This is a genomic window from Mycobacterium sp. DL (assembly GCF_039729195.1).
Lineage (GTDB): Bacteria > Actinomycetota > Actinomycetes > Mycobacteriales > Mycobacteriaceae > Mycobacterium > Mycobacterium hippocampi_A.
This window is the reverse complement of sequence record NZ_CP155796.1, coordinates 632,976-689,015: the sequence shown is the minus strand read 5'-3', so window position 1 is coordinate 689,015 and position 56,040 is coordinate 632,976. Positions and strand designations below refer to the sequence as shown.

General features: G+C 68.1%; 55 protein-coding genes and 1 riboswitch (2 of these 56 running past the window's edge). Of the genes, 33 read left to right on the top strand and 22 right to left on the bottom strand.

Going from position 1 to position 56,040, the window contains the following annotated elements; genetic code table 11:
• Positions 1-376, bottom strand: the 5' portion of a protein-coding gene (locus ABDC78_RS03285) for a TetR/AcrR family transcriptional regulator (protein ID WP_256736391.1). Its footprint begins 170 nt before the window's first position; the window shows 376 of its 546 coding nt (coding positions 1-376); the start codon lies at positions 374-376; the stop codon falls past the left edge of the window.
• 110 nt (positions 377-486) lie between these two features.
• Between ABDC78_RS03285 and ABDC78_RS03280 the strand changes: the two genes are divergently transcribed.
• From ABDC78_RS03280 to ABDC78_RS03270, 3 genes are all read left to right on the top strand, one after another.
• Positions 487-1,386, top strand: a complete 900-nt coding sequence (locus tag ABDC78_RS03280) for an SDR family NAD(P)-dependent oxidoreductase (RefSeq protein WP_178361328.1) — start codon at positions 487-489, stop codon at positions 1,384-1,386.
• Positions 1,387-1,457: 71 nt separating this feature from the next.
• Complete coding sequence (locus ABDC78_RS03275) at positions 1,458-2,354, top strand: SDR family NAD(P)-dependent oxidoreductase (protein WP_178361327.1); 897 nt, start codon at positions 1,458-1,460, stop codon at positions 2,352-2,354.
• Positions 2,355-2,449: 95 nt separating this feature from the next.
• Complete coding sequence (locus tag ABDC78_RS03270; protein WP_178361326.1) at positions 2,450-4,150, top strand: DEAD/DEAH box helicase; 1,701 nt, start codon at positions 2,450-2,452, stop codon at positions 4,148-4,150.
• Here the strand turns inward: ABDC78_RS03270 and ABDC78_RS03265 are convergent.
• Genes ABDC78_RS03265 through ABDC78_RS03250 form a run of 4 tightly spaced genes read right to left on the bottom strand, consistent with a single transcriptional unit; the run spans position 4,140 to position 7,442 of the window.
• On the bottom strand, positions 4,140-4,616 hold the full coding sequence (locus ABDC78_RS03265; RefSeq protein WP_178361325.1) for an SRPBCC family protein: 477 nt from the start codon (positions 4,614-4,616) through the stop codon (positions 4,140-4,142). The two genes, ABDC78_RS03270 and ABDC78_RS03265, sit on opposite strands and share 11 nt — an antisense overlap.
• Before the next feature lie 36 nt (positions 4,617-4,652).
• Entirely contained in the window at positions 4,653-5,468 is an 816-nt protein-coding gene (locus ABDC78_RS03260; protein ID WP_178361324.1) for an HAD-IIA family hydrolase, read from the bottom strand.
• Between the two features lie 19 nt (positions 5,469-5,487).
• Positions 5,488-6,918: a PH domain-containing protein gene (locus ABDC78_RS03255; RefSeq protein ID WP_178361515.1), complete on the bottom strand. Its 1,431-nt coding sequence runs from the start codon at positions 6,916-6,918 to the stop codon at positions 5,488-5,490.
• A gap of 41 nt (positions 6,919-6,959) precedes the next feature.
• Positions 6,960-7,442, bottom strand: coding sequence for a PH domain-containing protein (locus ABDC78_RS03250; RefSeq protein ID WP_178361323.1), 483 nt, complete (start codon positions 7,440-7,442; stop codon positions 6,960-6,962).
• A 41-nt stretch (positions 7,443-7,483) separates the two neighbouring features.
• Here ABDC78_RS03250 and ABDC78_RS03245 point away from each other — a divergent pair, with 41 nt between their 5' ends.
• The 5 genes from ABDC78_RS03245 to ABDC78_RS03225 are packed head-to-tail and all read left to right on the top strand — an operon-like array spanning position 7,484 to position 13,423.
• Complete coding sequence (locus ABDC78_RS03245) at positions 7,484-8,401, top strand: SDR family NAD(P)-dependent oxidoreductase (protein WP_178361322.1); 918 nt, start codon at positions 7,484-7,486, stop codon at positions 8,399-8,401.
• Entirely contained in the window at positions 8,401-9,606 is a 1,206-nt protein-coding gene (gene glp, locus ABDC78_RS03240; RefSeq protein ID WP_178361321.1) for a gephyrin-like molybdotransferase Glp, read from the top strand. Before ABDC78_RS03245 ends, glp begins: the two co-directional genes overlap by 1 nt.
• A 28-nt stretch (positions 9,607-9,634) precedes the next feature.
• Entirely contained in the window at positions 9,635-10,333 is a 699-nt protein-coding gene (locus ABDC78_RS03235) for a phosphatidylserine decarboxylase (RefSeq protein ID WP_178361320.1), read from the top strand.
• The gene (gene pssA / locus ABDC78_RS03230) at positions 10,330-11,193 is read left to right on the top strand and encodes a CDP-diacylglycerol--serine O-phosphatidyltransferase (RefSeq protein WP_178361319.1); all 864 of its coding nucleotides are present in this window, start codon (positions 10,330-10,332) and stop codon (positions 11,191-11,193) included. Before ABDC78_RS03235 ends, pssA begins: the two co-directional genes overlap by 4 nt.
• Positions 11,194-11,209: 16 nt before the next feature.
• A complete protein-coding gene (locus ABDC78_RS03225; protein ID WP_347133473.1) occupies positions 11,210-13,423 on the top strand; it encodes an AAA family ATPase in 2,214 nt (737 codons plus the stop codon).
• A 96-nt stretch (positions 13,424-13,519) separates the two neighbouring features.
• Here ABDC78_RS03225 and ABDC78_RS03220 read toward each other — a convergent pair whose 3' ends face one another.
• Complete coding sequence (locus ABDC78_RS03220) at positions 13,520-15,016, bottom strand: potassium/proton antiporter (RefSeq protein ID WP_178361317.1); 1,497 nt, start codon at positions 15,014-15,016, stop codon at positions 13,520-13,522.
• Between the two features lie 87 nt (positions 15,017-15,103).
• Between ABDC78_RS03220 and ABDC78_RS03215 the strand changes: the two genes are divergently transcribed.
• From ABDC78_RS03215 to ABDC78_RS03180, 8 genes are all read left to right on the top strand, one after another.
• Positions 15,104-15,802, top strand: coding sequence for a TrkA family potassium uptake protein (locus ABDC78_RS03215; RefSeq protein WP_178361316.1), 699 nt, complete (start codon positions 15,104-15,106; stop codon positions 15,800-15,802).
• A gap of 132 nt (positions 15,803-15,934) precedes the next feature.
• Entirely contained in the window at positions 15,935-18,829 is a 2,895-nt protein-coding gene (locus tag ABDC78_RS03210; RefSeq protein WP_178361315.1) for a Na+/H+ antiporter subunit A, read from the top strand.
• On the top strand, positions 18,826-19,296 hold the full coding sequence (locus tag ABDC78_RS03205; RefSeq protein WP_178361314.1) for a Na(+)/H(+) antiporter subunit C: 471 nt from the start codon (positions 18,826-18,828) through the stop codon (positions 19,294-19,296). Before ABDC78_RS03210 ends, ABDC78_RS03205 begins: the two co-directional genes overlap by 4 nt.
• Positions 19,293-20,927, top strand: a complete 1,635-nt coding sequence (locus ABDC78_RS03200) for a Na+/H+ antiporter subunit D (protein WP_256736375.1) — start codon at positions 19,293-19,295, stop codon at positions 20,925-20,927. Before ABDC78_RS03205 ends, ABDC78_RS03200 begins: the two co-directional genes overlap by 4 nt.
• Positions 20,928-20,953: 26 nt before the next feature.
• Entirely contained in the window at positions 20,954-21,487 is a 534-nt protein-coding gene (locus ABDC78_RS03195; RefSeq protein WP_178361313.1) for a Na+/H+ antiporter subunit E, read from the top strand.
• Positions 21,484-21,771, top strand: coding sequence for a monovalent cation/H+ antiporter complex subunit F (locus tag ABDC78_RS03190; protein ID WP_178361312.1), 288 nt, complete (start codon positions 21,484-21,486; stop codon positions 21,769-21,771). The genes ABDC78_RS03195 and ABDC78_RS03190 overlap by 4 nt, the downstream gene beginning before the upstream one ends.
• Positions 21,772-21,799: 28 nt before the next feature.
• Positions 21,800-22,168 carry a monovalent cation/H(+) antiporter subunit G gene (gene mnhG, locus ABDC78_RS03185; protein ID WP_178361311.1) on the top strand — a complete coding sequence of 123 codons (369 nt, stop codon included), beginning with the start codon at positions 21,800-21,802 and terminating at the stop codon, positions 22,166-22,168.
• Complete coding sequence (locus tag ABDC78_RS03180; RefSeq protein WP_178361310.1) at positions 22,116-22,898, top strand: class I SAM-dependent methyltransferase; 783 nt, start codon at positions 22,116-22,118, stop codon at positions 22,896-22,898. Before mnhG ends, ABDC78_RS03180 begins: the two co-directional genes overlap by 53 nt.
• 22 nt (positions 22,899-22,920) lie before the next feature.
• On the opposite strand, the gene ABDC78_RS03175 is transcribed toward ABDC78_RS03180, so the two are convergent.
• From ABDC78_RS03175 to ABDC78_RS03155, 5 genes are read right to left on the bottom strand one after another with little or no spacing between them, the layout of a single operon-like run.
• On the bottom strand, positions 22,921-23,553 hold the full coding sequence (locus tag ABDC78_RS03175; RefSeq protein ID WP_178361309.1) for an LON peptidase substrate-binding domain-containing protein: 633 nt from the start codon (positions 23,551-23,553) through the stop codon (positions 22,921-22,923).
• Between the two features lie 2 nt (positions 23,554-23,555).
• Positions 23,556-24,686, bottom strand: a complete 1,131-nt coding sequence (locus tag ABDC78_RS03170) for a glutamate--cysteine ligase (protein WP_178361308.1) — start codon at positions 24,684-24,686, stop codon at positions 23,556-23,558.
• Positions 24,667-25,365 carry a superoxide dismutase family protein gene (locus ABDC78_RS03165; protein ID WP_178361307.1) on the bottom strand — a complete coding sequence of 233 codons (699 nt, stop codon included), beginning with the start codon at positions 25,363-25,365 and terminating at the stop codon, positions 24,667-24,669. The genes ABDC78_RS03170 and ABDC78_RS03165 overlap by 20 nt, the downstream gene beginning before the upstream one ends.
• 10 nt (positions 25,366-25,375) lie before the next feature.
• The gene (locus tag ABDC78_RS03160) at positions 25,376-25,831 is read right to left on the bottom strand and encodes a LytR C-terminal domain-containing protein (protein WP_178361306.1); all 456 of its coding nucleotides are present in this window, start codon (positions 25,829-25,831) and stop codon (positions 25,376-25,378) included.
• A 52-nt stretch (positions 25,832-25,883) separates the two neighbouring features.
• A complete protein-coding gene (locus ABDC78_RS03155) occupies positions 25,884-26,192 on the bottom strand; it encodes a DUF3263 domain-containing protein (protein ID WP_178361305.1) in 309 nt (102 codons plus the stop codon).
• Positions 26,193-26,329: 137 nt separating this feature from the next.
• Here ABDC78_RS03155 and ABDC78_RS03150 point away from each other — a divergent pair, with 137 nt between their 5' ends.
• From ABDC78_RS03150 to ABDC78_RS03140, 3 genes are read left to right on the top strand one after another with little or no spacing between them, the layout of a single operon-like run.
• Positions 26,330-26,923 carry a peptide deformylase gene (locus tag ABDC78_RS03150; RefSeq protein ID WP_178361304.1) on the top strand — a complete coding sequence of 198 codons (594 nt, stop codon included), beginning with the start codon at positions 26,330-26,332 and terminating at the stop codon, positions 26,921-26,923.
• A 3-nt stretch (positions 26,924-26,926) separates the two neighbouring features.
• Positions 26,927-27,844: a GNAT family N-acetyltransferase gene (locus ABDC78_RS03145; protein ID WP_178361303.1), complete on the top strand. Its 918-nt coding sequence runs from the start codon at positions 26,927-26,929 to the stop codon at positions 27,842-27,844.
• Positions 27,845-27,848: 4 nt separating this feature from the next.
• Positions 27,849-28,658, top strand: a complete 810-nt coding sequence (locus ABDC78_RS03140) for an exodeoxyribonuclease III (RefSeq protein WP_178361302.1) — start codon at positions 27,849-27,851, stop codon at positions 28,656-28,658.
• A 36-nt stretch (positions 28,659-28,694) separates the two neighbouring features.
• On the opposite strand, the gene ABDC78_RS03135 is transcribed toward ABDC78_RS03140, so the two are convergent.
• Positions 28,695-29,957, bottom strand: coding sequence for a PE-PPE domain-containing protein (locus ABDC78_RS03135; RefSeq protein WP_178361301.1), 1,263 nt, complete (start codon positions 29,955-29,957; stop codon positions 28,695-28,697).
• A gap of 289 nt (positions 29,958-30,246) precedes the next feature.
• Positions 30,247-30,354, top strand: a riboswitch (TPP riboswitch).
• Here ABDC78_RS03135 and thiD point away from each other — a divergent pair.
• The 5 genes from thiD to ABDC78_RS03110 all read left to right on the top strand — a co-directional run bounded on the left by thiD (position 30,349) and on the right by ABDC78_RS03110 (position 34,195).
• On the top strand, positions 30,349-31,212 hold the full coding sequence (thiD, locus tag ABDC78_RS03130; protein WP_178361300.1) for a bifunctional hydroxymethylpyrimidine kinase/phosphomethylpyrimidine kinase: 864 nt from the start codon (positions 30,349-30,351) through the stop codon (positions 31,210-31,212). (Overlaps the previous riboswitch by 6 nt.)
• Entirely contained in the window at positions 31,212-31,832 is a 621-nt protein-coding gene (locus tag ABDC78_RS03125; RefSeq protein ID WP_178361299.1) for an alpha/beta family hydrolase, read from the top strand. Before thiD ends, ABDC78_RS03125 begins: the two co-directional genes overlap by 1 nt.
• 14 nt (positions 31,833-31,846) lie before the next feature.
• The gene (locus ABDC78_RS03120; protein ID WP_178361298.1) at positions 31,847-32,410 is read left to right on the top strand and encodes a septum formation family protein; all 564 of its coding nucleotides are present in this window, start codon (positions 31,847-31,849) and stop codon (positions 32,408-32,410) included.
• A 21-nt stretch (positions 32,411-32,431) separates the two neighbouring features.
• Entirely contained in the window at positions 32,432-33,919 is a 1,488-nt protein-coding gene (locus ABDC78_RS03115) for an NAD(P)/FAD-dependent oxidoreductase (protein WP_178361297.1), read from the top strand.
• A 9-nt stretch (positions 33,920-33,928) separates the two neighbouring features.
• A complete protein-coding gene (locus ABDC78_RS03110) occupies positions 33,929-34,195 on the top strand; it encodes a hypothetical protein (protein WP_178361296.1) in 267 nt (88 codons plus the stop codon).
• Here ABDC78_RS03110 and ABDC78_RS03105 read toward each other — a convergent pair.
• Positions 34,162-35,394: a TetR/AcrR family transcriptional regulator gene (locus ABDC78_RS03105; protein ID WP_178361295.1), complete on the bottom strand. Its 1,233-nt coding sequence runs from the start codon at positions 35,392-35,394 to the stop codon at positions 34,162-34,164. The genes ABDC78_RS03110 and ABDC78_RS03105 overlap by 34 nt on opposite strands.
• A 104-nt stretch (positions 35,395-35,498) precedes the next feature.
• Here ABDC78_RS03105 and ABDC78_RS03100 point away from each other — a divergent pair, with 104 nt between their 5' ends.
• Together ABDC78_RS03100 and ABDC78_RS03095 are read left to right on the top strand one after the other, a co-directional pair.
• A complete protein-coding gene (locus tag ABDC78_RS03100; protein ID WP_347133472.1) occupies positions 35,499-36,662 on the top strand; it encodes an amino acid permease in 1,164 nt (387 codons plus the stop codon).
• A 24-nt stretch (positions 36,663-36,686) separates the two neighbouring features.
• Entirely contained in the window at positions 36,687-37,967 is a 1,281-nt protein-coding gene (locus tag ABDC78_RS03095) for a solute carrier family 23 protein (protein WP_178361294.1), read from the top strand.
• On the opposite strand, the gene ABDC78_RS03090 is transcribed toward ABDC78_RS03095, so the two are convergent.
• A complete protein-coding gene (locus ABDC78_RS03090; protein WP_178361293.1) occupies positions 37,912-39,087 on the bottom strand; it encodes an acyl-CoA dehydrogenase family protein in 1,176 nt (391 codons plus the stop codon). The two genes, ABDC78_RS03095 and ABDC78_RS03090, sit on opposite strands and share 56 nt — an antisense overlap.
• Positions 39,088-39,152: 65 nt before the next feature.
• Between ABDC78_RS03090 and ABDC78_RS03085 the strand changes: the two genes are divergently transcribed.
• Both ABDC78_RS03085 and ABDC78_RS03080 read left to right on the top strand, forming a co-directional pair.
• Positions 39,153-40,361, top strand: coding sequence for an FAD-dependent oxidoreductase (locus ABDC78_RS03085; RefSeq protein WP_178361292.1), 1,209 nt, complete (start codon positions 39,153-39,155; stop codon positions 40,359-40,361).
• Positions 40,358-40,705 (top strand): cupin domain-containing protein, encoded by a 348-nt coding sequence (locus ABDC78_RS03080; RefSeq protein WP_178361291.1) that lies wholly within the window; start codon positions 40,358-40,360, stop codon positions 40,703-40,705. Before ABDC78_RS03085 ends, ABDC78_RS03080 begins: the two co-directional genes overlap by 4 nt.
• A gap of 84 nt (positions 40,706-40,789) precedes the next feature.
• Here ABDC78_RS03080 and ABDC78_RS03075 read toward each other — a convergent pair whose 3' ends face one another.
• Complete coding sequence (locus ABDC78_RS03075; RefSeq protein ID WP_178361290.1) at positions 40,790-42,796, bottom strand: acetate--CoA ligase family protein; 2,007 nt, start codon at positions 42,794-42,796, stop codon at positions 40,790-40,792.
• On the bottom strand, positions 42,793-44,415 hold the full coding sequence (locus ABDC78_RS03070; RefSeq protein ID WP_178361289.1) for an NAD(P)/FAD-dependent oxidoreductase: 1,623 nt from the start codon (positions 44,413-44,415) through the stop codon (positions 42,793-42,795). The genes ABDC78_RS03075 and ABDC78_RS03070 overlap by 4 nt, the downstream gene beginning before the upstream one ends.
• A gap of 102 nt (positions 44,416-44,517) precedes the next feature.
• On the opposite strand from ABDC78_RS03070, the gene ABDC78_RS03065 reads away from it, so the two are divergent.
• Positions 44,518-45,141 (top strand): TetR family transcriptional regulator C-terminal domain-containing protein, encoded by a 624-nt coding sequence (locus ABDC78_RS03065; RefSeq protein ID WP_178361288.1) that lies wholly within the window; start codon positions 44,518-44,520, stop codon positions 45,139-45,141.
• Here ABDC78_RS03065 and ABDC78_RS03060 read toward each other — a convergent pair.
• Entirely contained in the window at positions 45,128-46,267 is a 1,140-nt protein-coding gene (locus ABDC78_RS03060) for an ABC transporter ATP-binding protein (RefSeq protein WP_178361287.1), read from the bottom strand. The two genes, ABDC78_RS03065 and ABDC78_RS03060, sit on opposite strands and share 14 nt — an antisense overlap.
• Positions 46,268-46,277: 10 nt before the next feature.
• Positions 46,278-47,675 (bottom strand): aspartate aminotransferase family protein, encoded by a 1,398-nt coding sequence (locus tag ABDC78_RS03055; RefSeq protein WP_347133309.1) that lies wholly within the window; start codon positions 47,673-47,675, stop codon positions 46,278-46,280.
• An 88-nt stretch (positions 47,676-47,763) separates the two neighbouring features.
• Between ABDC78_RS03055 and ABDC78_RS03050 the strand changes: the two genes are divergently transcribed.
• Genes ABDC78_RS03050 through ABDC78_RS03035 form a run of 4 tightly spaced genes read left to right on the top strand, consistent with a single transcriptional unit; the run spans position 47,764 to position 51,979 of the window.
• Positions 47,764-48,990 (top strand): spermidine/putrescine ABC transporter substrate-binding protein, encoded by a 1,227-nt coding sequence (locus ABDC78_RS03050; protein ID WP_178361286.1) that lies wholly within the window; start codon positions 47,764-47,766, stop codon positions 48,988-48,990.
• Positions 48,948-49,880: an ABC transporter permease gene (locus ABDC78_RS03045; protein ID WP_347133308.1), complete on the top strand. Its 933-nt coding sequence runs from the start codon at positions 48,948-48,950 to the stop codon at positions 49,878-49,880. The genes ABDC78_RS03050 and ABDC78_RS03045 overlap by 43 nt, the downstream gene beginning before the upstream one ends.
• A complete protein-coding gene (locus ABDC78_RS03040) occupies positions 49,877-50,758 on the top strand; it encodes an ABC transporter permease (RefSeq protein ID WP_178361285.1) in 882 nt (293 codons plus the stop codon). Before ABDC78_RS03045 ends, ABDC78_RS03040 begins: the two co-directional genes overlap by 4 nt.
• Before the next feature lie 48 nt (positions 50,759-50,806).
• Entirely contained in the window at positions 50,807-51,979 is a 1,173-nt protein-coding gene (locus tag ABDC78_RS03035) for an aromatic ring-hydroxylating dioxygenase subunit alpha (RefSeq protein WP_178361284.1), read from the top strand.
• Here the strand turns inward: ABDC78_RS03035 and ABDC78_RS03030 are convergent.
• The 4 genes in view from ABDC78_RS03030 to ABDC78_RS03015 are tightly spaced (at most 18 nt apart) and all read right to left on the bottom strand, a layout consistent with a single transcriptional unit that may run on beyond the window.
• Entirely contained in the window at positions 51,933-53,393 is a 1,461-nt protein-coding gene (locus ABDC78_RS03030) for a M28 family peptidase (RefSeq protein WP_178361283.1), read from the bottom strand. The genes ABDC78_RS03035 and ABDC78_RS03030 overlap by 47 nt on opposite strands.
• The gene (locus tag ABDC78_RS03025) at positions 53,390-54,904 is read right to left on the bottom strand and encodes a M28 family metallopeptidase (RefSeq protein ID WP_178361282.1); all 1,515 of its coding nucleotides are present in this window, start codon (positions 54,902-54,904) and stop codon (positions 53,390-53,392) included. Before ABDC78_RS03025 ends, ABDC78_RS03030 begins: the two co-directional genes overlap by 4 nt.
• 9 nt (positions 54,905-54,913) lie before the next feature.
• Positions 54,914-55,813, bottom strand: coding sequence for an alpha/beta fold hydrolase (locus ABDC78_RS03020; RefSeq protein WP_178361281.1), 900 nt, complete (start codon positions 55,811-55,813; stop codon positions 54,914-54,916).
• An 18-nt stretch (positions 55,814-55,831) separates the two neighbouring features.
• On the bottom strand, positions 55,832-56,040 hold the final stretch of the coding sequence (locus tag ABDC78_RS03015) for an ABC transporter permease (protein WP_178361280.1). Its footprint extends 529 nt past the window's final position; only the last 209 of its 738 coding nucleotides appear in the window; its start codon lies off the right edge, out of view; it ends in the stop codon at positions 55,832-55,834.

The window sequence follows — 56,040 nt, the reverse complement described above, 5'->3', positions numbered from 1 at the left end:
GCATCTCGAGGAAGTCGCCCTCCGCCTCGGGGATCGCGGCGTTGACGTCGACACCCACCCCGGCGAGCGCCTCGCTGAGCCCCCGATCGGTCGCCCCCCACTGCAGCACCATGGTCCGCAGAAACGTGAACAACGCCTGAGCGGGGTCGCCGTCGTCCAGTAGCGCCCGGCCGGCGGCGACGATGCTGCGGATGCGGTTGTCGACCACGGCACGGAAGAGATCTTCCTTGGTCGGGAAGTGTCGGTACACCGTGCCGGCACCAACGCCCGCGCGCCGGGCGATCTCGTCGATCGGCACCGACAGTCCGTCGCTGGCGAAGGTGTCGTAGGCGACCTCGAGCACGCGGGCACGGTTGCGGGCCGCGTCTGCGCGCAGCGGCCGGGTCAACAAGAACCTCCGGGGAACAAAAAAGCGGGGCGAGCGTTCCGTATAGTGATCCATTACCGGAGCGAACGCCCCGTTTCGACCCATTCTAGGAGACCCTCATGACGAACTGGACCACGGCCGACATTCCCGACCAGACCGGACGCACCGCGGTGATCACCGGCGCCAACACCGGCCTGGGCTACGAGACCGCTGCAGCGCTGGCAGCCAAGGCTGCCCGCGTCGTCATCGCGGTGCGCAACCTGGACAAGGGCAAGGACGCGGTCCGTCGCATTCAGCAGACGACCCCCGAGGCGACCGTGGAACTGCAGGAGCTCGACCTCAGCTCGCTGTCCTCGGTGCGTGCGGCCGCCGATCAGCTCAAGAACGACCACGCCACCATCGATCTGCTCATCAACAACGCCGGGGTGATGTACACGCCGCGCCAGGAGACAGCCGAGGGCTTCGAGCTCCAGTTCGGCACGAACCATCTGGGTCACTTCGCGCTGACCGGCCTGCTCCTCGACCGGGTCACGGCTGCGCCGGCCGGGCGCGTCGTGACCGTCAGCAGCGTCGGCCACCGCATTCGGGCAGGCATCCACTTCGACGACCTCCAGCTGCAGCACAACTACAATCGCGTCGTCGCCTACGGGCAGTCCAAGCTCGCCAATTTGCTGTTCACCTATGAGCTGCAGCGGCGATTGGGTACCGCCGGATCGTCGACGGCAGCGCTCGCGGCACACCCGGGCGGGTCGAACACCGAACTCGGTCGGCACCTACCGCTTCTGGATCCCGTATTCCGGTTGGTGTCGCAGACCGCTGCGATGGGAGCCCTGCCGACCCTGCGTGCCGCCACCGATCCGGCGGCCGAAGGCGGCCAGTACTTCGGCCCGTCGGGACCCTTCGAGCTCCGCGGCTACCCGAAGGTGGTCTCGTCGAGTCGACAGTCGCACGACGAAGCGCTCCAACGCAGGCTCTGGTCGGTGTCCGAAGAGTTGACGGGCGTCAGCTACCGGGTATAGGCCGGACCGAAAGCGCGACCTTTCCACGACACCACAGGCACGCCCCGATGCACCCTTCTGAGGAGACAGACATGACCGACTGGACCACCGCCCACATCCCCGACCAGACCGGCCGCACCGCCGTCATCACCGGCGCGAACACCGGACTCGGATTCGAGACCGCCAAAGCCCTGGCCGCCAAGGGCGCGACCGTCGTGATCGCCGTCCGCGATACCGACAAAGGCGCGAAGGCGGCCTCCCAGATGACCGGGGACGTCCAAGTGCAGGAACTCGATCTGACGTCGTTGGATTCCATCGGCGCTGCTGCCGATGCGCTGAAGTCCCGCTTCGACACGATCGACCTGCTGATCAACAACGCCGGGGTGATGACCACCCCGAAGGGCAACACCAAGGACGGCTTCGAGCTGCAGTTCGGCACCAACCATCTGGGCCACTTCGCGCTGACCGGTCAGCTGCTGGAGAAGCTGCTCGATGTCCCCGGCGCCCGGGTGGTGACGGTCAGCAGCAACGGCCACAAGATGGGCGGCTCCATCCACTTCGACGACCTGCAGTGGGACCGCTCCTACAGCCGGATGGGCGCCTACTCGCAATCGAAGCTGGCCAACCTGCTGTTCACCTACGAGCTCCAGCGTCGGCTGGCCCCCCGTGGCAAGACCGTCGCCGTCGCCGCTCACCCGGGGACGTCGGACACCGAGCTGGCACGCAACCTTCCCAAGCCGGTGCTGCGCGCGGCCCAGGTGGTCTTTCCGCTGATCACCCAGAGCGCCGCCGCCGGTGCCCTGCCGACCCTGCGCGCCGCCACCGACCCGGGCGCACTCGGCGGCCAGTACTACGGTCCCGACGGCATCGCCCAGCAGCGGGGCAACCCCGTGGTCGTCGCCTCCAGCGCGCAGTCCTACGACATCGACCTGCAGCGTCGACTGTGGACCGTCTCCGAGGAGCTGACGAAGGTGACGTTCCCGGTCTAGCCACCGGAGCCGACACGCGACCCGGACACGCCGCGGAAATGCGGTCGCGTAACCGCCTGCCCTAGACTGCATTCCGTTCAGAGAGGAGTCACAGGGTGCGGGCTGACGCAGCGCCCAGCACCCAGGCTTTGCGGGGCTGGCAGCGACGGGCGCTGGTGAAATACCTGGCCGCCAAGCCGCGTGACTTCCTGGCTGTCGCGACCCCGGGCTCCGGCAAGACCACCTTCGCGCTGCGGATTGTCGCCGAGTTGTTCGCCGAGGGCACCATCGAGGCCGTCACCGTCGTCGTCCCCACCGAACACCTCAAGATCCAGTGGGCCCAGGCGGCCGCCCGACTCGGGATCGCGCTGGACCCGAAGTTCTCGAACTCCAACTCCCAGACGTCCTCGGAGTACCACGGCGTCGTGGTCACCTACGCCCAGGTCGCCAGCCACCCCACCCGGCACCGGGTGCGCACCGAGAATCGCAAGACCCTGGTCGTCTTCGACGAGATCCATCACGGCGGTGACGCCAAGAGCTGGGGCGAGGCCATTCGCGAGGCGTTCGACGACGCGACCCGGCGGCTCGCGCTGACCGGCACCCCGTTCCGCAGCGACGACAGCGCGATCCCCTTCGTCAGCTACTCCCCCGACCACGAAGGTCTGATGCGCTCTCAGGCCGACCACACCTACGGCTACTCCGACGCGCTCGCCGACGGAGTCGTCCGGCCGGTGATGTTCATGGCCTACTCGGGCGAGGCCCGCTGGCGCGACAGCGCGGGCGAGGAACACGCGGCCCGCCTCGGTGAACCGCTGACGGCCGAGCAGACCGCGAGGGCCTGGAAAACCGCGCTCAACCCGGCAGGCCAGTGGATGCCCGCGGTGATCGCCGCCGCCGACACCCGGTTGCGGGGTCTGCGTCAGCACGTCCCCGACGCCGGCGGCATGATCATCGCCTCCGACCAGACCGCGGCCCGCGCCTACGCCGACCTGCTGCACACGATCACCGGCGAGGCGCCCACCGTGGTGCTCTCCGACGACAAGGGCTCCTCGGACCGCATCACGGAGTTCTCGGCGGGCAGTTCGAAGTGGATGGTGGCCGTTCGCATGGTCTCCGAGGGTGTCGACGTGCCGCGCCTGGCCGTCGGCGTGTACGCCACCAGCGCCTCCACTCCGCTGTTCTTCGCGCAGGCGATCGGCCGGTTCGTGCGCTCGCGCCAGCCCGGCGAGTCGGCCAGCATCTTCCTGCCCTCGGTACCGAACCTTCTCCTGCTGGCCAGCGAGATGGAGGCCCAGCGCAACCACATCCTGGGCAAGCCGCACCGGGAGACGCTCGACGATCCGCTCGACGCCGAACTCGCCGAGCAGAAGCGTGACGAACCAGATCTCCAGGAGAAGGGGATCGAGTACCTGGGTGCCGACGCCGAACTCGACCAGGTGATCTTCGACGGTTCCTCGTTCGGCTCCGCAACCCCCGCGGGCAGCGAGGAGGAGGCCGACTATCTCGGCATCCCGGGTCTGCTCGACAGCAATCAGATGCGAGACCTGTTGCGGCGCAGGCAAGAAGAACAGCTGACGAAGCGGACCGTCGAGGGTGTGGTGGCGCGGCCGTCGACGCACGGCCAGCTGCGGGAACTCCGCCAGGAGCTCAACACGCTGGTGTCACTGGCGCATCACCGCACCGGGCGCCCGCACGGCTGGATCCACAACGAGCTGCGCCGCCGCTGCGGTGGCCCGCCGCTGGCCGCGGCCACCACCGATCAGATCAAGGCCCGGATCGAGGCGGTCCGGGTCCTGCAGCGCGAACTCACCGCCTGACGACGAGCAGCTTGTCCAGATTCGCCAGCGAGTTCTCCAGGTGCTCGACGGGAAACGGCGGGAACTCGATGTGTTCGTGCAACATCGCGGGCACCGCCGACCAGTCGTAGGTGAGCGTCACCCGGGTCTGCTGCGGCCCGATCTGCTCGAGGTCGTAACGCCAGATCCAACCACCGAATTCGAGCGTGCCGTCCTCGCCGGCCTGGCCGGGCTGCCACGCGATCGCACGGGGTCGGTCGTACACCTCGACCCGGTTGGCCATCTCGTAGTGCCCGTCGGGATGGTTGTCGTGGTGCATCGCGATCCGGAAGATCTGCCCGGTCTCGGACAGTGATCTCCCATCCAGTGATTCCCGCACCCATCCCGTGCCGTCGATGGCCTGATGGGTCGAAGGATCGGCCAGCACATCAAAAACGTTCTCGGCCGGTGCGTCGATGGTGGTCGTCACGATCATGGTTTCGGTCATGCCACTACCGACTCGGTCGCGTCCACAAACTCATCGCTACAAACCGAGCAGCTCCGGCAGGTCGGCCACCGAGTCGATCACGTGATTCGGCTGCATGGCGAATTCGTCTGCAGCCCAACGATCCAACGTGTCCTGGCGGAACTTGCCGGTGCGCACCAGCACACCGGTCATGCCGACCACCTGCGCGGCGAGCACATCGTTGTTGAGGTCGTCGCCGACCATGTACATCTCGTCGGGGTCCACCCCGAGCCGGCCCGCCGCCGACAGGAAACCCTCCGGCGCCGGCTTGCCGACGGCGGTGACCTTGCGCCCGGAGGTCTCCTCCATCCCAATCAGGTACATGCCGGTGTCGACCCGCAAGCCGTCGGCGGTGGTCCACGCGGTGCTGCGGTGCATGGCCACCACCGGAACACCCTGCGCCATCCAGTCGTACACCCACGACAACGTCAGATGGGTGTATTCGGGTCCGGCCCCGCCGAGCAGCACCACATCGGGTGCCTCCGGCGCCTTCTGCCCGGTGAACTCGCTGGAGTACACGATGTCGATGCCGGGCATGTCCTCGGCGATCTGGCCGCTGTTGACCAGGAAGCAGCGGGCATCCGGATAGCGACTGCGGACGTAGTCGGCGGTCAGCACGGCCGCGGTGATCACCTCGTCGGCGCGCACGCTCATGCCCGCCTCGGTCAGCAGTTCGGCGATCTGAGTGCGGGTTCGGGTGGTCGTATTGGTCAGATACGCGCACGCGACCTGGCGCTCGGCCATCCTGCGCAGGGTTTCCGCCGCGCCCGGGATCGGCTTCCATGAGGTCACCAGCACGCCATCGATGTCGAAGAGCACTCCACCGATTGCCATGGTGCGACAGTAAACGCCGTCAGGGGGAGCGCAACTCGGACCCTTGGCCTCGAGCCCAGCGGGTGGCCCGCAGCCAGGGTGAGGTGGTCGCCGCCATGGTCCATGCCAGGTCGGCGGGCACGTCGACGACCTCGTAGCGTTTCACCCCGGCCGCGGTCGCGGCGATCAGCGTGGCCACCCCGGCCCTGCGCTGCATCAGGCTCTGGCGCACGGTCCACCCGATGATGCCGTCGGCGGCCACGCAGTCGCGGCGCCGCTGCACACTCCCGGCCCGGGCCACCAGCCAGCCGCCACCCACCCGGTGCCCCAGCGAGCGGGACCTGTCGACGGCCAGGAACACGCTGAACAGCAGCAGCGCGAGCAGCGCGGGCCACACCCACACCGCGACCCCGGTGGTGATCGCCAGGACGGCCACCACAAGCGCCACCACGGCGGGCAGCATCATCGCACGGAACCAGCGCCTGCGGGTCGCTGCAGGTCCGTGCGGGGTCAGCGGGCCGGTGACCGCGTCGGGCTGCGCGATCAGGTCGGCCAGAACCGATTCCGCGGTGAGCCTCGGACACGGCGGCAGAAGCTGCGACGCCTCCCCGGCCCCCGCGACGCCGGTCATCACCGCATCCAGTCGCGCACCACCGAACAGCCGCACGATCAGCGGTTCCCGCAACGAGCCTCCCCGCAGCCGGCGCATGTCGAAGGTGTGCTCGCGTGCCCGCAGCAGCCCGTGCGACAGATGCAGGAGGTCGGCATCGCGTCGCAGAGACAGGTTGGCGTAGGTCAGCAGCGACTGCGTGACCGACAGGGCCACCGAGGCCACTACGATCACCAGCACGACGACAACCACGACACCGAGAACCCCGACATTCTCGGCGACATCGGCGCCCACCCGAAAGAGGCCCGAATCCTCCAGTGCGGCAACCACTCCGGTCTGATAGACGACACCGAACGCAGCGGCGATCATCAACAGCCCGGCCAGCGTCAGCGGGCTGTAGCGAAGCCACGACGGCTGCCAGCGGGCCAACACCCTGCCCTGGTCCAGCGGCCCGGGTGCCAGCGACTCCGCCAGCAGCGTGGCCCGCAGCGCCGGGACCTCACGCGCGGGCACCGCGTCGAGTGCAAAAGAGGTGTCCCCGGCGGCCTCCTGCCCGGTGCTCACCTGCAGCACCGTCAGACCGAGCAGCCGGTGCAACAGCCGCGCATCGGTGGACACCGAGCGAATCCGGTTGCGGGGCACCGAAAGCACCTTGCGCTGCAACACCCCGGTGCGCAGCTGCACCTCGTCGACACCGATGCGGTACGTCGTGGTGAACCACCGGGCCAGACCGTAGGCGATGACCAGACCCACGCCGAGCAGCGTCCACAGCGGGTTGCCTGTCGTCGACCCGAGCACCAGCGCGCCGATCAGCACCGGGAGCTGCCGCAGCACCTCGTGCACCGGGTGTACCAGCAGCATGCGCGGGCTCAGGCGGCGCCACTGCTCACCGACACCTGCCGTCACGTGGCATCCTCGGCGCCGAGCGCGGCGATGTCGGTGAGCTGCGCGACCACCCGGTCCGCGACATCGGCGTCCAGCGCGACGATCCGCACCGCACCGGCCGACGACGCCGTCGTCACCGTGACGTTGGCCAACCCGAACACCCGGTCCAGCGGACCCCGGTAGGTGTCGACGGTCTGCACCCGCGAGATCGGGGCGATCCTGCGCTCCTGCACCAGCCAGCCTGATCGGGTGTACACCGCGGTGGGGTCGATGTCCCAACGGTGAACGCGGTAGCGCCACAACGGAACCACCACCACAAAAACCCCGATACCCAGCACGGTGCCGGCCGCGAGCAGCACATGAAGCCACCCGTACCGGCCGTCCACGCCGAACCACACCGCCTGCGCCACCACCAGGATCAGCCACGGGATCGCCGCCCCGATCGCCCAGACCACTGGCGCCTTGCGGCTCGGCCGGTGGGCCGGCTCATTCAAGTGCATGTGTCGAGCATGGCTCATCGGCACCGAAGTATGTTGAACCGATGAGTGCCAAGTGGACTGCGACCGACGTGCCCGACCAGTCCGGCAGGGTGGTGATCGTCACCGGAGCCAACACCGGCATCGGCTACGAGGCCGCAGCCGTGCTCGCCGGAAAGGGCGCCCACGTCGTCGTGGCGGTGCGCAACCTCGTCAAGGGCAAGGAGGCTGTCGACGCGATCACCCGCAGCCAGCCGGGAGCCGACCTGGCGCTGCAGGAGCTGGACCTGTCGTCGCTGGCCAGTGTGCGGGCGGCCGCCGATGCATTGCGTACCGCGTATCCCCGGATCGATCTGCTGGTCAACAACGCCGGGGTGATGTACCCGCCGAAACAAACCACCAGCGACGGCTTCGAATTGCAGTTCGGCACCAACCATCTGGGCCACTTTGCGCTCACCGGCCTGCTGCTCGACCATCTGCTCCCGGTCGACGGTTCCCGGGTGGTGACCGTCGCCAGCATCGCCCACAACATCCGGGCCGGCATTCATTTCGACGACCTGCAGTGGGAACGAAGCTACAACCGGGTCTCGGCCTACGGTCAGTCCAAGCTCGCGAACCTGATGTTCACCTACGAACTGCAGCGCAGGCTCGCCACAAGGGGCGCGCCGACGATCGCGGTGGCCGCCCACCCCGGTATCTCCAACACCGAACTGATGCGCCACGTCCCCGGGTCCGGACTGCCCGGGTTCAGCCAGTTGGCCGGCCTGGTCACCAACAGCCCGGCGGTGGGCGCGCTCGGGACGTTGCGGGCAGCGACCGATCCCGGCGCGCAGGGGGGCCAGTACTACGGCCCGTCAGGCTTCCGGGAGTTGGTCGGCCATCCGGTCGTGGTCCAGTCCAACCGCATGTCGCACGACGTCGAGGTGCAGCAGCGGCTGTGGACGGTCTCCGAGGAGCTGACCGGCGTGAAGTTCGGGGTGTGATGCGCTCCGTCGAAGAGCATCGGCAGGTCGTCGCCGACCTGATCACCGCCCGCCCGCCGGTGACCTTGCCGGTCGCCGACACCCTCGGCCTGGTGCTCGCCGACGACGTCGTCGCGCCGTTGTCGCTGCCCGGCTTCGACAACTCGGCGATGGACGGCTACGCGGTTCTCGTCGACGACATCGCGACGGCGACCGAGCAGACTCCGGTGCGGCTGCCGGTCACCGAGGACATCCCCGCCGGTCGCACCGACATGCTGACCATCACCGCCGGCACCGCGCAACGGATCATGACCGGCGCGCCGCTGCCGTCGGGCGCGACGGGGGTGGTGCCCGTGGAGGCCACCGACGGCGGGATCGACACCGTCACGATTCGGGCGAGTGTCCGGCCGGGCCAGCACATCCGTCGCGCGGGCGAGGACGTCACCGCGGGCAGCACCGTGCTGAGGGCCGGCCAGGTGGTGACGCCCGCGGTACTGGGTCTGGCGGCCGCGCTCGGGCTGCCCGAACTGACCGTGATCCCGCGCCAGCGGGTGCTGGTGTTGTCCACCGGAACCGAGTTGGTGGCACCAGGCACCCCGTTGCAGCCGGGCCAGATCTACGAGTCCAACGCGGTGATGCTGGCGGCCGCCGTCCGTGACGCGGGCGGCGAGGTGGTGGCCTCACCGGTGACCGGCGACGACGTCGACGCGTTCCGCGAGACGCTGGGTATGCACTCGGGTCCTGACGGAAGCGTGGACCTGGTCGTCACCACCGGTGGCGTCAGCGCCGGCGCCTACGAGGTGGTCAAAGACGCCTTGTCGGGGACCGTCGAGTTCGTGAAGGTCGCGATGCAGCCGGGGATGCCGCAGGGCGCTGGGGTGTTGGACGACGACGCCAATACCGCGATCATCACGCTGCCGGGCAACCCGGTCAGCGCGCTGGTGTCGTTCGAGGTGTTCATCCGCCCCGCGTTGCGGGCCGCGATGGGCCTGCCGAACCCCGACCGGCCGCGGCGCACCGCCGTACTGGCCGAGGACCTCACCTCGCCGCGCGGCAAGCGGCAGTTCCGCCGCGGTGTGCTGACCGAGGACACGGTGACCAGTTACGGGCCCCCGGCGTCGCATCATCTGCGGTGGCTCGCGTCGGCGAACTGCCTGCTCGAACTCGACGAAGACACCGCGGAGGTGGCCGCCGGGCAACGTGTGCAGGTATGGGACCTGCGCTAGCTGCACTGACCCGTAGACTCGCTCAACGATGGCCAGACGCCCCGACCTCAAGACAGGCCCCGCGCGGCTGGCGGCCCTTGTTCGTACCGCCGTTCCGCCGATGCACCCCGGGGGCCTGCCGTTCGTCGGCGCGAGCCTCGCGGTCGCCCTGGCGGGCCGCCGGAATCGCTGGCTGCGCCGCGCCGGGCTGACCTCCGCGGCGGCCAACGCCGCGTTCTTCCGGCACCCACCCCGCACGCCGCCGACCCGCCCGGGTCTTGTCGTCGCCCCGGCCGACGGGCTCATCTGCGTGGTCGACGACGAGATCCCGCCGAGCGAACTCGGCCTTCCTGCAGTCCCGTTGCCGCGGATCAGCATCTTCCTGTCGCTGCTGGACGCCCACGTGCAGCGGGCCCCGATCGGTGGTGAGGTCGTCGCGGTCGCCCATCGCCCCGGGTTGTTCGTCTCCGCCGATCTGGCGGCCGCCAGCGCGGACAACGAGCGCAACAGCATCCTCATCCGGTCCCCGGAAGGTGCCGAGGTCGTCGCGGTGCAGATCGCGGGCCTGCTCGCCCGCCGGATCGTCTGCGACGTCGCGCCCGGCGACAAGATCGCCATCGGCGACACCTACGGCCTGATCCGGTACGGCTCGCGGCTGGACACGTACCTGCCCGCCGGTTCCACCATTCTTGTCGATGTCGGGCAGCGCTCCCTCGCCGGTGAGACCGTGCTCGCCGAGCTGCCATGATCAAGCCCCGCAAGCGCCGCATCAAAGGGCCGGTCATGAGCGCCCGCATCCTGCCCAGCGCATTGACGGTGGCCGCGATCTGCCTGGGCCTGAGCGCGGTCAAGTTCGCCCTCGACGGCCGACCGACCGAGGCGATGGCGTTCCTGGCCGTGGCCGCCATCCTCGACGCTCTCGACGGGCGCCTCGCCCGCGCGCTGAAGGCGACGTCCCGGATGGGCGAAGAACTCGACTCGCTCGCCGACGCCGTGAACTTCGGTGTGGCACCGGCTTTCATCGTCTATGCCACGCTGCTGTCCACCTCCCGCATCGGCTGGATCGTCGTGCTGCTCTACGCCGTGTGCATCGTGCTGCGACTGGCCCGCTTCAACGCGATGCTCAGCCTCGACCAACCCGACTACGAGAAGAAGTACTTCGTCGGCATGCCCGCCCCGGCAGGTGCGATCGGGGCGATCGGTCCGTTGGCCGCCAAGCTGCAGTTCGGCGATGGCTGGTGGACGTCCGAGGCCGCCGTGGTGATCTGGATGATCGCCGTCTCGCTGCTGGTGGTGAGCACCCTGCCGATGCGCAAGATCCACACGTTCTCGGTGCCGCCCAACATGGTGGCGCCGTTGCTGGCACTGCTGGCGATCGGTGTGGCCGCCTCGATTCTCTACGGCTACGTCGTGATCCTGGTGCTCATCCTGGCCTACGTCATCCACATCCCGTTCGCGATCCGCACCCGGCGGTTCCTCGCCGCGCACCCGGAGGTGTGGGACGACAAACCACGACAGCAGCGTGCCGCGCGGCGGGCCATCCGGCGCGCGCAGCCACATCGCCGGTCGATGATGCGACTCGGCCTGCGCAAGCCGCCGAGAGGCTGACATGTCCGAACTCGAGATGACCGGCAGCACCTCGCCGGGAGCGCACCTCACACTCACCGCCCGGCTGAACACCTCCGCCCTGGACAACCGCCGCGGCGTGGTCCGACTGCATCCGGAAGTCATTGCTGCACTGGGTATCCGAGAGTGGGATGCGGTGTCGTTGACCGGCGCGCGCACGACTGCCGCGGTGGTCGGCGTCGCTCCCGCAGGCACCCCGACCGGCACCGCACTGCTCGACGACGTGACGCTGTCGAACGCCGGCCTGCGGGAGGACACCTCGGTGCTCGTCGCCCCGGTCAGTGTGTGCGGCGCCCGATCGGTCACGTTGAGCGGTTCCAGGCTTGCCACCCAGTCGATCGCCGCGGCCACCCTGCGGCAGGCGCTGCTCGGCAAGGTGATGACCGTCGGGGACACCGTGTCGCTGCTGCCCCGCGATCTCGGGCCGGGCACGTCGACCTCGGAGGCCAGCGCCAAGCTGGCATCGGCTGTCGGTATCACCTGGACCTCCGAACTGCTGACCGTGACCGGGGTGGATCCCTCCGGACCCGCGAGCGTGCAACCCAATTCGCTGGTCAGCTGGGGCTCGCTCGACGTCGCAGGTGGCGTCACCCCGGCGGCTCCGGAGAGCACCGGCCAGCACGTCGTCACCCAGAACTCCAGCGCACCGGCCATCAGCTTCGACGACCTCAAGGGCGCCCACGCCGCCGCCACCCGGTTGACCGAGTGGCTCAAGCTCGCACTCGACGAACCCGAACTGCTCGAGAAGCTCGGAGCCACTGCCAATCTCGGCGTGCTGGTGTCCGGTCCGGCCGGGGTCGGCAAGGCCACGCTGGTGCGGACGGTGTGCAAGGGCAGGCGCCTGGTCGAACTCGACGGTCCGGAGGTCGGGTCACTGCACGCCGAGGATCGTCTGAAAAACGTGTCGTCGGCCGTGGCGACCGTGCGCGAGGGCGGCGGCGTGCTGCTGGTCACCGACATCGACGCCCTGTTACCCGTACCTGCGGACCCGGTGGCCACCCTCATCCTCACCGAACTGCGCTCGGCGATCTCCACGACCGGGGTCGCGTTCGTCGCCACCTCCGCCGTGCCCGACAACCTCGATCCCCGCCTCCGCGCGCCGGATCTGTGCGACCGCGAGATCGGCCTGTCCCTGCCCGACGGCGCGGTACGCGGCCAGTTGCTCGAAGTGCTGCTCCGCGACGTTCCCGCCGGCGAGCTTGATATCGACGAGATAGCCGAGCGCACACCGGGTTTCGTGGTCGCCGACCTCGCGGCGCTGATCCGCGAGGCCGCCTTGCGCGCGGCGGCGCGGGCCAGCGAGACCGGCGAGGACCCCGCACTGACCCAGGAGGACCTGACCGGTGCGCTGGGGGTCATCCGGCCGTTGTCGCGCTCGGCCACCGAGGAGGTGTCCGTCGGGTCGGTGACGCTCGAGGACGTCGGGGACATGGCCGACACGAAGCAGGCGCTCACCGAAGCCGTGCTGTGGCCGCTGCAGCACCCCGAGACGTTCCAGCGCCTCGGCGTACAACCTCCCCGCGGCGTCCTGCTCTACGGGCCGCCCGGCTGCGGCAAGACGTTTGTGGTCCGTGCGCTCGCCAGCTCCGGCCGGCTCAGCGTGCACGCCGTCAAGGGCGCCGAACTGATGGACAAGTGGGTCGGCTCATCGGAGAAGGCGGTGCGCGAACTGTTCCGGCGGGCACGCGATTCCGCGCCGTCACTGATCTTCCTCGACGAGATCGACGCGTTGGCGCCCCGGCGCGGGCAGAGCTTCGATTCGGGTGTGACCGACCGGGTGGTGGCGGCGATTCTGACCGAGCTCGACGGCATCGAACCGCTCAACGACGTGGTCGTGGTCGGCGCGACGAACCGCCCGGATCTGATCGACCCGGCCCTGCTGCGCCCCGGTCGGCTCGAGAGGCTGGTGTTCGTCGAGCCTCCCGACGCCGAAGCCCGCGCCCAGATCCTGCGGACGGCGGGCAAATCGGTGCCGCTGACGTCCGAGGGTCCCGAAGCCGTCGACCTCGACAGTCTGGCCGAGGATCTCGACGGCTACAGCGCCGCGGACTGCGTGGCGCTGCTGCGCGAAGCGGCGCTGACCGCGATGCGCCGCTCGATCGACGCTGCCGACGTCAGCGCGGCCGATGTCGCCGCGGCGCGCGAATCGGTGCGTCCCTCGCTGGATCCCGCTCAGGTCGAGTCGTTGCGGAAGTTCGCCGAGTCCCGCTGAGCCCCATCGGGCCCCATCGGGCCCCATCGCCGAGATTGCATCCTGCGTGCCGAATTCCGACATCGGGCCGCGTGGAACACAGTTTCGGCAGCGCCACTAGCCCGGTTCGCCGTACTCGTCGAACCAGTACGCCAGTTTGCCTCGCCGACTGACCGCACGCAGACGCCGTTCGGCTGACTCCCTCGTCGCCGTGGTGGTCACGATCATGAGCTCATCGCCGACCTCCAGGCGGGTGACGGGCTGCGGCACGAACGAGTGCCCCGCCCGGATGATGAGCGTGATGACGCTGGGATCGGGAAGCCGCAACTCCAGCACCGTGACGTTGTGCAGCCGCGAGCCCGGCAGCACCGTCATGGTCATCAGCTCGGCGCCGAGCACGTCCAGCGGTGCGGCGTCGACCTGGATCTCCCGGGTGGTGTCGCGCGGAATGAGGTCGAGCTTCTCCGCGACCAGCCGCAGGCTCGGCCCCTGGATCAGCGTGAACACCACCACGAGCAGGAACACGATGTTGAGCAGCCGACCGCTGTCGGGGACCCCTTCGACGATCGGGTAGGTCGCCAGGACGATCGGCACCGCCCCGCGCAGTCCGGCCCACGACACGAACGCCTGCTCCCGCCACGGAACCCGAAAGCCGATGAGCGACACCACAACCGAGATCGGCCGGGCGAGCAGCAGCAATACCAGCCCGGCGACGATGGCGGGCACCACCTCGTCGAGCAGTTCGTCCGGCGACACCAGCAACCCCAGGATCACGAACAACCCGATCTGCGCCAGCCAGCCCGACCCTTCGGCGAATGACCGCGTCGCCGAACGGTGCGGCAGGCCGGAATTGGCGAGCACCACCGCAGCCAGATAGGCGGCCAGGAATGCGCTGGCCTGCGCCGAGCCGGCCGCCGCGAACGCGAGCATGCCGAGTCCGAAGGTCGCGAGTGGATAGAGTCCGGCCGCCGGCAGCGCGATCCGCCGCAGGGCCATCGCACCGAGGAACCCACAACCCAGCCCGATCGCGGCGCCGATCGCCAACTGATACACCAGCGTTGCTGCCATCACGACGGGATCCAGATCCAGTGGCGTCACGCTGAACAGCAACACCAGGATGACGGCCGGGGCGTCGTTGAAACCGGACTCCGCCTCCAGCAGCCCGCCCACCCGTCGCGGTAGCGGCACCACCCGCAGGACCGAGAACACCGCCGCGGCATCGGTACTGGAGACGATGGCCCCGAGCAGCAGCGCCAACTGCCAGTTCATCCCGAGCAGCCAGTGCACCGCCGACGCCGTGACCAGCATGCTCACCGCGACGCCGACCGTGGCCAGGACGGCAGCCGGAGCCAGCACCTTGCGAATGTCGGTGAACCTCGTGGTGAGTCCGCCCTCGACGAGGATGATGCCCAGCGCGGCCGTCCCCAGGTCCTGGGCCAACTGGGCGTTGTCGAAGTCCACGCCGAACCCGGCCTCGCCAACCAGCACGCCGACGCCCAGGAACAGCAATAGGGTGGGCAGACCGGCTCCGGTGGCCAGTCTCGTCGCGGCGATGCTCACCAGCAGCACGAGGCCGCCGACGAACATGGCCACGTAGAGCTGGTGCAGGCTCACCGAACCTCATCTGCCGAGCGGGAGTTGTGTCGGTGCCAGTAAAACAGCACGGGCCCGACGATGGTCGTCGCGGCGAAGGAGAGGGTCATGCGGATCGCGATCGCCGGCGCCGGCGCGGTGGGCCGGTCCGTCGCGCAGGAATTGGTGGACTACGGCCACAAAGTCCTTCTCATCGAGAAGGAGTTCACCCGCTACACGCCCTCGAGGGTGCCGGACGCCGAATGGTTCCTCGCCGACGCCTGCGAGGTGTCCTCCCTCGAGGAGGCCGAGATGCACAACTGCGATGTCGCGATCGCGGCCACCGGCGACGACAAGGCAAACCTCGCCATGGCCTTCCTCGCCAAGACCGAATTCGGAATAGACAGGGTGGTCGCGCGGATCAACGACTCCCGCAACGAGTGGCTCTTCACCGAGGCCTGGGGCATCGATGTGGCGGTGTCCACCCCGATGGCGTTGGTCGCCGCGGTGGAGGGCGCGATCGACGTCGGTCATCTGGTACGCCTGATGGACCTCGGCCGGGGATCGCGGGCCGGCGTGGGCCACGGTCAGGCGGCTGTCGCCAAGCTGACCCTGCCCGCCGACAGCCGCCTGGTGGGCCAACGGGTCGGCGACCTCGCGATGCCCGACGACAGCGCGCTCGTCACGCTGCAGAGGGGCAACAGGCTGATCATCCCCGGACCCGACGACGTCCTACGGGCCGGCGACGAGATGCTCTTCATCTCCGGATCAGCGGTGCAGGACCGGATCACGGCCATGGTGCAGGGAGTCTCGCCGCCACGGCTCTGAGTCGGCTGCGAGCGCAGGCATCGGCTCCCCGTAGACTGGGGCGACTCCAGAGTCAGTCCGGCCGGTGACGCCCGTCGCCTCTGTTGTTCACCTGCCCGACGGCTCATCGCCGAACCATGACGAGACGGAGCCATGCTCGCCATCCTCTCTGCCCACGCAGTCGCCACGTTGTTGGCACCGCTGCTGGTGTACCGCTGGGGACGGGCGGCGTTCTATCCGTTGGCTCTGGTGCCGCTCGGCTCACTGGTCTGGGTGGGGCTGAACTGGCCCGGTCGCGGCTCGGCACAGAGCGTCACCGTGCCGTGGGTTCCCGAGCTCTCGATGGACATCACGCTGCGCTTCGATGCGCTCGCGGCGATCATGAGCCTGCTGGTGCTCGGCGTCGGCGCGCTGGTGCTGTTCTACTGCGCCGGCTACTTCAGGCACCACGACGGCAAGCCCGAAAAGCGGCTGCCCAGTTTCGCCGCTGAGATGGTCGCGTTCTCCGGCGCGATGTTCGGCCTGGTCACCAGCGACAACATGCTGGTGCTGTACGTGTTCTGGGAGATCACGACCGTCCTGTCCTTCCTGCTGGTGGGGCACTACGCCGAACGTGCGACCAGTCGCCGCGCGGCGACGCAGGCGCTGCTGGTGACCACGTTCGGCGGGCTGGCGATGCTCGTCGGCATCGTCATGCTCGGCAACATCACCGGGACGTACCTGCTGTCCGAGCTCATCGCCGACCCACCGACAGGCCTGGCCGCCTCGGTCGCGGTGGTGCTGATCCTGGTCGGCGCGCTGTCGAAGTCGGCGATCGTGCCGATGCACTTCTGGCTCCCGGGCGCGATGGCGGCCCCGACGCCGGTGAGCGCCTACCTGCACGCTGCGGCGATGGTCAAGGCGGGCGTCTATCTGATCGCGAGGATGACGCCGGGATTCGCCGACTCCCCCGAGTGGCGGCCGACCGTGGTCACACTGGGTCTGCTGACGATGCTGCTGGCGGGCTGGCGGGCCATCCGTGAGTACGACCTGAAACTGATCCTGGCGTTCGGCACCGTCAGCCAACTCGGCCTGATCACGGTCATGGTCGGTTCCGGTGGCAGCGAGATGATGCTGGCCGGGCTGGCGATGCTGTTCGCGCACGCGATGTTCAAGGCGGCGCTGTTCATGGTCGTGGGGGTCATCGACCACGCCACCGGAACGCGCGACATCCGCAGACTCGCGTGGCTGGGCGACCGCAGCAAGCCGCTGCTGATCATCGCGGCGGGGGCCACCGCCAGCATGGCCGCGCTGCCGCCGTTCTTCGGTTTCATCGCCAAGGAAGCCGACCTCGACACCGTGCTGCACAGCCCGACGCTGGGTGCCGCCGCGCCGTTCGTCCTCGCCGGAATCGTGGTCGGTTCCGTGCTCACCACGGTGTACAGCCTGAGATTCCTGTTCGGCGCCTTCGGCCGTAAGGGCTTGCCGCAGCCCAGTGTCCGGGTGGCCGAGATGCACCGTCCGGAAACCGCGTTCATGATCCCGCCGGCGATCCTGGCGTTCGCCGGTCTGCTGTTCGGTCTCTGGCCGAAGGCGCTGGACAACATCCTCGCCGACTACACCACCACGGTGCCCGACCCGGCGGGCTACGACGCCGACTACCACCTCGCGCTGTGGCACGGCTTCAATCTGCCGCTGCTGCTCTCGGCGGTGGTACTCGGGGCGGGCGTCGCGGTCTACCTGGGTCGGGGCCGGCTCCGACGCACCCGGGTCGGGTTCCTCCCGCTGTCCAACGCCGACCGCATCTACGACGCGGTCCTGCGAGGCGCCGACATAGCGTCCGTGCGGCTGACCGCCGTCACCCAGCGGGGCTCCATCCCTGCGACGCAGTCGGTCATCCTGGCCACCCTGGTGGTGGTGCCGCTGACGGTCCTGGCACTGGGCACCCGCGACCGGCCGGAGTTCGAGCTGTTGGGCTCGCCGCCCCAGGTGGTCGTCGGAATGCTCATGCTGGCCGCCGCAATCGGCGCGACGGTGATGCGCAATCGCCTGGCCGCGGTGCTCCTCGTCGGTGTCACCGGGTACGGCTGCGGCGCGATCTTCGCGTTCCACGGTGCCCCTGATCTGGCGCTGACGCAGTTCCTGGTGGAGACACTGACCCTGGTCGTCTTCGTCCTCGTGCTGCGAGTGCTTCCCCCCGAGACGGGCGAAGCCGACATCAAGCGGTTCCGTGTTCCCCGTGCCGTGCTCGCGCTGGCGGTGGGGGCGACGGTCACCACCCTCGCCGCGTTCGCGATGGCAGCCCGGACCACCCGACCGCTCGCCGAGCTGATTCCCGAGGCCGCCTACCTGCGCGGCCACGGCTCCAACGCCGTGAACGTGCTGCTTGTCGACATCCGCGCCTGGGACACCATGGGCGAGGTGGCCGTGCTGCTGGTGGCCGCGACGGGCGTGGCGTCGCTGGTGTTCCGCAGTCGGCGGTTCGGCGCTGCACCACGGGTCGCCGACGCCGGTCAGCCTGACATCGGCCAGCTCGCGGTGTTCGCGAACAACAGCCCCGCCGCCGGCGAGATCACCTGGCTCCGGGGCAGCGAACTGCGTGACCCGCGGCATCGGTCGCTGGTGCTCGAGGTCGCCACCCGGCTCATCTTCCCGGTGATGATGGTGCTGTCGGCGTACTTCTTCTTCGCCGGGCACAACACGCCGGGCGGCGGCTTCGCCGGTGGCCTGATGGCCGGGTTGGCTCTGGTGCTGCGGTATCTCGCGGGCGGCCGCTACGAACTCGGAGAGACGCTCCCGCTGGACGCCGGAAAGATCCTCGGGGCCGGGCTCACCCTGGCCGCCGGCACCGCCGTGGGTTCGCTGTTCGTCGGGGCGCCCGCGCTGTCGTCGGCACTGATCGAGGTGGACGTACCCGTGCTGGGAACGGTCAAGTTCGTCACCGCCCTCTTCTTCGACCTGGGGGTCTACCTGATCGTGGTGGGCCTCGTGCTCGACGTGTTACGCAGCCTCGGGGCCCGGATCGACGAGGAGATCAGCGAGCAACGAGCGGCGGTGCCGTCGAGGTGACCTCCTACCTGATACCTCTCATCCTCATCGGTGGCCTCACCACCGCCGGGGTGTACCTGCTGCTCGAGCGCAGTCTGACCCGAATGCTGTTGGGGCTGTTGCTGATCAGCAACGCCGTCAACCTGCTGCTCCTCTCCGCCGGCGGTCCGTCAGGCAATCCCCCGGTACGCGGCCGCAGCAGCGTGGGACAGACGACGACCGCAGATCCGTTGGCGCAGGGCCTGATCCTGACCGCCATCGTGATCACCATGGGCGTCGCGGCGTTCGTCTTGGCGTTGACGTACCGCTCCTACCGCCTCAACACCATCGAGGAAGTCAGCAACGACCCCGAGGACACCCGGGTGTCCAAGCTGTCCGGCACGGAGTCCATCGAGGAGGACGAGGACCACCTCGACCCCGATCACAGCAGGGACACCGACCTGCCCGACGAACTCGACGCGCTCCCCGGATTCGAGGGGTCGCGATGACCTCGCTGATGTCGGATGGCGACCTGGCCCAAGTGCTGATTCCGCTGCCGGTGATCGTGCCGTTGCTGGCGGCGGCCATGACGCTGGTCGCCGGACGCAAGCCGCGACTGCAGCGGGTCATCACCGTGGTCGCGCTGTCGGTGGTGCTGGTCGTCGCCGCCGCATTGGTCTACCTCGCCGACCGGGACGGCACCCTCGCCCTGCAGGTCGGCGGTTGGGGCGTCTCCGAACCCGGAATGGGACCGCTCGGGATCACGCTGGTGGTCGACAGGCTGTCGGCCCTGATGCTGATCGTCTCGTCGATCGTGCTGCTCGCCGTCGTCGTCTACGCCATCGGGCAGGGCATCCGCGACGGCGACGACCGCCAACCGGTGTCGATCTTCCTGCCCACCTATCTGGTGCTGTCAGCGGGTGTGTGCATGGCCTTCCTGGCCGGCGACCTGTTCAACCTGTTCGTCGGGTTCGAGGTGCTGCTGACAGCGAGCTTCGTGTTGCTGACGATCGGCGGCAGCAGGGAGCGGGTGCGCGCGGGCATCACCTACGTGATGGTGTCGATGGTGTCGTCGCTGATCTTCCTGTTCGGCATCGCGCTCGTTTACGCCGCCACCGGCACGCTCAACCTCGCCGAGCTCGCGGTGCGCCTCGACGACGTGTCCGACGGCACCCGCACCGCGCTGTTCGCGGTGCTGCTGGTCGCGTTCGGGATCAAGGCGGCGGTGTTCCCGCTGTCGGCGTGGCTGCCGGACTCCTACCCGACCGCCCCCGCGCCCGTCACCGCCGTCTTCGCCGGCCTGCTCACCAAGGTCGGCATCTACGCGATCATCCGGGCGCACACGCTGCTGTTCCCGGGCGGTGAGATGGACGGCGTGCTGCTGGTCGCCGGGCTGCTGACGATGCTGATCGGCATCCTCGGCGCGATCGCGCAGAGCGACATCAAGCGTCTGCTGTCCTTCACCCTGGTCAGCCACATCGGCTACATGATCTTCGGCATCGCGCTGTCGACCGAACTCGGGATGTCGGGGGCGATCTACTACGTCGCGCACCACATCCTGGTGCAGACGACGCTCTTCCTGGTGGTCGGGCTGATCGAACGACAGGCCGGTGCGTCAGCGCTGGAAAGGCTCGGCGGGCTCGCGGCCGCGAGTCCCCTGCTCGCCTTCGTCTTCGTCGTGCCGGCACTCAACCTCGGCGGCATCCCACCGTTCTCGGGCTTCATCGGCAAGGTGGCGCTCCTCGAAGCAGGCGCTCAGGTCGGATCCGTGCTGGCCTGGATTCTGGTCGCCGGCAGCGTCATCACCAGCCTGCTGACGCTCTACGTGGTGACCCGGGTGTGGACCAAGGCGTTCTGGCGGTCTCGCGACGACGCGCCGGAGGGCCACCTGTCGGGATCGGCGCCCAGTGCGCTTCTCGACAACACCGAAGAATCCATGGACATCAAGCTGGCCGACCGGGACGACGTGGGCCGGATGCCGGTGGGCATGCTGTTGCCCACGGGCGCGCTCATCACGGTGGGTCTGGCGCTGACCGTGCTGGCCGGTCCGATCTTCGCCTACAGCGAGCGGGCCGCCTACGAGGTCGTCGATCGGGGCCAGTACATCACCGCAGTCCTGGGGGAGGTGCAGCAGCGATGAGTGCTCGCACGAAGAGCAGAGCACCGATGAGAGCCAATCTGTTGCGCGCATGGTTGCTGTGCTGGTTGATCCTGGTGTGGGTCCTGCTGTGGGGCAACATCTCTGCGGCGAATGTCCTGTCGGGACTGGTTATCGCGTTGATCATCACGCTGTGGCTGCCGTTGCCTTCGGTTCCGGTGGAGGGTCGGCTCCATCCGATTCCGCTGGTGCGGTTGGTTTTCACTGTCGCCTACTGGCTGCTGGTCTCCTCGGTGCAGGTCGCCGCGATGGCGCTGAGGCCGAAGCCGCCGTTGTCGGCGGTTCTCCGGGCGCATCTGGCCATCAAGTCGGATCTGGTGCTCGCGCTGGCGGTCAACATCCTCAACCTCACGCCCGGCAACATCGTCCTCGAGATCGACCAGACCCGCCGGATGATCTACGTGCACGTGCTCGACGTCGCATCGGATCGCGCGGTCGAGAGCTTCCACCGACAGGTCGACCAGCTCCAGAAGCTTCTGGTGGCCGCGTTCGAACCCGATGCCGAATGGAAACCGGCGACGGAGAAGGAGGCGACCACATGAGCACCGTGTGGGTGATCGCCGGCGCGATGCTTGCGGCCGCGGCCGTCGCCACGATGTTCCGGATGCTGCTCGGCCCCACCACGCTGGACCGGTTGGTGGCCCTCGATACCCTTGTCGCGGTGACGATGTGCGCGATCGGCACCTGGGCGGCTTTCAGCCTGGACACCACCGTCACCTACAGCCTGACCGCGCTGGCGTTGATCACCTTCGTCGGATCGGTCAGCGTGGCAAGGTTCCGTGTGCCCGACGTGGCCGACCCGGCGGACAAGGGGCCCGGCCGATGAGCGCTTGCGCGAAGAGCAGAGGGCAGCGATGAGCCCGCTCGACATCGTCACGAGCGTCCTGATCCTCGGCGGGTCGGCCCTGGCGCTGACCGCGGCGATCGGCGTCGTGCGGTTCCCCGACACCCTGTCGCGGATGCACGCCGCCACCAAGCCCCAGGTTCTCGGCCTGCTGCTGGTGCTGGCGGGCGCGGCGATCCGGCTGCGGGGAAATCCCGACGTCGGGATGTTGATTCTGACCGGCATGTTCACGCTGATCACCGCCCCGGTGATCGCCAATCGCGTTGGCCAGTTGGCCTACCGCGAGCAGAACGTCCGCGATGACCTTTTGACCAGGGATGAAATGCATGAATTCGTCGCCGACGGGGAATCCGGCGGCGATGAACCCCCTCGCCAGTGACGCGTCTGCCTGCCGCAGCGACGTAGTCGGAGCCCAGGTGCGCGCGAAGGAATCCGCTTCGGGTCAGCCCCTGTTCACCGATCGGTACGTGCAGGCGCTGCTGGACGGACTGGGCACCGCGACACTCGACGGACTTCCCGGTCCCGCCCTGTCGGCTCAACTGAGCACCCGGACCAAGTGGTACGACGAGTTCTTCGTCGCCGCGGGAGCGTCCGGTATCAGCCAGGTCGTCATCCTGGCGGCCGGGCTGGAGTCCCGGCCGTGGCGGCTGCCCTGGCTGACCGACACCGTCGTCTACGAGATCGACCGACCCGATGTGTTGGCATACAAGAACGCGACGCTGCGGGCGGCCGGAGCCGTGACCGCGGTCAAATATGTTCCCGTGCCGGTCGACCCCGGCGCCGACTGGTCGGTACCGCTGCGCACGGCGGGATTCGATCACGACGAGCCCACGGCGTGGTCTGCCGAAGGGGTGCTCGCGTCGCTGTCGGACGATGCCCGCGACCGGCTGTTCGACCAGATCACCCTCTACAGCGCGCGTGGTAGCAGGATTTCCATGGATGCGTCCGGCGCGGCGGTCGAGGTCATCAACTGCCTGCTGTGCACCCGGGGCTGGGAGATCAGCTCCTTCAGCGCGCACAGCCTCATGCATCGTTACCACCGCGGTTCGCCGACCGACGACGACGCGCTCGCGTCGTTCGGCGGATGCATCGAAGGCCGGCTGCTCTGAGCGGTGGGCAACGCCGGCGCGCTCACTCCGACAGCTGGAACTCCACCATGGCGATGACGGTGTCGACGGCTTCGGACAGAGCCGCCACCCGATCCGCGACGGTCGGCGCCGCCAGCATCGCGTACCGGTCGGCCTGTCCGATCGGCAGCCGAGAAGCCAACGCGTACAACCACAGTGCGGCGTCACCGGATTCGTCGGCGCCCAGCACGATGTCGCGGGCGTTGACCTGCGCGCCCCGCGCTTCGGCGATGCGCTCGAACAGCGTCACCATCCGGTCTTCGATCTCGCGGATCGCATCAGCGGTGACCGCCGCCCCTGGTTCGTCCGGCCACAACTCGACCGCCGCCTGCGGATAGGGATTGTCCGGCTGCCATTCCAGCACCCGGAACCGCTCCCCGATGTCGCAGGTGAGCCGGTAGCGGCCGGCGCCCATGTCCACACATTCGGTGATGTGAGCCAACACGCCGACATCGCTTCGGCTGTCCCCGCCGCCGACCTCCCGGCCCGCCGCGATGAGCACCACCCCGAAGGTCGGGTCGTCGGCGGCCAGACAGGTCTGCACCAGCGCCGAATACCTCGGCTCGAAGATCCGCAGCGGCAGCCCTTCGCCGGGCAGCATCGCCACCTCGAGCGGGAAGATCGGCAGTGTCGGCACGGCTAGATCACCAACTCGGCGATCAACGCGTCGACGACCGTTCGCAGGTCCCCGTCATGCTCCTCGGCGACTCTGCGCTGCCGCTGATACGACGCACCGGCGCGGGAGATGTCGGCGACGCTGGCGAGTTCGTCGACACACGAGAGCGACTTAGCCACCGGCGTAAGGCGTTCCAGAAGATCGTCGAGATCCTCGGTGACCAGCCGTTCGTTGCTGTCCGCGTCGAGGATGATGATGGCGTCCAACCCGTATCGGGCTGCCCGCCACTTGTTCTCCTGGACATGCCACGGCGGCATCACCGGCAGCGTCTCCCCGGCGTCCAGCCGGCGGTCCAGGTCGACGATGAGACAGTGCGTCAGAGCGACCAGAGCCGAAAGCTCCCGCAGGTTGGACACCCCGTCGAAGATCCTGACCTCCACCGTACCCAGATGCGGTGAAGGTCTTATGTCCCAACGTATCTCGTTCATATGGTCGATGATGCCGGTCTTCTTCTGGTCCGCGACGAAACCTTCGAACTCGCGCCACTCCTGGAAATGGAACGGCAGGCCCGCGGTCGGCAACTGCTGGAACATCATGGCGCGGTTGCTGGCGTAGCCGGTGTCCTCGCCGTCCCAGAATGGGGAGGACGCCGACAGTGCCAACAGATGCGGATACTGGTTGAGCAGCGAGGTGATGATCGGCATCACCTTGCGCGCAGAGGAAACCCCCACGTGCACATGCACTCCCCAGATCAGCATCTGCCTGCCCCACCACTGGGTGCGCTTGATCAACTCGGCGTAGCGCGGGGCGTCGGTGAACTTCTGCGTCGACCATTCCGCGAACGGGTGAGTGCCCGCACAGAACAACTCCATGCCACGATCGCGCACGATCTGCCGAACGGGTCGCAGGGTCGACTGCAGGTCGTCCATCGCCTGCCCGGCGTTGTCGCAGATGCCGGTGACGATCTCGACGGTGTTGCGCAGCAACTCCTTGTGCACGTGCGGGTTCTCGCCGAGTTCGGCGATCACCGATGCCGCCTCGTTGCTCAGCTCACGGGTCTGGGCGTCGACGAGCGCGAACTCCCATTCGACCCCGAGGGTCGGCCGCGGCGACCCGACAAAATCGATCCGGCTGTCAGCCCGAGGTGATGACACCACAGGCCACCCGCGCTCCGGCGTCGCCGGTCGCCAGGGTGGTCTGATCCGGCGGCGGATCGCCGTTGACCTGCTGGTAACGCTCCGGCGGGATGTTGGCGAAGTTGTCGGCGTTCTCGTGGATCATGATCGAGGTGCCTGCTCCGTCGAGGAGCTCCTCGTAGGTGAACGCATCGGTGGTGGTCACCAACATGGCTGAACCGTCCTCGCGCACCTGCAGCGAGGTCAGGTCGCCACTGGCGGGATGTCCGGTGTTGCCCGTCGCCTGGAAGTGCCCACCGGCGGAGTTGAAGTCCGCCGGTGCGCCACCGGTCGGTGCGACGGAGTCGGCCTCGCACCGGCCGACCGAGTGGATGTGCAGACCGTGGAAGCCGGGGGTGAGTTCGCCGGCGACCGTCGTCTGCACCGTGACGGTGGCGTAGCCGTCTGCGAACGCGATCTCGGCGTTGGCGACCGTGGTGCCGTCGGCGAGATTGAGGTCCGCGGTCAGGATCTGCCCGCCGGACTCTTCGCTCGCCCCGGAACCCTCTTCACCCGGTGAGGCCGACGGCGCCGGTGAACCGGTCCAGACCGGCGGCGTGGTGCCCGGCGATGTGGCGACGGGTTCGTTGGGACTGCAGGCGGTCAACGCGAGCGCGGGCACTGCGAGGAAGGTGGCGACGGCAACGGTCCTGAGCATGCCCAAGAGCCTAACCGGTGACCGCCACGACCACGCCCGGCGGTTGCTCAATGAGTTCTGGGACACGGGGAGCCACCGGAGCCTCGAGCAATCGACCGACGTCCTCGGCGGCCTGCTGCTCGCCGGGTTCGTCGCTGAAGTACACCGTGGTGACTGTCGTCTCGGGCAGCGTCAGATTTCCGGTCTCGGTGACATTCCAGCCGTCTTCTCTGAGTCGCTCGGCGGTGGCCTCCGCGGCGCCCGGGGTCTCGGAGATGTTGAACACCCGCACGTCGGCCCGCGCCGGTTCGGCGGGCGGTTCCGTGGTGGTGGTCGTGGTGGTGGTCGTCGTGGCGATGGAGGAATCAGCGTCGTCGGAGCCGCCGCCCATCGCCTGGAGCGCGACGAGCAGGAACACCACGCCGAGGAACAACAGCACCATCACCATGGCGCGGAGGGGCAAGCCCGAGGACTCTCGCTGATTCATTGGCGCCTACTGTATCGGCAGGTCGAGCGGAGGAGGAAAAGCTCGGCTCACCTCAGGTGACATCAAAACCGAGGCGGCGGGCGGCTCTGGCCTTCTGCCGACTCGCGCGCAACCGTCGCAGCCTTTTCACCAGCATCGGGTCTGCCGCCAACGCCTCGGGACGGTCCACCAGCGCGTTCAGCACCTGGTAGTACCGGGTCGCCGACATCGAGAACAGCTCCTTGATGGCGTCTTCCTTGGACCCTGCGTACTTCCACCACTGCCGTTCGAAGGCCAGGATGTCGTGCTCGCGGCGGGTCAATCCGTCGGCGGGGACAGAATCGTCCCCGGAATGCTCAGTCCGCGCGATGGCGCCGTCCATATCGCTTTGGGACCCTTCCGACACTCGAAAATGACATCGCTGTGGTTCGGCACGTATTCAATCACGGCTTGGTCACCGAGGGGGTCACCAATCGCCGCGAGTCGGCTCACCAAGCTCGCCCCTTTAAGCTCTCGTGCATGGCTGTAGTACCCATCCGCATCGTGGGAGATCCCGTCCTGCACACCGCGACCGAACCGGTGCCTGTCGGCGACGACGGTTCCCTGCCCGCCGACCTGGCGGATCTGATCGAGGATCTGTACGACACCATGGACGCCGCGAACGGAGTCGGGCTGGCCGCCAACCAGATCGGAGTGGCCAAGCGGGTCTTCGTCTACGACTGCGCCGACGCACGCGGCAAGACGACCCGCCGGCGCGGCGTGATCGTCAACCCGGTGCTGGAAACCACCGAGGTGCCCGAGACGATGCCCGACCCCGAGGACGACGACGAGGGCTGTCTGTCGGTGCCCGGGGAATCGTTCCCGACGGGGCGTGCGTCGTGGGCCCGCGTGACGGGACTGGACGCGGACGGGACGCCGATCACGCTGGAGGGCACGGATCTGTTCGCCCGGATGCTGCAGCACGAGACGGGTCACCTGGACGGTTTCCTGTACCTCGACCGACTGGTCGGGCGTAATGCCCGCAGCGCCAAACGCGCGGTGAAGTCCCACGGCTGGGGCGTTCCCGGGCTGTCCTGGACGCCGGGCGAGGATCCCGATCCGTTCGGCCACTGAGCGATGACGGACCTGCCGGCTCCCGGCACGCGTGTCAGCCTGCGGTATCGGCTGCCGACGGGATCGACGCCCCCACACACCGATGTGGTCGGCCATCTGGTGGGAGTCTCCCCGGTGGTGCGGGTGCGGACCAGGCACGGCGATGTCGTCGACGTGGTACCCGAGGATGTGCTGGCGGTCCGGGTGGTGCCCGAGATGCCGGTGCGAACCGGTGAGATCCGCAACCTCGAACACGCCGCCGCGCTGGGCTGGCCCGGCACCGAACAGCATTGGCTCGACGGCTGGCTGCTGCGCTACGGGCTGGGCAGCACCCGGCGAGCCAACTCCGCAGTGCCGCTGCGGTTCACCTCGCACGCCGAGCTGGTCGCCGCCGCGGACTGGTACGCCTCGCGCGGGCTGCCGGCCCTGATCTCGGCGGCGGACCGGTTGTTCAGGGTTCCCGACGATGTGCCGGTCGAGGCCGAAACCCTGGTGATGGCAGGCGATCTCAGCCGGGCCGCCGCGGTGCCCGAGTTGGCTCTGCGCGCCTGCCCCGACGAGCGCTGGCGAGCCGTGAACTCGCGCGACGTACCCGACGAGGTGTTCACCGCCGTCGTAGACGGCGCGGTGATCTTCGGCGAACTGGCCGGCGCAGCGGTGGGGCGCGCAGCGGTGACGGACGCACCCGACGGCACCCGGTGGGTCGGACTGTCCGCGGTGCACGTCTCAGACGACGCCCGGCGCCGGGGTCTGGCGCGCACCCTGTGCTCAGGTCTGCTGGATTGGGCTCGCGAACGCGGCGCGACCCGCGCGTATGTGCAGGTGGTCGCCGACAACGGCGCCGCTCGAGCGCTTTACGAGTCGATGGGATTCGTGGTGCACCACCGCCTGCGGTACGTCCGCGCCGAGGATCTGCTGGCGCGCGGTCCCGCCGTAGGGTGAGTCCATGCGCCTGGCCACCTGGAACGTCAACTCGATCCGCACCCGAGTGGACCGCGTCACCGACTGGCTGCAACGCGCCGACGTCGACGTGCTCGCGATGCAGGAGACCAAATGCTCCGACGAACAGTTCCCGACCATGCCGTTCGCAGCCCTCGGCTATGAGGTCGTGCACAGCGGGTTCAATCAGTGGAACGGCGTGGCCATCGCGTCGCGGATCGGCCTTGACGACGTGCAGGCGGGTTTCGCCGGACAGCCGGCGTGGGGCGACAAGCCCGACGTCCCGGCCGCAGCCGAGGCGCGGGCGCTGGCAGCGACGTGCGGTGGCGTCCGGGTGTGGAGTCTGTACATTCCCAACGGCCGCACCGTCGATTCGGCGCACTACGTCTACAAGCTGCAATGGCTTGCCGCCCTTCGGGAGACGGCTGCGACCTGGTTGACCGAGGTCCCGTCGGCTCCGATCGCACTCGTGGGTGACTGGAACATCGCCCCGACCGACGACGACGTCTGGGACATCGAGTTCTTCGAGGGCAGCACCCACGTCACCGAGGCGGAGCGCGCGGCGTTCGGCTCGATCGTCGACGCCGGGTTCACCGATGTGGTGCGACCTTTCACGCCCGGGCCCGCCGTGTACACGTACTGGGACTACACCCAGCTGCGGTTCCCGAAGAACCGCGGCATGCGCATCGACTTCATCCTGGGCTCACCGGCTCTGGCCGCGCGAGTCGCCCACGCGGAGATCGTGCGGGAGGAACGAAAAGGCAAGCAGCCCAGCGATCATGCCCCGGTTCTGGTGGAACTCACCGAGCATCGGTGAGTTCCACCTCTGCGACACAACGCGTCTCAGCAACCCCTATGACTCGTTGCCGCCGGTGTCGTTGCCGCCGGTGTCGTTGTCACCGGTGTCGTTGCCGCCCGTGTCGTTGTCACCGGTGTCCTCGTCGCCCTCGTCGTTGTCGCCCGGGCCGTTGTCCGCGGGCGGCTCACCGTCGTCCTCCTGCTGTTCTTGCTGCGGTTCCTCCTGCTCTTGGAGGTCCTCAGAGGGTTCTTCGCCGTCGAGTCCATCGGTGAGGTCGTCCTCGTCGAGCTTCCTCTTCTTGGCCGGCGGCTCGGTTTCTCCGGCAGTCGGTGCCACGACGGGCGGCGTGGAACCGCCGCCGAGTTCGCCCGCGGGACTCTTCAGGGGACCTTCGGGATCGGAACCGGTGACGTTCAAACCCGTGACATCGGAACCCGTGACGTCGGCCCCGGTGACGTTGGAAACAGCGAGTTCGGGACCATCAAGGTCTACCGGGGGAGCCACCGCAGGCCCGGTGGGAGGCGCCGGCAGCGGAGCCACGCCGTCGATCCATCCCTTCTGCGTCGAGGACCAGTTCCGGTTGTAGGCGCTGTCGATGATGGGCTTGAGCATCCTGTCCAGGAAGGCGACGAAATTCGGGTCCCAGAAGTCGCTTTCGTACATGTCGTGAAGTAGCGGAAGCCGTTCGGCCGGAATGATGATGGTCGTCCGCGTCCCGCCCAGCGCGTTCTGCTCGACCTTGTAGCGCGTCGGCAACGTCTGGATGTCATAGAAGGCCGCATCGACATGCCTCAACTTCGCGCCGTTGACCGCGTTGAGCACGGCGAGAATGTTGAACGGGTTATCCGGGAAGTCCGCGGTGCCGTCGTATTCCGCCGACACGAGGAGTACATCCCACGGCGTATCCGGCACCGGCTGATACTTGACGCCCACAAAGAAGATGCGACTGGGTGCGCCGTAGATGCCGATCGTCATCTCCTCCGGCAACGGCGGAGTCACCCCGTCCTCGGTGTCTTCCAGATCCTCCAGTAGGCGATAGATCACGTCGACAACGGACGGCGCCCCCTTGGACACCCCGCCGATAGTGAGAGGTGTTCCCAGTGCCGCCTGATGCGCGTAAATGGCGTTGTACAGGTTGTCCGAACCCTCCGGGATCGACTTCGCAAACTCGGCATCACCCGGGAACGGCACGCTGATGCGCGCGTCATAGTTCGCGAAGTACCCGCCGAACGCTGTCGTCATCTGTTCTTCGGTGAGTTGCGCATAGCTCCCCTCCCCGCCGACCAGCAGTGCGGTTGCGCCATTGGTACATCCCACCGTTCCGCAGGCTCCCCCTCCCGGCGGTGCGGCGATTGCTGTCGGCGACAGAAGAAATGAGCTACTGGCCAACATAGCAACGACAGCGCGTTTGGATATTTTCATCGTGCAACCCCCCTGGTAGGGCAGGAAACCCCCCACGAGTTCCCCTACAGGAGGCTGAGCGTACTCCACAAAATCGACGCGGCAAAGCAGTTTTAGCAAACATTTGTTGATTCACTAGATCTGCCGGTTGACGCACACCGGCGCTCGAGGTTCCGTCTGCACGGCGGCTGCGCTAGCGTGGCAGCGTCAACAACGCGGGAGCGTGCCCAGCGCGCTGAGAGGACGGGTAGGCCCGTCGACCGTACGAACCTGACCGGGTAATGCCGGCGTAGGGAGAAGCACCGGAATGTCCGTCGATCCAACTGCCACCACCGGCTCCACCTACCTCCCGCTCGCCCCGTCGGGGCAGACGCCGCTGCGGGTGATGACGATCGCGGGTTCGGACTCCGGCGGTGGCGCCGGGATCCAGGCCGACATGCGGACCTTCGCGATGCTGGGCATCCACGGCCTGGTCGCAGTCACCGCGGTGACGGTGCAGAACTCACTGGGCGTCAAGGGCTTTCATGAGATCCCACTGGACGTCATCGCCGGCCAGATCGAGGAGGTGGCCTCCGACATCGGGGTGCAGGCCGCCAAGACCGGCATGCTCGCGTCATCCGACATCATCAACACCATCGCCGAGGCCTGGGTCGGACAGGGCCTCGCGGGCAGCGTGCCGCTGGTCGTGGACCCGGTCTGTGCCTCCATGCACGGAGACCCGCTTCTGCACCCGAGCGCACTGAACTCGTTGCGGCAGAAGCTTTTTCCGCTGGCCACGCTGGTGACGCCCAACCTCGACGAGGTTCGGTTGCTGGTCGACATCGAGGTGGTCGATGCCGACACGCAGCGGGCCGCGGCCCGTGAACTGCACGCGCTCGGTCCGCAGTGGGCGCTGGTCAAGGGCGGACATCTGCGGTCCTCGACACACAGTCCGGATCTGTTGTTCGACGGCACCGAATTCCACGAGTTCGATTCCCCACGCATCAACACCGGCCACGACCACGGCGCCGGTGACACGCTCGCGGCCGCGATCGCCAGCGCCCTCGCGCACGGGTACCCGGTGCCCGACGCCGTCGCGTTCGGTAAACGCTGGGTCACCGAATGCCTGCGCGCCGCGTACCCGCTGGGGCAGGGTCACGGCCCGGTGTCCGCTCTGTTCCGGCTGGGCTGATGGACGACATCGCCGGCATCGTGCACGAGCCCGCAGGCACACCGGCGGGCGGTGTGGCCCTCACACACGGCGCCGGCGGCAACCGGGATTCTCCGATGCTCATCGCCACGTGTGAGGAATGGGCACGGCGCGGTTGGCTCGCGGTTCGCTACAACCTGCCGTACCGACGGCGCCGCCCCAAAGGACCTCCCTCGGGTGCCCAAGCGGCCGACCGGGCGGGCATCGTCGAGGCGGTGGAAGCGATGCGTGCACTGCTCGGAGACCCGGAACTTCCCGTGGTCGCCGGAGGCCACTCCTACGGCGGACGCCTCACCTCGATGGCAGTCGCCGATGACGGCCTCGAACTCGACGTGCTCACGCTGTTCTCCTACCCTCTGCACCCGCCGGGCAAGCCCGAACGTGCCCGCACCGAGCACCTACCGCGCATCGCCGTCCCGACCGTGTTCACCCACGGAACCGCGGACCCGTTCGGCAGCATCGACGAGATCGCCCCGGCCGCCGCCCTGATCGCCGCCCCCACCCGGATCGTCGAGATCACCGGCGCGCGTCACGATCTCGCTTCCAGGAAACTCGACGTTCCGGCCCTTGCGGTCGACGCGGCGCTGCACCTACTCGACTGAGCTATCGTCGCGGTGTGTCCGTGCCGCCTCAGGGGCCACCCCCGCCTCCACCTCCTTACGGCCCCGGTGGATACCCACCGCCTCCTCCCCCACTTCCGTACCCGGGTGGCTACCAGCCTCCGCCGCCGCCGAGGAAGACGAACTGGTGGTTGATCGGCGGCATCGTGCTCACGGTGCTGGTGGTCTTGTGCATCGGCGCGGTGATCGTGTTCAAGGCGGTCATCGGTCCCGGCAACGTGACGGCAACCGACGTCGCCGTCGGTGACTGCCTGGCCGAGATCCCCGACGGTGACGAGGTACTCCGGGTCCAGACGGTCGGCTGCGATGAACCACACGCCGGAGAGGTGTTCGCTGTTCTCCTGATGCCCGACGGTGACTTCCCGGGTATGGAGGCAATCGAGGCCTACCACGACAAATGCGGCCCTGAGCTCGCGACTTACTCGCCCGCGGCGATGACCGACGATTCGGTTCAGCTCTACGTCCTGTATCCGACCGCGGAGACCTGGGCCGCCGGTGACCGTGCTGTGACCTGCATTGCGACCCTCGACCCGCCCCGGACCGGTTCCCTCAGAGGCTGATACCTCGGGTACCGTCTACCCATGACTTCGGAGCACTTCGACGCGGTCATCGTGGGAGCCGGCTTTGCAGGCATCGGCGCTGCCATCCAGTTGAAGCGGATGGGCTACGAGAACTTCGTCATCCTGGACCGCGAGGACGACCTCGGCGGGACGTGGTACGTCAACCACTACCCGGGCCTGGCGGTCGACGTCCCCACGACCACTTACTCGTACTACTTCGAGCCGAACCCGAACTGGTCCCGGCTGTTCTCCACCGGTGACGAGATCAAGCAGTACGCCGACGACGTCGCGGACAAATACGACGTGCGCCGCCACATCCGGTTCAGCATCACCGTCCAGGGCGCCCGCTGGGACGACGACACCCAGCGGTGGCATGTCGCCCTGGCCGACGGCGCGACGCTGACGACCCGCTACCTGATCACCGCGACCGGCTTCCTGTCCCAACCGCACATCCCCGACATCCCGGGGATCACGGAGTTCGACGGGCGCATCATCCACACCACGGCGTGGGACGACTCCTACGACCCGACCGGTGAGCGGGTCGGCATCATCGGCACCGGCGCCACCGCGGTTCAGCTGATCCCGGAACTGGCGAAGAAGGCCGCTGATCTGACGGTGTACCAGCGGACCCCGATCTGGGTGGTGCCCAAGGTCGACTTCCGGTTCTCCGAGCGCGCCAAGCGACTGTTCGCTCGGATGCCGTTGACGCAGAGAATGATCCGGTGGGTCACCGACACGATCTATGAGCTGATGATCTCGGTGGCGGTGCTGCACAATCGACAGACCCGCGGACGGTTCAACATCGGGGCGAGCGATCTGGCGAAGATGCACCGGTTCGCGACCATCCGGGACAAGGAGCTGCGGGACAGGCTCACCCCCGACTACGACTTCGGATGCAAACGACCCACCTTCTCCAACAGCTACTACCGCAGCTTCACCAAGCCTCATGTGCACCTGCAGGACAACGGCATCGCGCGGATCGAATCGGACGGCATCGTCGGCAACGACGGCCGGAAGACGGCCATCGACACCCTGGTGCTCGCCACCGGCTTCGATCTGTGGGAGGCCAACTTCCCCGCCATCGAGGTCATCGGACGCGACGGCCGCAATCTGGGTAAGTGGTGGCGCGAGAACAGGTTCCAGGCATATCAGGGTGTCTCGATGCCGCTGTTCCCCAACTATCTGTCACTCGCCAGTCCCTACGCCTTCCTCGGGTTGAACTTCTTCAACACGATGGAGTATCAGATGCGACACATGCAGCGTCTCTTCGACGAGATGAAACGCCGTGACGCCACGACGTTCGAGGTCACCGACGAAGCCAACACCCGGTTCCTGGATCGGATGACCGAACTGCTCGGCGATTCGTTGTTCGTCAACGGCAACTGCGCATCGGCACGCTCGTACTACTTCAACCCCAGTGGTGAGCCGACCCTGCTGCGGCCCACATCCACCCGTAAAGCCATCGAAGAAGCCAGCGACTTCCCGCTGAGCGACTACCAGATCAACTAGGAGTCACGAGTGCCGAAAGAGAATTCACGTGCCGCGACCGTCGCCGGAGTGGCGCTCGCCGGGGCCGGGTTGGCGCACTTCGCCGTCCCGCAGCTTTTCGAGGGGCTCACCAAGCCTGCGTTTCCCACCAACACCCGGCAGCACGTGTACATCGACGGCGGTATCGAGACCGTCGTGGGACTCGGACTCGCGGCTCAGCGCACCCGCAAGCTGGCCATCGCGGGCCTGATCGGATACCTGCTCTACTTGACCGGCAACGTGGTTCGCAACCGGTAGCGTCCCAGCAGCGTCAGCTCCACCAACCGTTCCACGGTTGCCCTCGCCTCGTGCGAGTTCGAATAGTGCACCAGCCGGCCGATGTCGATCACCAGCGACATCGCGGCGTGCACCGCGAAGCGCGCCTGCGCGGCAGTCCATTCCGGCCGGACCGACACCACCAGCTCGACCCACGACTCCACGGTGGACCGTTGCAGGTCGCGCAGGATGCGCTGATCCGCCGCTGTCAGGTTGAGACGTTCGCTGTAGTAGACGTTCTCGAGTTCGGGTTGGTCGAAGGAGCGGGTCACGTAGAAGTCGATCACCGCTGACAGCGATTCCTCGGGAACGCTGACGGTCGCCATCACCGCCGACAGTTCGGCGGACAACCTGTCGGAGGCTCGCCGGAACGCCGCGGCGAGGATGTCGGACTTTCCCGAGAAGTACTTGTAGATAGCGGACGTCGGAATGCCCACCGCCGAGGCGATGTCATCCATCGTGGTGTCGCGATAACCCTCGAGGTTGAACAGCCGTAGCGACTCCGTCAGCAGCGCTTCGTATTTGGACGAGTCCACTCGCCGGGAGCCGTCGGCCGCCGCCAGTGGGGTGGGCGTCTCGGGCAGCTCCGCGGTGAGCACCTTGCGCACGAGCTGACCCAGCAGCTCATGTACCTGGGCAGCGGGCAGTTTGGCCCGATGATCGACGATGCTGCCGATCACCGACAACACCGCGGTGGACACCGTCGAACGCTGCCGGACGGTGAGCTCCGGCCGAAGCACCATCAGCGGCCGGTGGATCCGGTGATGCACCGTCCGCAACTGGTCGATCAGCAGTGCCTGGTCCTCGTCGTGCAGATACCGGGCCTCCCAGCGGTACAGGCCTCCGGAAGCCCTGTTGGCCATCGCGATGCCGATGAGCGCCGACACCAGCCGGTCCAGTACCTGCTGCGGGTCGTCCCCATCGATCTCCGCGGTGCCGTCCACCAGCTGCTGACCGAGGTTGAGGACCGCACCGCGGAAGAGTTCGTACTTGCTCGAGTAGTGGCGGTACAGCGCCGCTGCCGAGATTCCGACCCGCGAGGCGATGGTCTCCATGCTGACCCCGTGGTAACCCAGCTCGCTGAACGCCTCGGCCGCCGCGCGTGCGATCTGCGCCTTGCGGTCCCTGGGCCGACGCCGGATGCCACCGGCATCGCGGTCGTCAGCGGCGGTGCGCGCCATGGCGCTCACGATAACGGAGACTGGTCACCGTGACTTCGTCCGACAGCCCGCAGTTGCAGCGACGGCTCGGGACTTTCGACACCGTCACCATCGGGCTCGGCGCGATGGTGGGGGCGGGGATCTTCGTCGCGCTCGCCCCGGCCGCGGCGGCGGCAGGCTCCGGCCTGTTGATCGGTCTGGCCGTCGCCGCCGTCGTGGCGTGCTGCAACGCGATGTCCTCGGCCCGACTGGCGGCGCGCTATCCGCAGTCCGGCGGCACCTATGTGTACGGCCGCGAGCGGCTCGGTCCGTTCTGGGGCCACACCGCGGGGTGGAGTTTCGTCGTCGGCAAGACGGCGTCCTGCGCGGCGATGGCGCTCACGGTCGGGTACTACGTGTGGCCGGCGTATGCGAACGCGGTGGCGGTCGCGTCGGTGGTCGCGCTGACCGCCTTCGGTTACGCGGGGATCCAGAAGTCGGCTCTGCTCACCCGGGTCATCGTCGCGCTGGTGCTCGCGGTGCTGGCGATGGTGGTGATCGTCGTACTGGGCTTCGGCGACCCCGACCCCGCGCGGCTGGCAGTGGACGACGCCACCGGCTACGGCGTGCTCCAGGCGGCGGGTCTGCTCTTCTTCGCCTTCGCGGGGTACGCGCGGATCACCACCCTCGGGGAGGAGGTCCGCGATCCCGCGAGGACGATTCCGCGCGCCGTGCCGCTGGCTCTGGGCATCGTTCTGGTCGTCTACGCCGTGGTCGCCGTCGCGGTGCTCGCACAACTGGGCAGCGCCGGCCTCGCGACGGCCGAGGCGCCGCTGTCCGAGGCGGTGCGTGCCGCGGGCTTCCCGGCGCTGGTTCCGGTGGTCGGTGTCGGCGCAGCGGTCGGGGCGCTGGGGGCGCTGCTGGCACTCCTGCTCGGCGTGTCCAGGACCACCCTGGCCATGGCCCGCGATCACCACCTGCCCCACGCGCTGGCTGCGGTGCACCCCCGCCACGGGACGCCACACCGCGCGGAGTTGGCCGTGGGGGTCGCGGTCGCACTGGTCGCCGCCGTCGTCGACGTCCGCAGCGCCATCGGCTTCTCGTCGTTCGGGGTGCTGTTGTACTACGCGATCGCCAACGCGTCGGCGCTGACGCTGGGTGCGGGCCGGCTGCTGCCCGCCGTCGGACTGGCCGGCTGCCTGACGCTGGCGGTGACGCTTCCGCTGACCGCGGTCCTGGCCGGGACTGCGGTGGTGCTGATCGGCATGGTCGCCTACTCGGCTAGCGGCATCCGCCGTCATGGTGTGTAGTCGCATATCGTGGCCCTCACCTGGATGACGTGGAAGCCTGTCGACTCCCGGTCGGATCCCGACTTCGTGGTCGCCCCCGACGAACGGCTGAGCTGGCCGCGAACCCTCGGCCTGGGAGCCCAGCACGTGGTGGCGATGTTCGGCGCCACGTTCCTGGTGCCGGTGCTCACCGGCTTCCCGCCGGCCACCACCCTGCTGTTCTCCGGCGTCGGCACCGTGTTGTTCCTGCTGATCACCGGCAACCGCCTGCCGAGCTACCTCGGGTCGAGCTTCTCGGTGATCGCACCGGTCACCGCGGCCGTCGCGGCGCAAGGCACCGGCAGTGCGCTCGGCGGAATCGTAGCGGTAGGTCTGTTGCTGATCATCGTCGGCGCGGTCGTCCATCTGGCCGGCACCCGCTGGCTCGACCTGACGCTGCCGCCGGTGGTCACGGGCGCGGTCGTCGCGCTCATCGGCTTCAACCTGGCACCGGCAGCCAAGACCAACTTCGAACAGGGACCGCTGCTGGGGATCGTCACGCTGGTCCTTCTGGTCGGCGCGCTCGCCTTCTTCCGCGGCATGATCGGCAGGCTCGCGATCTTCCTGGCGGTGGTTGCGGGCTATCTTCTCGCGCTGCTCCTCGGGGACGTGGACACCTCCGGCATCGGCGCTGCACCGTGGATCGGCCTCCCGGAGTTCCAGACGCCGGCATTCTCGCTGGCGGTGCTGCCGATGTTCCTGCCCGCGGTGATCGCGCTGATCGCCGAGAACATCGGCCACGTCAAGTCGGTCGGCCAGATGACCCGCACCGACATGGACCCGCTGATGGGGCGCGCGCTGGCCGCCGACGGCGTGGCCACGACGCTGGCCGGGTTCGGCGGCGGGTCGGCGACCACGACCTACGCCGAGAACATCGGGGTGATGGCCGCGACCCGCGTCTACTCGACCGCTGCGTACTGGGTCGCCGCGGCGGTGGCGATCGTACTGTCGCTGTGCCCCAAGGTCGGTGCGGTGATCTCGGCGGTCCCGGCGGGCGTGCTCGGCGGCGCCACCATCGTGCTCTACGGGCTGGTCGGCATCCTCGGCGTGCGGATCTGGCTGACCAATCACGTGGACTTCTCCAAGCCGGTCAATCAGATGACGGCGGCGATCCCGTTGATCATCGGCATCGCCGACTTCACCTGGCAGATCGGCACTCTGACGTTCACCGGCATCGCACTGGGGTCCATCGCCGCGCTGCTGATCTACCACGGCATGCTGCTGCTGGGCTTCAGGCAGGGTCGAGCAGAGCCGACGGACCACGATTCATCAGCTGACGCCCGATGATGATGCGCTGAATCTCACTGGCGCCCTCCCAGATCCGCTCCACCCGTAGCTCGCGGAACAGCCGCTCCGCGACGTTCTCCCGCATGTAGCCGCGGCCGCCGAAGATCTGCACCGCGCGGTCGGCCGCCCGTCCGGCCATCTCCGAGCAGTAGAGCTTGGCCATCGACGCCTGTCCGTGCAGCGTCTTGCGGTCGTGGCCCGCGTCGATCGACCGGGCGACCTCGTAGAGCATGGTGCGGGCGGCGAACAACTCCGTCGCGCTGTCGGCGAGCATGCCCGCCACCAACTGGTGCTCGCCCAGCGGGCGACCGTCGACGACCCGTTCCCGCGCGAACACCGTCACCTCGTCGAGCAGTCGCTGCGCCGCACCCACGCAGCGGGCAGCCACCATCATCCGCTCGAAGCGGAACCAGTCCTGGGTGAAGGTCATCGCTCCGCCCTCCTGTCCCACGAGGTTCGCCGCAGGCACCCGCACCTCGTTGAACTCCACGATCGGGTGTTCATCGGCAATGTTGTGCGAATACTGCGGTGAGCGAACGACTTCCACACCCGGCCAGGGAAGGTCGACGATCAGCAGCACATGATCCCCAGCCGCCGGCCCGTTGGACAGCACGGCTTCGACGAAGACATAGTCGGCCAGGTTGAACGAGGTGACGTGCCACTTCACCCCGTCGAGGACGTACTCGTCGCCGTCACGGCGCGCGGTGGTCTGCAGCGCCGAGACGTCCGATCCGGCGAACTCCTCGGTAATCGCATAGGCCTCGTGCTTCTCGCCCCGCACCGACGGCAGCAGCCAGGTGTCGACCTGATACCGGGTGGCCACCTCCGGCCACCACTGCGGCGGTGTCGCCATCACCCACCCGAGGCCGTTGGACACCCGGCCGCACTGCTCCTGAACCAGGACCTGCTGCAGCGCAGTGCATCCCGGGCCACCGACCGAGGTGGGCATGTTGGTCGCATACAGCCCCAGTTCGATCGCGCGCGACCGATGCTCGGCGACGACGTCCTTGGGCAGGACCCCACCGGCGAGTTCCGCCTCGACCTCGAAGGGCATCAGGGACTCGACGAAGTCACGCGCGGTGTCGCGGATGCGGAGATCCTCGGCTGTCAGCCCGTACATCCGGGTACCTCGATCCTGGTCATTCCACTTGACTGAGCGTTCAGTCTATGTCAGCGTTCCGTAGTATGACCAGCTTCCGCAACGCCGATGTGGTGGTGGTCGGCGGCGGCACGGTCGGGGCGTGGACCGCTGCACTGCTCGCCGAGAACAGCACGCTCGAGGTGGTTCTGCTCGAAGCGAGAACGCTGGGTGACGGCGCCAGCAGCCGCGCCGCCGGAATGGTCCGCGCCCAGGGCGGTACCGAGACCGCGATCCGCCTCGGCCTGCGCAGCCAGGAGTTCTACTCCGAGAGCGGCGAACGTTTCCCCCTGGACTGCGGGTTCGTCCGCCAGGGGTACCTGATGCCGTGCTTCACCCCCGGCGAAGTAGCCCAGGCACACGACCGCATCGCGCTGCAGCAGTCTCTCGGGCTGGATGTCGAATGGCTCTCTGGTGACGACATCGACAGCCGTGCAACCGGTTTGGCTCCAGGGTCAACCCTCGGCGCGTCCTATGCCCCCGGCGACGGTTACCTCGACGCACCCCGCAACGTGCTGGCCTACACCGCCGCGCTGACCGCGACCGGCGTCGACGTCCGGGAACGGTGCGCCTTCACCGGCCTGCGGACCTCCGGAGGCCGGGTCGTCGGCGTCAACACCTCCGAGGGCCCGATCGACACCGGGCGGGTGGTGCTCACCGGCGGCCCCCAACTCGCCGAGGTGGGCGCACGCGCCGGAGGCCGCATCCCCGCGGGCGGCGCGCGGCACCAGGTCGTCGTCACCGCACCGCTTCCGCTCGATGTCCACGAACTTCCGATGGTCTTCGATGTCACCTCCGGGATCTACTGGCGGCCCGGTGAAGCCGGCGGGCTGCTGTGGGGAATGAGCAACCCCGACGAATCGCCCGGACCGGCCATCGATTTCGACACCGCTTACTTCCTCACCGCCCAGAAGCGGATCGAAGCCCTGCTGCCCTCCGTGGTCGGACTCGGGCTGCGCCGTTCGTGGGCGGCCACCATCGACTACACACCCGACCACCTGCCCATCCTCGGTCCGCTGCTCACCGACGACGGACCGGTGCAGGGCACCGTGGTCGCCAGCGCGGCAGGCCACGGCATGATGTGGGGCCCGGCAGTGGCGCAGGTCGCCGCGGAACTGACGAAGTTCGGCGAGTGCGATTGGCTCGACCTCACCGACCTCGGACTCGACCGTTTCGACGCCGACGGCAACAGTCGCCTGGCGCCCGAACCCATCTCGCTACCGTTCCCCGAAACTCTGGAGAAGATCTCGTCATGACCACGCCTGTATTGACCTCGCTTCTGCCCGGTGCCGCCGAGGCCGAACTCGAGGACTGGGGGCCACTTCCCGAGGCGACCGGAGATCCGATGGCGGTGCACGGCCTCGAGTTGTGGGTCGACGGCACGAAGTCGGCGGGCATCTGGCAGTGCTCCGCAGGCCCGTCGTACTGGCGCCAGGAGGAGAACGAGGTCATCTACGTGCTGTCGGGGCGCATGACGGTCACCCTCGACGGCGGGGACGCCGTCGACGTCGGGGCAGGTGACATCGCCGTGTTCCCGCAGGGATGGGCCGGCACCTGGGTGATCCACGAGACGTTGCGCAAGGTCTACGTGGTGTTCTGAGCCACGGGGTGCCGCGGTTTGCCGCGGTTTGCCGCGGAATAGCATTCCTGGCTGCGGATTCCAGACCATTCGCGACCAGGAATGCTATTCCGCGGGGATCACCAGGACGTCGACTGCGACCGCTCCGTCGGGCGACACGATCACCGGGTTGGCCTCGACGGCCGCCCACTCCTCGCCCAGTTCTGCTGCCATCACCCCGAAAGCGACGACAACGTCGGTCAGCGCCGCGATGTCCGCAGGCGGCCCACCGCGCCACCCAGCAAGAAGCGGCCGGATCCGCAGCGAATCGAGCATCTCGGCGGCCCGGCGACGGGACACCGGCGGACACGCGATCGCCCTGTCGGCCAGCAGTTCGACCAGGGTTCCGCCTGCAGCGACGACCACCAGCGGACCGAAAGCGTCGTCACGGACGAACCCGACCGAGATCTCGACCCCTGGCGGCGCCATCGCCGAGACAGTCACCGACGGCCCGAGATTCTCCGCGATCGCCAGGTAGGACCGCTGCAGCGCATCGTCGTCGGCGATGTCGAGAAGCACGCCGCCGACGTCGCTCTTATGCTCTACTCCAACGGTTTTCATCACCACGGGATATCCGATGGCGGCCGCGGCGGTCAGGGCACCGTCGAGGCTGTCGGCGGTGCCTGTCGGCACCACCGGTACGCCGTAGTCGGCCAGCAGGTCGAAACCGTTCCCCGACGACTGTCGGGGGCGCTGCTCGAGGTGTTCCGGAGCGTCGACCGGTAGCGGCCACCGCGCCAGGTGCGCCATCGCGACGAGCCCGCTGCGGGTGCTCTCCAGCACGGCAATACCGCGGTCCCGCAACTGCTGCGCTGTCTTTCGGTCGATCGCCGACGGCACCGATGCCAGCACCGCCAGCGGCGCGCCGGTACGGCCGGCGACGTCGAGCACGGCGTCGGCATAGGCGGTGTCGCCGTCGAATTCGGCGACCAGGTCCACAGCCAACGCGGTCACCGCGACGGACGGGTCGTCGGTCATCGCCTGCAGGCAGGCCCCGAACAGCGAGCGGGTGTCGGTGCCAGTCCCCCAGACGTCGAGCGGATTGGTCGGCGTCAGCCCGTCGTCGAGCCTGGCACCGATCGTCGCGGTCGTCTCCGCGGACAGCGCCGCGAACTCGACGCCCAGGTCGTGGGCCAGATCTGCGGTCAGGGCCCGTTCGGCGCCCGAGTCGTGCACCGTCGCGATCAACCCCCCGCGGGAGCGCCGACCTGCAGCGAACATCTCGAGCGTATCGGTGAACTCCGCCATATCGCTGACGTGCACCGCGCCGACGGCCGCGCAGAACGCTTGCCACACAGCACTTTCCCCAGCGAGGGCACCTGAGTGCGCGGCCACCATCAATCGTCCTCGCGGAGAACCGCCCACGGTCAGGATGACGACCGGTACGCCCCGCTCCGCTGCACGCAGCAGCGAACGGCGCAGCCGGGTGACCGACCGCGGCGTCTCCATCAGCAGCGCGATGAGCGACGTATCCGGGTCATCGAGCGCATGGTCGACGTAGTCGGCGGTGTCGGTGACAAGCTCCTGCCCCGAGGACACGGCGTGCCGGAAGCCGAACCCGCGGTTGGCACGCAGCAGCGTGGAGAAGGCCGAACCGGAATGGGTGACAAGGCTGATCAACCCTCTCGGCAACGGATCGGGTTCGAGGTAGCCCAGCGCCCGCACGCCGGATGCAGCGTTCACGAAGCCCATGCACCCCGGACCGCACAGCGCCATGTCGGCGCCGGTGGCAATCGACGCGACGTCGGCGCCGAGCCCGTGAGCGGCGCCGAAGACCACGGCCGACCGGGCACCGATGTCCGCCGCAGCGCGGAGCTGATCGATCAGCGCGGCATCGGGAACGCCCAGCAGCACCAGGTCCACGGACTCGCTCAGGTCCGACAGTGATGGCACGCAGGGCAATTCACCGATACGGCGGTAGCGCGGATTCACCAGGTGCACCCGTGCGGAGCTGCGCAGCGCCTCGGTGACCATGCGGGCGCCGAAGCTGTCGGGCCTGGCGCTGGCACCCACCACGGCCACGGACCGGGCGCCGAGCATGGCGGCGACGGCCACCCGTCGTGCATCCGTCATCTGCGCGAGAAGCGCTTCTTCTTGGTGTCCGCCAACGCCGCACGGGCCGCCTGCCACCCCGGGATGCCGCACACCCCGCCGCCGGCGTGAGTCCCCGAGCTCCCGTTGTACAGACCCTTGACCGGGGTGCGGTAGTCGGCGTATCCCGGCGCGGGCCGCATGTGGAAGAGCTGTTCGAGCGACAACTCGCCGTGGAAGATGTTGCCGCCGATCAGACCGTACTCCTGCTCCATCTCGTGGGGGCCGACGATGTCGCGGTGCAGGATCGAGGATTTGAAGCCCGGTGCCACCTGGTCGTAGAGGTCGATCAGACGGTCGGCGTAGGCATCCAACTCCTCGGTGTGCGGGGCGTCGGCCCAGTTCGCGGGCACCCACTGGGTGAACAGCGACATGATGTGGGTGCCATCGGGATTCAGCGTCTTGTCCAGCGTCGTGGGGATGACACCGTCGCTGAACGGCAGCAGCGCCGGCCGGCCGACCCGGGCGTCCTGGAACGCCGTCTCGATGTACTCGATCGTCGGCGCCATCTCGACCGACCCGGTGTGGTGCTCGGCGAGACCACTGCTGGGGTCCGCGGTGAAGTTTGGCAGTTCATCGAGTGCCAGGTTGATCTTGACGACGCCGCTTCTGGTCTTGAAGTGCTCGATGTCCGAGACGAAGTCGCCGGGTAGCTCGTGGCGCGGAATGTGCTCCAGGAAGGCGATCTTCGGATGCAACGTGGTGACCACCAGCGGTGCGGTGATCTCCTCGCCGCTGGCCAGTACCGCGCCGCGGACCTCACCGCCGCGCACCAGCAGCGAAGCGACCTTCGCGTTGGTCCTGATCTCGGCGCCGAAGCTGCGTGCCGATTTCGCGATCGCCTCCGAGACCGCGCCCATGCCGCCCTCGGGGTAGCCCCAGCTGCCGAGTTGTCCGTCGCCGACGTCACCGATCGAGTGGTGGGCCATCACGTAGGCGGTGCCCGGCTCGTACGGTCCGGCCCACGTGCCGATGACGCCGTTGACCGCGAGTGCTCCCTTGATCTGGGGGGACTCGAACCAGTCGTCGAGCAGGTCGGCGATGCTCATGGTGAGCAGGCGGGTGACGTCGCCCATCATGCGGGTGGTCATGCCGCGCTGGCTCCAGCCCAGCTTCGCGAGATCGAACAGGTCGGACGGCTTGTGCGAGCCGATGTTCGGCGGCACCTGGGTCAGCAGCGGGCCCATCACCTCAGCGATGCCCTCCAGCCAGGCGTTCCACTTCGGCCACGCGTCGGCGTCCTTCCTGGAGAACCTGGCCAGCTGCTCGTGGGTCCGCGCCGGGTCGTCCTCGTAGATCGTCAGCGAACCCCCCTCGGGGAAGGCCTGGTAGTAGGGGCCCATCGGATGCACCTTGTAGCCGTGCCGCTCCAGGCTCAGCTCCCGGACGATCGTGGGTGGCATCAGGCTCATCACGTAGGACAGCCGGGTGACCCGCAGCTCGGGAGCGTCCGGCCACGGTGCCTCCGTGGTGGCCGCCCCGCCGAGGGCGCCGCGGGATTCCAGCACCAGCGTGCGGGCGCCGGATCGGGCCAGGTAGGCCGCCGACACCAATCCGTTGTGTCCGCCGCCGATCACCAGGGCGTCGTAGTTGTTCGACATCACCGACCTGCTTTCACCCGCCTTGACTGACTGTTCAATCTAACCAAGTGCTAGGCTTCAGACAAGTGTCAGCGCTGCACGAGAAGGGGGTCTGAGCGCCTCATGGCCGAACCCGCACCTGCGACGGAGCAGAACGAGGGCAGACGCATCGGGATGTTGCGCGCCGCAGCGGAGCTGATCTGCGAACGCGGTTTCGGCGACACCCGGATCGCCGATGTCGCCAAGCGCGCCGGGGTGAGTTCGGCGTTGGTGATCTACTACTTCGGCACCCGCGACCGACTGCTGGTCGACGCACTGCGCTACTCCGAGGAATCGTTCTACGAAGCCGCCGAGAAGATGCTGGCCGAGGTGACCTCGCTGCGTGAACGACTCTCGCTGCTGATCCGGTGGACGTGTGTGCCCGAGCGGGACGGCGACATCGCAGGAGCCTGGGGACTGTGGTTCGACCTGTGGGCGCAGGCCTTCCGGCACGACGAGATCAAAGCCGGCAGAGTCGAACTCGACGCGCGGTGGCGCACGATGATCGTTGATGCGGTGCGCTCCGACGAACTCGACACCGCGGTGGACGCGCGGATGTTCGCGCTCGAGTTCGCCGCTCTCCTCGACGGGCTGTCCATCCAGGTCGCACTCGAGGATCCCGAGGTCGACTCGGACGTCGCCTACGACATCGCGATGCGCTTCGCCGAGCGCGAGCTCAACCTCGGATCAGCCGTCAAGCGTCGCTGAGGACCGGATCGGTCACCGGTGTGGCCGCGCTGCGATGCAGCACGCGCACGGCGTCGTGGGTACACACGCAGCTGACGTCGTCCCCGGTCGCGTGGGTGACCGATTGCGGGCCCGAACGGTTGGGCACCTCGACGATCAGATCCGTCGGCGCGCCGACCTCGACGTGCACCTGCGTGCAGTTACCGAGGTAGACAACATGTTTGACGGTACCGCCGATCACGTTGCAGCCGGGCGGCACGGGTTCGTCCGGGGTGTGCAGGCTGATGCGTTCGGGCCGGACGACGATCGCGGCCGCCCCGGGTGCCGGGGTGGACGGCCCGTCGCCAACGGCGGCGACCAGCCGAGTGCCCAGAGCTGAGCAGGTCGCCGACCCCGCGTCGGTCTCGAGGATGTCGGCGTCGAAGATGTTGGCAGCTCCGAGGAAACCGGCCACGAACGTCGTCGCCGGGGCGGCGTAGATCTCCTGCGGCGGCCCGACCTGTTCGACGCGCCCCTCCGCCAGCACCGCGATCTGGTCGCTCATCGTGAGCGCTTCCTCCTGATCGTGGGTGACGTAGACGAACGTGATGCCGATCTCGCGTTGCATGCCTCGCAGTTCCAGCTGGAGTTGCTTTCGCAGCGCGGCATCCAGTGCACCGAGTGGCTCGTCGAGCAGCAGCACGCGGGGCCGCAACACCAGCGCGCGGGCCAGCGCGACGCGCTGCTGCTGTCCGCCCGAGAGTTGCGCCGGTTTGCGCTTGGCATAGGTGTCCATGCGCACCAACTCCAGAGCCTCTCCGACGCGGCGCGTGGTCTCCTCGCGTGACGCCTTCTGGTATTTCAGACCGAAGGCGACGTTGTCCCACACCGACATGAACGGGAACAGCGCGTAGGTCTGGAAGACGGTGTTGACCGGACGCCGGTGCGGAGGGTCTGCGACCACGTCGCGGCCGTCGAGTTCGATGCGGCCGGAGTCTGGTTTCTCGAAGCCCGCGATCATCCGCAGGGTGGTCGTCTTTCCACAGCCAGACGGACCGAGCAGCGAATAGAACTGTCCCGCAGGGATATCCAGATCGATGCCGGTCACTGCCGGATATCCGTCGAACGACTTGGCCAGCTGATGCAGCCGGATCGCGCCGCCGGTCACATCACGCCGATCACGAAGACACCGCGGCGGCGAACCGGGCGAAGTTCGCCGCGAACCTGTCGACATCGTCGCGGGAGTGCTGGACCGACAACAGCCATTGCTCCACCTTCCCCCATGGTGGGAGGAAGACGCCACCGTTGTGCTGCATCAGCCAGTGCAGGTGGCCGAGTCGGGCGTCGATCTCGAGGAAGTCCCGGAACTCCCGCACCGGATCCTTGCGGAACGTCACGCAGCCCTTGGCGCCTTCGGTCACCACGCGCCATTGGAAGCCGTGCTCGGCGATCACCGCGTTCAGTGAGTCGCGCAGCCGCGACGACAGTTCGGCGAGGTGTGCGTAGCTGTCAGCGGTGAGGACCTCGGAGAGCGTGGCGCGGGTTGCGGCCATGGCCAGCGGATTGCCGTTGAACGTGCCGACCTGCTCGTAGCGGCCGTCGCCGATCGCAGACATCACGTCGCGGGTGCCGCCGATCGCGGCGACCGCGATGCCACCACCGAGCGCTTTCGCCAGACACACCATGTCGGGCACCACGCCACTGCGCGCGGTGATTCCACCCGGGCCGGTGGTGAAACCGGTCTTCACCTCGTCGTAGATCAGGAACGCGTCCTCGGCGTGCAGCAGATCCCGGATGGTCACCAGGTAGCCGTCATCGGGTGGGATGATGCCGGCATTCATCATCACCGGTTCCAGGATCATCGCGGCGATCCGGCCACGATGCCGCGCCAGCGCGCGGGCGACGGCACCGGGGTCGTTGAAGGGCACCACGACCACCAGATCCCTTATGGCGCTGGGAATTCCGGAGTTTCCCGGCACCGACGTCGGTGAGTCGCGGGGCCCGACCTCGTCGGCCTCGGGTAGCACCGACACCTGCACCGAGTCATGGTGTCCGTGGTAGCAGCCCTCGACCTTGATGATCAGGTCGCGACCGGTCAGCGCGCGGGCCAGGTGCACGGCGTCCATGGTGGCCTCGGTGCCGGAGTTGGCGAACCGCCACAGCGGCAGGTCGAAACGTCGGGCGAGTTCCCCGGCGATCCAGATCGCGTCCTCGGTCGGCTGCGCGAAGTGTGTGCCCCGGCGCACCTGGTCGCTGACGGCCGCGACGATGGCCGGATGGGCATGTCCGGCGATGGAAGCGCCGTAGCCGCCGTGCATGTCGACGTACTCGTTGCCGTCGACGTCGTAGACCTTGGATCCGCTGCCGTGACTCATCCACACGGCCTGCGGCTCGGCGATCTGCCAGTTCGACGTCGCACCGCCGGCGAGATGTTCACCGGCGACCGCGATGAGCTCGGTGCTGCGCGGTTGGCGCCGCAGGAAGATCTGTTCCTGTTCGGCGATCCGCGCATCGATGCCGTCCGGATCGTCGCAGTCCCCGCCGGTCAACGGGCTTTCCTTCACCGACGAAGCCACCAGGAAACCTCCGCGCTATCGGTTGACTGAGCATTCAGTCTATGCGAGAGTCCTACCAGCGACAAGACGCGAGAACTCGGGAGGCCCGATGCCAGAGCACACCACCCGACGGCAGTTCCTGACGCGCGCAGCGATTCTCGCTGCCGGCGTGCCGACGCTCGGGACCGTCCTCGCCGCCTGCGGCGGATCGGATACCCCGGAGTCGACCCCGTCGCTGTCGCTTGCCTCCCCTGAAAATCCCGTCACGTGGCCCATCGCCGACGACAACCCGCCCATCGCCGACGGCCTGGCGCCGGAGACCGGCACGCTCAAGCTCTACAGCTACGCCGACTACGTCAGCCCGGACGCCGTCAAGTCGTTCGAGGACAAATACGGCGTGACGGTGGAGATCTCGACGTTCAACGATGGCGGCGAGGCTCTGACGAAGCTGCGCAGCGGCGTCGACTTCGACATCTACAACGCCAACTACACCGAGATCAGCCGACTGGTCACCGGCGGACTGTTGCGTCCGCTCAACCACTCCTACATCGGGAACATCACCAACGTCTGGCCCAGCTTCACCAACCCCTGGTACGACCAGGAGTGGCGCTACAGCGTGCCCTACACGATCTACACCACCGGCATCGGCTGGCGGGCCGACCAGGTGCCCGAAGACATCGGGGCGCTGCAGAACCCGTACGACTCGTTCTGGGATCCGCGCTACCGGGGCAAGACCGCCGTGCTCGACGACTGGCACACCACGATGGCGATGGTGTTGCTGCGCAACGGCATCACCGATGTCAACACCTCCTCGGAGGCCGATCTCGCGATGGTCGGCGAGCAACTCGAGACGCTGGTCGAGGCCACCTCCCCGAAAGTGACCATCACGGCCTACAACGATCTGCCCGCCGGTCAGTTGGGGCTTGCGCAGATGTGGTCCGGGGACATCATCAACGCCCAGGCATATCTGCCCGAGGGCACCGGACCCGAGGTGCTGCGGTACTGGTTCCCGTTCGACGGTCGCGGAATGGTCGACAACGACATGCTCGTGACGCTCAAGGGCGGGAAGAACCCGGTGCTGGCCCACCTGTTCCTCGACCACATGCTCGACCCCGAGGTCGCGATGCAGAATTTCTCCGCCATCGGCTACCAACCGCCCCAGACCTCCATCAACCCGGACGCCCTGGTGGCCGACGGCTTCATCCCGGAGAACCTGTCCGCAGCGATCGTCGACCCCGAGTGGTTCGATGCCGGCTACCGGGTCCTCGAACTCGACCCCACCAACGACGCGGCGTGGCAGAACGTATGGCGCACCTTCAAGGCCGGCGGGTCCTGAGATCCTCCCGCGGGATATGGCCCGCACTCGCCGCGCCCGGCCTGATCTGGCTGCTGCTGTTCTTCGTCGCGCCGATGTATGTCGTGCTGTGCATCGTGTTCGGCAGGCTCGACCCGATCTTTCGCACGGCGGTGCCGGTGTGGAATCCGTTGCAGTGGGATCCCTCCCAGTTCATGTATGTGATCAACCGGATCGTCGGTCCCGACGGTGTCTTCGGACCCGCTCTGCTGCGCACGGCGGTGTTCGTGCTCACCGCGAGCGCACTGTGCCTGCTGATCGCGTTCCCGGTCGCGTACTACGTGGCCCGGCTGTCGGGCAAGCGCAAGGGCCTGCTGCTGACGCTGCTCATCGCCCCGTTCTGGATCAGCTACATGATGCGGATGTTCGCCTGGGTCAACCTGCTTCAGGACGACGGGCTGGTGAACAGGGTCCTGAGCCTGGGCGGGCTGTTCACCCCTGACGTCAACTGGTTGACCGGCCAACCCGTCGTGGTGATCCTCGGGTTGGTGTACGGCTATGTGCCGTACATGATCCTGCCGCTCTACGCGGGCCTGGACCGACTGTCACAACCCATGATGGAGGCCTCCCGGGATCTGGGCGCCGACCGTGTGTCGTCGTTCTGGCGGGTGACCCTGCCGCTGAGCCGGCCCACCGTCGTCGCGGCCCTGCTGCTGACATGCCTTCCCATGCTGGGCGACTACTTCACCAGCGACATGCTCTCGGCGTCACCGAAGACGGCCATGGTCGGCAACCTGATCAACGACAGCGTGCTCACCCCCGGTCAGACGGGGCAGGCGGGCGCCTTCGTGATGCTGGTGTTCCTGGCCGCGTTGCTGCCCATGCTGTACTACATCCGGGTCACCGGGAGACGGTCCGAGGTCGCCTCGTGAGGGGTCCGGTGGCGTGGTGGAACGACCCGTGGCGACCGCCACGGATCCTCGTCGCGGTCACCGTGGGATATCTGCTCTGGTCGTTGTTGCCGGTGCTGGTCGCGGTGATGTTCTCGTTCAACGACGGGCGGTCCCGCACTGTCTGGCAGGGTTTCTCGTTCCGGTGGTACTGGGGCGACGAGACTCTGTCGGTATGGCATGACGCGACACTGCACAACGCGCTGCTGCAGACCCTCAAGCTCGGCGTCGTCGCCACCCTCATCACGGTTCCCCTCGGGGTGCTGTTCGCGCTCGGCATCGACAGGTGGCGCGGCCGACTGCCGTCGGGCGCCAACTTCCTGATGCTGCTGGCCTTCGTGCTGCCCGAGGTGCTTCTGGCCGTCTCGCTGTTGTTCGTGATCACCACGGTCGCGCTGCCGGTTCAACTCGGCACCACCGCGCAGGTCATCGGACTCGTGACGTTCCAGGTGTCCTACCCCGCCGTCCTGGTGCGCGCCCGGCTCGCGACCATCGGTCCCCAATACGAGGAAGCGGCAATGGATCTCGGCGCATCGCCGGTGGGTGCGCTGCGCCGGGTCATCATGCCGATGTTGATCCCGGCGATCTTCGCCAGCACCGTGCTGGTGTTCGCCGACGTCATCGACGACTTCGTGATGGTGCGGTACCTGTCCGGTGGCGCATCGTCGGAACCGGTCTCGGTGAAGATCTACAACACCGCCCGCGGCGCACCCACCCCTGCGCTCAATGCGCTGGCCACCCTGCTGCTGCTGACCGCTCTGGCCGCCGTGACGATCGGTTATCTGGTGTACCGCAGGATGACCCGCAACGACGCCACCACCGCCGGCCGCGGCATCGGTGGCTTCGCGGGAGAGATGTGAGCCGTCGCCGCGGTAGACCGGAGCACCCCGCAGGACTAAGCTGACTGTATGTTCAAACAGTATGGGCCGGCCCCGGTTCCCGCTGCCGGCCTCGCCGCCGCGCTCGCCCCGTTCGGTCAGTCGCGGATGCTGCCGCGGGAGGCCTACGTGGATCCGGCGGTGTTCGAATGGGAACAGCACACCATCTTCTCCGGGTGGACCTGCGTCGGGCACGCGGGCGACCTCGCCGCAGTCGGCGCCCAGAAGGCGATCGGCAGCGGTCCGCACGCCATCCTGCTGGTGCGCGGCGACGACGGCGCCGTTCGCGCATTCGCCAATACCTGCAGACACCGCGGACACGAACTGCTGGCCTGCAATGCGACCGCGAAGACCCGCAGCATCGTCTGCCCGTACCACTCATGGTCCTATCGGCTCGACGGCACACTGCGCAACGCGCCGGGATTCAGCGACGTCGACGGGTTCGACGCCGACGAGTTCGGACTCACGGAGTTACGACTGGTGAACTGGCACGGCTGGCTGTTCGTCGACCCCAGCGGTGAGGATGTCGAGTTCTCGCAGCACGTCGCGGGTTTGGAGGACGTGGTCGGGCCGTACCGTCCGGAGGACCTCACCATCGTGGCGCGCCACTCCTACGAACTCGCCACCAACTGGAAGGTGATCGCCGAGAACTACCAGGAGTGTTACCACTGCGCCACCATCCACCCGGAGCTGTCCAGGATCAGCCCGCCGACCAGTGGCGAGAACATCGAACTTGCGGGTTCGTGGATGGGCGGATGGATGTCCATCGTCGACGACGCCGAGACCATGTCGCTGAGCGGCAAGAGTGGCGGGGTGGCGATCCAGGGATTGTCCGAGCACGAACTGCGCACCGTGATGTACCTGGTCGGCTATCCCAATCTGCTCGTCAGCATGCACCCGGACTACGTGATGACGCACCTGATGACGCCCCTGGCGGTGGATCGAACTCACGTCGAGTGCGCCTGGGCTTTCCCGAAAGACGTTGCCGCCAAGAATGATTTCGACCCGGCCTACGCCGTCGACTTCTGGGACCTCACCAATCGTCAGGATTGGGCGGCGTGCGAGTCGGTCCAGCGTGGACTCACCTCGCCGCACGCCCGACCCGGTCCGCTCGCCCCGGACGAGGACGGCGTCTACCAGTTCGTCACCCGGGTCGCTAGGGCGTACGCCGGTTCCGCTGATCCCGCGGCGGCACGCCGTTGACACCGTCGATCGTCTGGGCGTAGCTGCCCACCGCAAACGCGACGGTTGCGGCCATGATCTCCAGCGCATCGCGGTCGACGTTGTCGATCGTGTCGCGCGCAGTGTGGTAGTTCGGGTCGAAGGGTTCACCGACCTGACCGCCCCAGAGCCTTTCCTGCACTTCGGTTTTACGCTGCGATGACCCCGTCGTGAGCCCACCCACCGGGATACCGGCGGCGAGGAACGGTGCGTAGTCGGTGTTTCGGCCCAGCGGCACATCGGCCGGTCGCACGCCGGCCAGGTTCAGACGACCGGCGAGCATGCGCTCGATCCCGGCCATCCCGTCGGGCACCGGGGCGACCTCGGCACCGGCCTGCGCGGACTGATCACCGTCGTCGGTGAAGTACCCCGCGTTGGGCGAGGCGACCATGTCGAAGTTCAGGTACAGCGCGATGTCGTCGAGCTGGTCCGGGGTCAGCGACCGTACATAGTCGGTGGACCCGTCTGTCGAGATCTCCTCGGAGCCCCAGAACGCGAACCGCACCGCGTTGCCGGCCGAGGGTTCGGCGCCCAGTTGCAGTGCGGTCTCGAGGACCGCCGCCACCCCGGAGCCGTTGTCGTTGATCCCCGGGCCCGACCGGACACTGTCGAGATGCGCGCCGACGGTGACGACGTTGCGGGCGTCGCCGGACTTCGTCTGCGCGATGATATTCCGCGAGGTGGTCATCACGGGTTCGTTGTCGAGCACGAGTGTCACCGGGGCGTTGGTACGGCGCAGTGCGGCATCGGCGGTCGGGTCGATGACACCGACCGGAACCGTGAGGTTGTTGTAGTAACCCGGGGAGAACAGGGTGGGCGGTGCCCCGACCGGCTTGGTCGGATTGGCCCTGCTCACCACGAGCATCCCCACCGCACCCTCGGCGAGTGCGGTGTTCTGTTTGTCGACGATCGAGCAGTCGCTGTCGTCGACGACGGCGATGGCCCCTTCGACCGAGACGTTGCCGTAGTCGGCCGCCGCACACCCGGCAGGGGCACGCGGCCGCAGCGTCACCGCCCGTAGACCCCTCGGCGGCGTGGTGATCAGCAGGGACGCCTGCTCCACCCGGTGATCACGGCCCGCGACCGTGAGCACCGGCTCGCCTCCCCGGGACCCCGAGAGCCGTTCGAACTCCGGCGTCTGAACATCAAAACCCTTGTCGCGCAGACGTTGCGCCACATAGTCCACGCTGGCTTGGTATCCGGGGGAGCCGTCTGCCCGGTTGTCGTCGTGCGCATCGGCGATCTTCTGCAACTCCACGAGGTGGCCGTAGACGCCGTCGACGGTCACCCTGTCTGCCAGTTCCGGCCCGAGGTCCGGAGCAGCCGGAGTCGGCGAGCAGGACACCGCGGCCGCCACCGCGGAAACCGCGACGGCCGCTGCCCACCTCACCCTCACTGCTCGGTCAGTTGATGACGGGTGCGGTCATCGCGGACCGGTAACCCGTTGCGGCCACTCTGGTCCTGGGCGTACAACCCGACCGAGTAGGCCACACCGCCGCCGTGGATCTCCATCGACGTGCGGTCGATCCGGTCCAGGGTGTCGGTCGGTTGGTGGTAGTTCGGGTCGAATGGCTCACCGGCCTGCCCGCCCCACTTCTCGGCCTGTTCGGCGGACATCTCCTCCCCCGCGCCCGAGAACAGCCCTCCCGCAGGCACTCCCGACTTGGTGAAGGCGTCGTAGTCGGACCTGCCGTCGAACGAGGTGTCTTCGGCGGGTTTGCCGGCCCCGTCGAGGTAGGCCATCAGGGTCCGCTCGATGCCTGCCGCACCCTCCGGAACCCGCGGAGGCCCCACGCGCGGGTCGGGCAGCGTGGACTGGTTCCCGTCGTAGGCGAAGTACCCGGGGTTCGGGGACCCGATCATGTCGAAGTTGAGGTAGAGCGCGATGTCCTTGAGCGCCTCGACGTCCAGCGACCCGACGTAATCGTTGGAGCCGAGCAGACCGTTCTCCTCGGCGCCCCAGAATCCGAACCTGACGGCGTTGTTGATCTCGGGCGAACTCCCCAGTTGCAGCGCGGTTTCCAGCACTCCCGCGACACCGGAGGCATTGTCGTTGATGCCGGGACCCTCGGTCACGCTGTCGAGGTGTGCGCCGACCATGACGACGTCCGCGGTGGAGCCCGTGGTGGTCTGCGCGATGACGTTGCGGGTCTTCTCCACGCGGACACCGGCGTTCAGCCGGATCGCCACCGGAGCGCCCGGCTGCCCGCGCAACTGTTCCCCGGCCACCTTGGTGACGCTGATGACCGGCACCTGCACGTCTGTGGAGTCACCGAGGGTGCCGCCCATCTCGTCACCGTCCTCGTTGTTCGCCACGATCACGGCGACCGCCCCGCGCTCGGCGGCCACGGCCTGTTTTGTGCCGAACGGACACGAGCCACGATCCACCAGCACCACAGCGCCCTCGACCGCCAGACCGTCGTAGTCGTCGGCCGTGCAGCCCGGAGTGTCCTCGGCACGCGCCGGCACCAGGGGTCCGGAAACGCCGTCACCCTCTGTCCCGATGGTGTACTCCAGTGGTCGGGCGGTCACCGGATCGCCCGCCACCGTCAACGCCGGCTCGTCCGCCCACGGCAACCGAACGTCGAACTCGGGGGTCTGGACGTCGAAACCCTTGTCTCGCAGCGCATTGGCAACGTAGTCGACGCTGGCGTCATACCCCGGGGTCCCGAGCGCGCGGTTTCCGCCGTTGGCGTCGGCGATCTCCTGGAAACGGGAAAGGTGTGCCATCGTCGCGTCGACGGTGACGCTCTGGCGCAGCCCGTCTGCGAATTCGGCCGCAGCCGCCGGGTCCGCTTCGCGGTTCGCCTCCGGTTGCGCCGTCGGCGTGGCGTCCCGGCTGCAGCCGCCGATCGCGAGGACGGCGACGGCCAGCACCGCCGTGAATCTCCGTTGAGTGCGCGTCACGCCACCACGTTAGCGCGAGTCCAGATGGTCCAGGATCGCGTCGGCGGCGACCTGCGGCTGTTCGATCTGCAGAAAATGCCCCGCCGACGGGAGGACCAACACCCGGCTGCCCGGTGGCAGCTGGGTGTCTACCTGCTCGGCGTAGGCCGCCATCATCGCGCCGTCCTGTGCGCCCTGCAGGTGCAGGATGGGAGCCCGGGGCAGTTCGAAACGCCACTTGTGCAGCTCGGCGTAGCGCGGCGCGGGACGCCCGGGGCGGGCCAGCGCACGGTAGTAGCCGACAGCCGCCCGGCGATGGGCAGGGCTCGGCAGCGCGGCCAGCGCCTCGTTCAACGCGGCCTCGGTCGAGTAGCCGGCCGGTCCCCAGTCGCGCCACAGCCTCGGGATGATCCGGGGCAGCAGTCGCTCGGGCATGCCGGGGAGCTGGAAGAACATGATGTACCAGCTGTTGCGTAGCTGCCGCGGCATCATCGGCAACTGACGACCGATGGGGCCACGGGTCCGTCGCAGCGCGCCGACCGGAGGCACCGCCATCGAGATGTGCACGGCGAACGGTGACTCCGGATAGGCGGCGATGCCGTTGGCGGTGAACGCTCCCCAGTCGTGGCCGATCAGCACCGCGTCCGGCGGCGAACCGAGTTCTCGGTACACCGCCAGCGCGTCGTACATCAGCGCGCCGATGTGGTAGTCGCCGTCCGCGGCCGGACCTGTGGGCGCATATCCGCGCGAGAACGGAGCGACCACCCGCATGCCCCGCGCGGCCAGCATCGGGGCCAGCTTCGCCCAGCCCCACGCACTGTCGGGAAATCCGTGCAGGCACAGCACGAGCCGGCCGTCCGGGGGACCCCACGCCAGCGCCGTGACGTCCAGGTGCGGCAGTTTGAGCACAAGCGTCTGCGGTTCGGTCACTGCGGTCACAACCCTTCGTCAGGCATCCCGGCGGTTCACCACGACAACAGCCGCGACGAACACCGCAGCCACCACAGCAGCAAAATAGCCGAGCGACCCCGGCACGCCCCACGGCGGCACGTAGGTCGGGAACAACCACTGCACGTCGAGGAACCGGAAGGCGTTGGCGAACGGCAGGTACGGGCCGATCTGCGGACCTCGGCCCGGAAGGTTCGCCAGCAGCGGTT

Coding starts and splice junctions, on each gene's coding strand:
- ABDC78_RS03280 (WP_178361328.1), top strand. CDS start 487: ATGACGAACTGGACCACGGCCGACATTCCCGACCAGACCGGACGCACC.
- ABDC78_RS03275 (WP_178361327.1), top strand. CDS start 1,458: ATGACCGACTGGACCACCGCCCACATCCCCGACCAGACCGGCCGCACC.
- ABDC78_RS03265 (WP_178361325.1), bottom strand. CDS start 4,616: ATGACCGAAACCATGATCGTGACGACCACCATCGACGCACCGGCCGAG.
- ABDC78_RS03260 (WP_178361324.1), bottom strand. CDS start 5,468: ATGGCAATCGGTGGAGTGCTCTTCGACATCGATGGCGTGCTGGTGACC.
- ABDC78_RS03255 (WP_178361515.1), bottom strand. CDS start 6,918: ATGCTGCTGGTACACCCGGTGCACGAGGTGCTGCGGCAGCTCCCGGTG.
- ABDC78_RS03250 (WP_178361323.1), bottom strand. CDS start 7,442: ATGCACTTGAATGAGCCGGCCCACCGGCCGAGCCGCAAGGCGCCAGTG.
- ABDC78_RS03245 (WP_178361322.1), top strand. CDS start 7,484: ATGAGTGCCAAGTGGACTGCGACCGACGTGCCCGACCAGTCCGGCAGG.
- glp (WP_178361321.1), top strand. CDS start 8,401: ATGCGCTCCGTCGAAGAGCATCGGCAGGTCGTCGCCGACCTGATCACC.
- ABDC78_RS03235 (WP_178361320.1), top strand. CDS start 9,635: ATGGCCAGACGCCCCGACCTCAAGACAGGCCCCGCGCGGCTGGCGGCC.
- pssA (WP_178361319.1), top strand. CDS start 10,330: ATGATCAAGCCCCGCAAGCGCCGCATCAAAGGGCCGGTCATGAGCGCC.
- ABDC78_RS03225 (WP_347133473.1), top strand. CDS start 11,210: ATGACCGGCAGCACCTCGCCGGGAGCGCACCTCACACTCACCGCCCGG.
- ABDC78_RS03215 (WP_178361316.1), top strand. CDS start 15,104: ATGCGGATCGCGATCGCCGGCGCCGGCGCGGTGGGCCGGTCCGTCGCG.
- ABDC78_RS03210 (WP_178361315.1), top strand. CDS start 15,935: ATGCTCGCCATCCTCTCTGCCCACGCAGTCGCCACGTTGTTGGCACCG.
- ABDC78_RS03200 (WP_256736375.1), top strand. CDS start 19,293: ATGACCTCGCTGATGTCGGATGGCGACCTGGCCCAAGTGCTGATTCCG.
- ABDC78_RS03195 (WP_178361313.1), top strand. CDS start 20,954: ATGAGAGCCAATCTGTTGCGCGCATGGTTGCTGTGCTGGTTGATCCTG.
- ABDC78_RS03190 (WP_178361312.1), top strand. CDS start 21,484: ATGAGCACCGTGTGGGTGATCGCCGGCGCGATGCTTGCGGCCGCGGCC.
- mnhG (WP_178361311.1), top strand. CDS start 21,800: ATGAGCCCGCTCGACATCGTCACGAGCGTCCTGATCCTCGGCGGGTCG.
- ABDC78_RS03180 (WP_178361310.1), top strand. CDS start 22,116: ATGAATTCGTCGCCGACGGGGAATCCGGCGGCGATGAACCCCCTCGCC.
- ABDC78_RS03165 (WP_178361307.1), bottom strand. CDS start 25,365: ATGCTCAGGACCGTTGCCGTCGCCACCTTCCTCGCAGTGCCCGCGCTC.
- ABDC78_RS03160 (WP_178361306.1), bottom strand. CDS start 25,831: ATGAATCAGCGAGAGTCCTCGGGCTTGCCCCTCCGCGCCATGGTGATG.
- ABDC78_RS03155 (WP_178361305.1), bottom strand. CDS start 26,192: ATGGACGGCGCCATCGCGCGGACTGAGCATTCCGGGGACGATTCTGTC.
- ABDC78_RS03150 (WP_178361304.1), top strand. CDS start 26,330: ATGGCTGTAGTACCCATCCGCATCGTGGGAGATCCCGTCCTGCACACC.
- ABDC78_RS03145 (WP_178361303.1), top strand. CDS start 26,927: ATGACGGACCTGCCGGCTCCCGGCACGCGTGTCAGCCTGCGGTATCGG.
- ABDC78_RS03140 (WP_178361302.1), top strand. CDS start 27,849: ATGCGCCTGGCCACCTGGAACGTCAACTCGATCCGCACCCGAGTGGAC.
- thiD (WP_178361300.1), top strand. CDS start 30,349: ATGTCCGTCGATCCAACTGCCACCACCGGCTCCACCTACCTCCCGCTC.
- ABDC78_RS03125 (WP_178361299.1), top strand. CDS start 31,212: ATGGACGACATCGCCGGCATCGTGCACGAGCCCGCAGGCACACCGGCG.
- ABDC78_RS03115 (WP_178361297.1), top strand. CDS start 32,432: ATGACTTCGGAGCACTTCGACGCGGTCATCGTGGGAGCCGGCTTTGCA.
- ABDC78_RS03105 (WP_178361295.1), bottom strand. CDS start 35,394: ATGGCGCGCACCGCCGCTGACGACCGCGATGCCGGTGGCATCCGGCGT.
- ABDC78_RS03100 (WP_347133472.1), top strand. CDS start 35,499: ATGGTGGGGGCGGGGATCTTCGTCGCGCTCGCCCCGGCCGCGGCGGCG.
- ABDC78_RS03095 (WP_178361294.1), top strand. CDS start 36,687: ATGACGTGGAAGCCTGTCGACTCCCGGTCGGATCCCGACTTCGTGGTC.
- ABDC78_RS03090 (WP_178361293.1), bottom strand. CDS start 39,087: ATGTACGGGCTGACAGCCGAGGATCTCCGCATCCGCGACACCGCGCGT.
- ABDC78_RS03085 (WP_178361292.1), top strand. CDS start 39,153: ATGACCAGCTTCCGCAACGCCGATGTGGTGGTGGTCGGCGGCGGCACG.
- ABDC78_RS03080 (WP_178361291.1), top strand. CDS start 40,358: ATGACCACGCCTGTATTGACCTCGCTTCTGCCCGGTGCCGCCGAGGCC.
- ABDC78_RS03075 (WP_178361290.1), bottom strand. CDS start 42,796: ATGACGGATGCACGACGGGTGGCCGTCGCCGCCATGCTCGGCGCCCGG.
- ABDC78_RS03070 (WP_178361289.1), bottom strand. CDS start 44,415: ATGTCGAACAACTACGACGCCCTGGTGATCGGCGGCGGACACAACGGA.
- ABDC78_RS03065 (WP_178361288.1), top strand. CDS start 44,518: ATGGCCGAACCCGCACCTGCGACGGAGCAGAACGAGGGCAGACGCATC.
- ABDC78_RS03050 (WP_178361286.1), top strand. CDS start 47,764: ATGCCAGAGCACACCACCCGACGGCAGTTCCTGACGCGCGCAGCGATT.
- ABDC78_RS03035 (WP_178361284.1), top strand. CDS start 50,807: ATGTTCAAACAGTATGGGCCGGCCCCGGTTCCCGCTGCCGGCCTCGCC.